The organism is Chloroflexota bacterium (assembly GCA_020850535.1).
In the GTDB taxonomy this organism is placed as follows: Bacteria; Chloroflexota; UBA6077; order UBA6077; family JACCZL01; genus JADZEM01.
Map to the genome: position 1 here is coordinate 1 of JADZEM010000217.1, position 57,671 is coordinate 57,671.

Sequence of the window (57,671 nt, forward strand, 5' to 3'; positions counted from 1 at the left end):
CGCCTACACGCATGCCGTCGCTGCGCGACGGACACCGGGCACGGACAGGGACTGGTGAGACTACAGCGTCGCGCAGCGACTGCAGGATCGTAGGCGGGGCTTTCAAGCCCCGACGCGGCGGCACGACAACATCAACATGCAATCGCCCTGGGGCATCGACGCCCGAGCTGTACCGTGAGAAGTCCGCAACTTCGCTCTCGCATGTGTATATACATACGCGATCAAAAGTTAAGGGTAGCGAGCAGGATGGACGAACTGGTGATACGTTCGCCCTGGACTGGCATCCTGCATCGACTGGCCCGAATCACCAGAGGAGGCGCCACCATGAGTTCACGAGCAGCAGGACTCGCCGACGCGTTCGAGCGGGCGAACGCCGCCGTCATCGCCGCTGTCGAGGCCTGTTCAGACGCGCAGGTCCGGGCCATCTGCGAGGCCGAAGGCTGGTCGGTGGCCGTGGCGGCGCACCACGTGGCGCAGACCCACGTGGCGCTGGCCGGCCTGATCCAGTTGATGGCGAGCGGTCAGCCGCTCCCGCCGATCACGATGGAGATGATCGACGCCGGCAACGCCCAGCACGCCGAGGAGTTCAAGAACGTCTCGAAGGCTGACACGCTGGCGGCGCTCCGGACCAACGGAGCTGCTGCCGCGAGTGTCGTGCGCGGCCTGAGCGACGAGCAGCTCGACCGACGCTCGCCGATGTCATTCGTCGGCGGCGCCGAGTGGAGCACGGCGGACATCATCGAGCGCATCCTGATCGGCCACCCGACGGAGCACGTCCAGAGCATCACGGCGGCCGTCAGCTAGCACTCCACCACGCAGAAGGCGGCGTCGTACCCGTCATCCCGAGCCGAGCGAGCGTGCGAACGCAGTCGAGGGATCTTGCTCACGCTACAGAATGGCAACGTGGTAGCAACAGGCGCCGTTGGGTCGGGGGGTGAGAGCCTTCTTTCCGACGATCAGTGGCCGCCGATGGCCGGCGAGGTCGCCGTTGGCGGCCACTTGCTCATGTTGACGCTCGGCTGGGCAGCCAGCAGATCGTGCATGACCTTGTAGATCTGGTCCAGCTTCTCGGGGCTGCGCGCCTCGCAGCGGACCGTCAGCGCCGGCGACGTATTCGAGTTCCGCACCAGCGCCCAGCCATCTCCAAAATCGGCCCGTGCGCCGTCGATGTCGATGACCGGGTACTTCGCCGCGAGCTGATCCCGCAGGGCCGCCACCACCCCAAACTTCTTGTCGTCTGGGCAGTGCAGCTGAATCAGGTGCGTGGCGTAGAGCGGCGGCAGCTGGGAGAACTGCGCCGAGAGCGGCTTGTCCGAACGGGACAGGATGCTCAACACGCGACCGGCCGCGATCAACGCATCGTCCACGGGGTAGTAGTTCTCGCCCAGGAAGATGTGGCCGGAGAGTTCGCCACCCAGCAGGATGCCCTCGGCCTTCATCCGCCGCTTCATGAATGAGTGGCCGGTCTTCCCAAGCTGCGGGTTGCCACCGTGCGCCTTCACGTCGGCCAGGGTGTTGAGCGACGACTTCACGTCCAGCAAGACCGTCGAGCCAGGGTGACGCGTCAGCAGGTCACGCGCCAGCAGGATGTTGATGAAGTCGGCCTCCCAGCGAAAGCCCTTCTCGTCGCAGACGCCGAGGCGGTCGCCGTCGCCGTCCCAGGCCAGCCCGACCTCGGCCCCCACCTCGGGCACCAGCTTCATCAGGTCAGCCATATTGGCAGGATCCTCCGGATCCGGCAGGTGGTTGGGGAAGGTCGAGTCCGGCTCGGTGTACAGCTCGACCACCTCGCAGCCGAGCTTCCGCAGCATCTCGGGCACGAACAAGCCCGCCACGCCGTTGCCGGTGTCCACCACGACCTTCATCGGCCGCGCGAGGTTCACCAGCGAGGCGATCTTGGCGTAGTAGTCGGGGCGAGGATCCCACCGGCTGAGCGCGCCGCTGCCGGTCTCGAAGTCGCCGGCCAGGGCCAGGTCGCGGACCTCGCGGATCTCCTCCTCGGCAATCGGGAGGGCGTCGGCCTCGACCATCTTGATGCCGTTGTACTCGACGGGGTTGTGACTGGCCGTGATGTTGACGCCGCCGGAGGTCTTCCGGTGGATCGTGGCGAAGTACATCAGGGGCGACGTGGCATCGCCGATGTCCGTCACGTCGCAGCCGGAGGCCAGCGCGCCCTCGATGAACGCGCCCTTCAGACCGGGGGTGTGTGGTCGCAGGTCGCCGCCCACCACCATGCTCGAACCGCCACGCCGTCGGAGCCACGTGCCCCAGGCCTGACCGATCAGGCGGGTCACGTCGGGTGTCAGGTCGGTGCCCGCGAGTCCGCGAATGTCGTACGCCCGAAACATGTGCGGATTGATGGTCGGCGTGCCGTCAGCCACGTCCGGTCTCCCTTCGGGTCGCGGGCCTGCAACCGATGGTGGCCGAGCGCCCGCTGCCCTGCTGATATCTGCTGCAAAACTGGTGCTTCGACACTGTACCACGGCCCCAGGCGTCCATTCGCACGGACATTCTGGCGTGGTACAACGCTCGGGTGACCAGCCCAGCCGCCCATGATTGTTACGTCGATCTCCACCTGCACACCACGTGGTCGGACGGCCGCTGGACGCCGCGCCGGGTCGTCGAAGAGGCTGTGACGGCCAACCTTGCGGCTATCGCCATCACCGACCATGACGTGCTCGGCGGCCTTGCCGAAGCGCAGACGGCGGCGGCAGAGCACGGCGTTGCGCTCCTGCCCGGCATCGAACTGACGGCTGACTGGCACGGGCGGACCGTCCACATGCTCGGCTACGGCATCGATCCGGCCAACGAACGGCTCGTCGCCGCGCTCGATCGGGGCCGCGAGATCATGGCCACCCACGTGGACGCGGTGCTGGCTGCCCTGGAGGCGGCCGGCACGCCGCTGACGCTCGACCATCTGAAGGGGATCAGGACGCGCTACGCCAGCGGCGCGGCGCTGGTGCTGGCGATGGTGCAGCAAGGCGTCCTCCGCAAGGCGAAGAACGGCGCAAGCCTGCTCAAACTGGCGAGCCAGGAGCCGCGCGCCTACACGGCCGCAGAGGCCATCGACCTGATCCACGCGGCGGGAGGGCTGGCCGTCCTGGCCCATCCCGCTCGAACGATCAAGAACCGCCCGCACCTGCCAGCCGACGAGCTGCGCCCGCTGGCGGATGCCGGCCTGGACGGCATCGAGGTCTGGCAGATCATCCACCGGCCGCGGGAGCGCGAGCACTACGCCGCCGTGGCCGATGAGCTTGGCCTGCTGGTGACGGGCGGCTCGGACTGCCACGGCCCGCGCAGCAAGGACGGCGCCCGGATCGGCAGCCAGCAGGTACCATACGCCGTCTACGAGCTACTTCTGGAACGGCTCACCGCCCACCCCTAGCGTCGGCTGTGTTCCTTGATCGCCAATGCCGCACATGAACGGGATTTCGTCACGTACCGAGTTCAGTCCGGGCTTACCAGGCGCTGGAACGCCTCGCGGTAGCGGTTCGAGGTCTCCAGCACCACAGCGTCTGACAATGGCGGCGGGGGCGGCTGCTTGTTCCAGCCCATCGCTTCGAGGGCGTCGCGGATCGGCTGCTTGTCGAGCGAGGGCGGCGTCCGGCCCGGCTCGTACCCCTCCAGCGGCCAGAACCGCGACGAGTCAGGCGTCAGCACCTCGTCGATCAGGATCACTTCGCCGTCCAGCAACCCGAACTCGAACTTCGTGTCGGCGACGATGATGCCGCGCGCCAGGGCGTACTCGTGGGCGGCCGTGTACAGCGCGATGCTCTTCGCTTCAAGGATGCCGGCCAGTTCATGTCCGATGCGGTCAGCCAGCTCGGTGCGCGTCAGCGGGAGATCGTGGCCCTCAGCCTCCTTGGTGCTCGGCGTGAAGCGGACCTCGGGCAGCTTGCCGGCCTCAAGGATGCCGGCCGGCAGCGGCTCGCCGGCCAGCGTCCCGTGCTGTCGGTATTCGGCCCAGCCCGAACCGGCCAGGTAGCCGCGCACCACGCACTCGACATCCAGCCGCTGGCACTTCTTGACCAGCATGGCCCGACCCACCAGTTGCTCCCGTCGATGCGCGATCTCGGGCACAACCCCGGCAGGATCGTCGGTCAGGAAGTGGTTCGGCACGAGATCCTTGAACTGCTCGAACCAGAACGCCGACATCGACGACAGCACGATCCCCTTGCCAGGGATCGGCTCGCCCATCACCACGTCGAACGCCGACAGCCGGTCGGTGGCCACGAACAGGAGCTGGTCGCCCAGATCGTAGATCTCGCGGACCTTGCCCCGGCCGATCAGCGGCAGCTCGGTGAGGCCGATCTCGGAGAGTGCCCTCGGGGCCGGCCCGCCATCGAGAAACGGGTGTCGATACATCGTCTCCGTCTCAGGCCGGGATCAGGCCGAGCCGCTTGAACGGCACGTCGATCCCCTGCATGTGGTGATCCAGCTCGAAGCACTCGTCAAGCTGCGCGGCCGTGAGCCGCTCGGTGACGCGCGGATCGCTCAGCAGCACCGTCTTGAGGTCGCTCTCGCCAGCCCAGACCCGCTTTGCCCCGGCCTGCACGATCAGGTAGGCGTCGTTGCGGATCATGCCGCTCTGGACCAGCTTGAGCAGCACCCGCTCCGAGAAGATCAGGCCGCGCGTCGAGCGCAGATTCTGGAACATCCGCTCCGGGAAGACGTCGAGCCGCTCCATGATGTCGGAGAAGATCCGCAGCATGTAGTCCAGCGCGACGGTCGCATCTGGCAGGATGATGCGCTCCGCCGACGAGTGGCTGATGTCGCGCTCGTGCCAGAGCGCCACGTTCTCCAGGGCCGGCAGCGCCGCCGCGCGGACGACCCGCGCCAGCCCGCAGATCCGCTCGGTCAGCTCAGGATTGCGCTTGTGCGGCATCGAGGAGCTGCCCTGCTGGCCGGCCGAGAACGGCTCGGCCACCTCCATGACCTCGGTCCGCTGAAGCGAGCGGATCTCCGTCGCCATCATCTCCAGCGTCGCCGCGACCACCGCCAGCGCCGAGACGTAGGCGGCGTGTCGGTCCCGCTGGAGGATCTGGGTCGAGGCCTCAGCCGGGGCGATCCCCAGCCGTTCGCAGACCACGTCCTCGACGCGGGCTGGCACGTTGGCGTGCGTCCCGACCGCCCCCGAGATCTGCCCGACGGCGATCTCCTTGCGGGCCGCCTGGAGCCGCTCTCGATTGCGCCGGATCATCGCCACCCAGACCGCCAGCTTGTGCCCGAAGGTGGTCGGCTCAGCGTGGATGCCGTGCGAGCGCCCGATGCAGACGGTGTCTTTGTGCTCGACGGCCTTCGCGCTGACGGCCCGCTCCAGCCGGTCGACATCGGCCAGCAAGATGTCGGTGGCCTCGACCAGTTGCAGCGATGTCGCGGTGTCCCAGACGTCGGACGAGGTCAGCCCGAAGTGGATGTACCGCCCGGCCGGCCCGGCCGACTCGGCCATGCTCCGCACGAACGCGATCACGTCGTGCCGCGTCTCCTGGAAGACCTCGCCGATCCGCTTCAGGTCGAACGTCGCGGCGCGGATGGCCGGCAGCGCGTCCGTCGGCACCACCCCGATCTCGGCCCAGGCCTCGCAGACGGCGACCTCGACCCGCCGCCAGTACTCGTACTTCTGCTCATCCGCCCAGATGCGGGCCATGTCGGGGAACGAATAGCGAGGAATCACCGAGCATCAACTCCTGGGGCGGGTCCGCGCACGAGCGAGCGCATCGGGTGACGCCGCATGCGCTGGCAGTGGCGACGAGAACTTCGGCAAGATGTGACGGGAGGCCCACACAGGACGGGCGAGCATCTGCTCGCCCGTCTCTCTGATGTCGCTACGAGTTTACTCCCATTCGATGGTGCCCGGCGGCTTGGACGTGATGTCCAGAGTGACACGGTTGACCCCGGGCACCTCGTTGACGATCCGATTGGAGATCCGCGCCAGCACCTCGTAGGGAACGCGCGCCCAGTCGGCTGTCATGCCGTCATCCGAGGTGACCATCCGCAGGGCCACCATGTGGCCGTAGGTGCGGAAGTCGCCCATCACGCCGACGGTCCGCAGCGGCGTCAGGACGGCGAAGCTCTGCCACATCTCGCGGTAGAGTCCGGCCGCCTTGATCTCGCTCATGACGACCCAGTCCGCGCCGCGCACCATCTCCAGCCGCTCCTCGGTCACCTCGCCGAGGATGCGGATCGAGAGGCCAGGGCCGGGGAACGGCTGCCGCCAGACCATGTCTTCCGGCAGCCCGAGCGCCATCCCGACCTCGCGGACCTCGTCCTTGAAGAGGTAGCGCAACGGCTCGACCAGCCGGAACGGCAGATCCTTGGGCAGCCCGCCGACGTTGTGGTGGGTCTTGATCTTCGACGCCGCCTTCGTCTCCGGAGCGGTGCTCTCGATCACGTCGGGGTAGAGCGTGCCCTGCGCCAGGTAGTCGATCTTCCCGAGCTTGCGGGCCTCCTCCGCGAAGACCTTGATGAACTCGCCGCCGACGATCTTGCGCTTCTGCTCGGGGTCGGTGATGCCGTTCAGCTCGCCCAGGAAGCGGTCGGCGGCGTCCACGGCGATCAGGTTGAACTTGAGGTGCTTCCCGAACGTCGCGACGGTCCGCTCCGGCTCCTCGCGCCGCATCAGGCCGTTGTTGACGAACACGCAGGTCAGTTGATCCCCGATCGCCTCGTGGATCAGCGACGCCGCCACGGCCGAGTCGACGCCGCCCGAGAGCGCGCAGATCACCCGGCCGTTGCCGACCTGGGTGCGGATGTCGCTGACGGCCCGCTCGATGTAGTTCCCCGAGGTCCAGGTCGGTTCGCAGCCGCAGACCTTGTAGAGGAAGTTCTTGATGATGTCCTTCCCGAGCGGCGTGTGCACCACTTCGGGATGGAACTGGATGCCGATATGCCCCCGACTGTCGGCCATCGCCGCGAAGTCGGAGTTGTCGCTGCGAGCGATGATCTCAAAGCCAGGCGGCAGCTCGGTGACCTTGTCGCCGTGGCTCATCCAGACGCCGAAGCTGTCCGGCAGCCCGTAGAAGATCGCGCCGTCGCCGGCCGCGCGGTGCAGGTTGGCCGGGCCGTACTCGCGCTTGTTGCTCGGCGCGACCTTTCCGCCAAGCTGATGCGCCAGCAGCTGCATCCCGTAGCAGATACCGAGGATCGGCAGGCCGCTCTCCAGCACAAACCGCGGGATCAGCGGCGCGCCGTCGGCGTAGACGCTGGCCGGGCCGCCGCTCAGAATCACGCCGCGCGGGTTCAGCGACGCGAACCGCTCGGGCGTGATGTCGTGCGGCAGCAGCTCGCAGTAGACGTTGGCCTCGCGGACGCGCCGCGCGATCAACTGGCTGTACTGCGAGCCGTAGTCGAGGATCGCGACGGCGTCACGGGCGGTCGGGTGAACCAGCTCGGGCGCGCCCTCGGACACGCCCGGCTGCTTCGCCATCGCCTCGGCCTCGGCGATCTCCAGATACGTGCCAACCTCGACGTCTCCCGAGACGGAGACGCGGGATGAGGTCCCGTCGCTCACTTGGCCCCCGCCAGCTGCCAGAGCTTGCCCTCGGTCTTGATCGAAGGAGCGATCACCATTTCGACGTCGTGCATCTCCGAGATGGTTGTCGCCCCGCAGACGCCCATGCAGGTGCGGATCGCCCCGACGAGGTTCTGCGTCCCGTCCGTCCGCGAGGTCGGGCCAAAGAGTACCTGTTCCAGCGTCCCGCTGACCCCGACGCGGATGCGGGTGCCGCGCGGCAGCGCGCCATGCGGCGTCGCCATGCCCCAGTGGTGGCCCCGCCCGGGGGCCTCGGCGGTCTGCGCGAACGGCGAGCCGAGCATGACGGCGTCCGCGCCGCTGGCCAGCGCCTTGTTGATGTCGCCGCCGGTCCGCATGCCGCCGTCCGTGATGATCGGGACGTACCGGCCCGTCTCGCGGTAGTAGACGTCGCGCGCCTCGCTGCAGTCGATGGTCGCCGTCACCTGCGGCACGCCCACGCCGAGCACCTCGCGGCTGGTGCAGGCCGCCCCCGGCCCGACGCCGACCAGCAGCCCGCTGACGCCCGTCCGGAGCAGCTCCAGCGCCGCCGCGAACGAGACGCAGTTGCCGACGACGACGGGGATCGGCATGGCAGCGCAGAGCTTCGCAAGGTCGAGCGCCTCGCCGCGCGTGCGGTAGCGGACCGTGCTCACCGTGGACTGCACGACGAAGATATCTGCGCCGGCAGCGGCGGCCACCTGTCCGAGATGGGCGGCGTTCGCCGGGGTGGACGAGACGGCGGCCAGCACGCCAGCGGCCTTGATCTCCTGGATCCGAGCAGCGACGAGGTCGTCGCGCATGGGGGCGCGGTACAGCTGCTGGAGCAGCGACGTGACCTCGCTGGCCGGGGCCTCCGCGATCTGGGCAAGCTGTTCCTCGGGGCGCTCGTAGCGGGTCTGCAAGCCTTCCAGGTTGAGCACAGCCAGACCGCCGGCCTTCCCGAGCGTGACGGCGAACGCCGGATCAACCACGCCATCCATGGCCGAGGCGAGGATCGGGAGGCCCAGCTTGTGCGGCCCGAGCCTCCAGGAGAGATCGATCTCCTCCGGATCGACGGTCAGCGTACCGGGCACCAGGGCGACGTCGTCAAAGCCATAGGCATGGCGCAGGCGGCTTGCGCCTCGTGGCCTGTCGAGGTTTGCGCCGAGGTTTGCAGAGAGATCGGGAGTCGGGCCGCTAGTCAAACTGGTTGCCATCTGCGCCTCCGTATCGAGCTTGCAGAACGAACGACCGAACGCGAAAGCTGGGGGATAGCCAACGACCGCCCCCAGACAGGGGCGGCCGTTCTGTCGATCGTGCGGGAGGTGAGCGCGGTCCCACCTAAACAGAAACCCCGGGGGCGAAGGCCCACGGGGCGGCAGTCAGGGCGCACCGAGGCCGCACTGCGGCTACGGCACCTCCTCGGATGGTGGTAGTGCTCGGGCACGAGCCTCCCCGTAAGACCTACCTGGGTCGTCGTACAAGCGGTTTGTTGCCTACTACTGTACGGATACGCTAGCAGGGCGTCAAGCGGCCCGGGCACGAATTCGATGTCACAATTTCGGCGTGGACGCGCAGTCGAACGTTATGACGAGGCTGCCGTCCGCGCACAGAACGACCCCGGCAACGAGCTGTCGCCGGGGTCGTCCGCCGTATCGAGCGCGTCCCCCGACGCGCTCACGGGTGGAAGGGGTTCCGCGTTAGAACGGCACCTGCTGGAGCGCCTCATCGGCGCGCCGCTTCGCCTGGTTGGCCTCGCGGTAGTGCATCATGCAGAGCACCCGGCTGTGCTTGCGCCGCCCGAACACGGCAAGCTGACTCGGAGGCCAGTTCGTGCCGTCCTTGAAGCGGGTCTCGGTCAGCGGCTCGCCGCACTCCTCGCAGGCGTAGACCTCCGAGTCGGACGGGGCCGCCGCGCCGCCCCCCACGATCTGCACGCCGTTCTGGCCGCTGCCGTTCGGGCCGTAGCCGCCCTGGCCGCTCCCGTTGGAGCCGCCGCCATTTCCGTACGAGCCGTTCCCATTGCCCGAGTAGCCCGCCCCCGGCTGCCCGCCGTTCCCCAGCCCGGCCGGCGGCTCCTTCTTCCAGAGGTACAGCCCGACGCCCACCAGCGAGGCGCACTTCTTGAGCGCGTCCGTCGCCGCGCCCTTCAGATCAAACCCGATGTCCATCGGCGTGCCGCTCGAACGCGAGCGCTTGACCTTCTGGCTGCCGAACTGCTGCCGCACGACGCTCCGGCCGGCCACGTCCACCGTCAACTCGCCTAGCACCCAGCACTCATCGGCCTCGGCGTGGATGCCGTGCTCCAGCACCCGGAAGCTCCAGGCCAGAAAGCCCAGCTCCTCGTTGAGGCGCGTCGCCACCTGTTCGCCGGTCACGTACTCCAGCTCGACGCCGCCCCGCAGATCGCGGAACGTCACATCGAACGGCGTGGCAAGGCGGGCGTACAGCTCAGACTCGGGCGGGCTGCTCTCGGGGCGACCGGACAGCGCGGCCACCATCGGCTCGTCCTCCTCGGGCGTGAACGGCGTCAGACCGTCGATCTCCGCCGCCTGCTCCGCCGCCTGCTCGGCCGCTGTCGGCGCATCCTGGCGCTCGACAGTCTCGGCGCTCTTCCCGCGTGCTCGCTTCTCCATCACCATGCTCCCGATTCCCCCGCCGCACAGGTCGGCAGGTTCCCACAACACACCGCCACCAGGAGTGGCGTCGAACGTCTGTTCTATATCGAAGTATACTCCTCCTGCCCATACGGTGCAACAAGCATCGGGCCATCTGCAGGCCGATTGCATGTTGATGTCGTCGTGCCGCCGCGTCGGGGCTTGAAAGCCCCGCCTACCATCCTGCTGTCGCTGCGCGACGCTGTAGTCGCACCAGTGCCGGCCGTTCCCGACGGCGTGACTGTAGGCGGGGACTTCAACCCCCGACCGCCCGTTCCATGATCCTTCGGGGACACCAATGCACATGCAATCGCCCTGCTGCTGCTACCAGTGCAATCGTATGTTGATGTCGTCGTGCCGCTGCGTCGGGGCTTGAAAGCCCCGCCTACGATCCTGCTGTCGCTGCGCGACGCTCCAGTCGCACCAGTGCCGGCCGTTCCCCACCGCCGTCGCGCAGCGACGGCGTGACTGTAGGCGGGGACTTCAGTCCCCGACCTCGCGTGTGACGGTGCCTCGGGAGCACCAACAGACATGCAGCAATCGCCCTGATGCTGCTACCAGTGCAATCGTATGTTGAGCGCGTCGTGCCGCTGCGTCGGGGCTTGAAAGCCCCGCCTACCATCCTGCTGTCGCTGCGCGACGCTCCAGTCGCACCAGTGCCTGCCGTTCCCGACGGCCGTCGCGCAGCGACGGTGTGACTGTAGGCGGGGACTTCAGTCCCCGACCTCGCGTGTGACGGTGTCTCGGGAGCACCAACAGACATGCAATCGCCCTGGGGCCATCTGGCTTCCGATTTTGGCGACTGCGTCAGCCGCGTTCGGCTCACGAAGGCTTGCCCGGTTGGGGCCAGCGGCCTAGAATTGACCGTCGCATCAGCGGGATTGGTGTAATGGCAGCACAGTAGCCTTCCAAGCTATTAGCAGGGGTTCGAGTCCCCTATCCCGCTCCCACCGCCCGCCGCTCCCGAAGGACCGGCGGGCGTTCTGCTGCACGGGTGCAGGCCGTGCCCTGCACGGTCGCACCCGCCAGTGTGCGTCGGGCTACGCCGCCTGCGAGCCGTGGGCCGGACGCGCCGACCACGTCGGCTGGCGGACCGCCAGCGGCGGCGTATGGGCCAGCCGGAACGCCGCCAGCAGGGCCAGCACCAGCAGGCCGCCGATCAGCGCCCGGCTGGAGTGCGATCTCGGCGCGCAGCTCGTGCTGGATACCCTGACCGGCTTCCGCCTGGAACGTCCGAACGTCCGCTTCCAGCTCTTTCAGAGTGCCGGCGCGAGGTGGCCGACGACCACGCCAACTGACGCATTGCTCCCACTTCTGGGACGGCTGCACAATCCTGGGGCCCCGTGTATCGAGCGGCAAGCGGAGCGGGGCGGAGGTTCGACGTGCGAGAGCCGTCAGCGCTGATCAAGAAGCTCCTGTCCAGCGAACGGGCCGGCGCATCGAAGCCGCCCGGCCCCGGTGTCATCCAGATGCACACCGGCGACCCCGACTTCCCGACGCCTCGCTACATCGCCGAGGCGATCCTGGACGCCTGCGAGCAGGGCCACACTCACTACGGCACGCTCCAGGGCGACCCTGAGCTGCGGGCAGTCATCGCGGATCAGCTCTCGAAGCGGAGCGGCAGCACCTGGACGGCCGCCGACGTGCTGATCACGACGGGCGGCAGCGGCGCGATCTTCGCCGCCATGTACGCCTACCTGGACCCCGGCGACCAGATCCTGATCCCCGATCCAAACTTCTCCCTGTACGCCGACGTCGCCACGATGATCGGCGCGGAGGCGACCTACGTCCCGCAGGCCGCTGACCTGCACCTGGATCTCGACCGGCTGCGGGCCGCTGCCGGCCCCCACGCGAAGATGGTCGTCCTCTGCAACCCGAACAATCCGACCGGGGTCGTGCTGAGCCGCCGCGAGGTCGAAGAGCTCGCGGCCTGGTGCGTCGAGCGCGACCTCTGGATCCTGGCCGACGAAGCGTACGACTATCTGATCTACGACGGCCGCGAGCACGTGTCGGTGCTCGACCTGCCGGGCATCGAGGACCGGATCCTCTTCTGCCAGACATTCTCGAAAACGTTCGCGATGACGGGTCTGCGGCTGGGGTATCTGGCCGCCAAGAACGGCGCAGCGGCCACCGCGTTCGCGGCCCACCGCGCAGCCACGACGGTCGCCAACACGGCCGTGCAGCGGGCCGGCCTGGTCGCGCTGACCACGCCGTCCGACGAGCCGGCCCGGATGCTCGAAGAGTACGCCTACCGTCGCGAGATGCTGGACGAGATCCTGAAGTCGGCTGACGGGTTGTCATGGCGCAAGCCAGAGGGCACGTTCTACGCCTTCATCAAGTACGAGTCGGCCCTCTCCTCGAAGGAGATGACGGCGTTTCTGCGCGAGCGTGGCGTGGCGCTGCGGAGCGGCACCGAGTTCGGCCCGGGCGGCGAGGGATATGTCCGCCTGAGCTTCGCCACCAGCCGCGAGGACATCCGCGAGGGCGCGCGCCGCCTCGCGGCAGCCGCCGCCGAGGCCGGCCGCCTCTACCCGAAGCCCTGAGGCAACCGCCGCCGTGAGGGCAGCGGCTCAGCCCGTCTCGCGCGTCGAGGCGGGCTGAGGCACGACGACCGGTGCCGCTTCGCCGACCGTCACGGCGTCTTCAGCCGTCACCGGCTTCTTCGGCGCTCGGTTGCGGCCGGGGCGATAGGCGTTCATCAGCCACAGCCCGAAGACGATGAAAGCGCCGCAGATGACGGTCGCCATCGTCAACTTCTCGTCCAGCAGCAGCGCGGCAAAGCCGGCCGTGAAGACGGGCATCAGGTAGGTGAACGCCATCGCCTGGGACGCCGTCACGTCGCGCAGGCCGTAGGCGTAGAGCACCTGGCTGCAGAAGCCGGCGATGAAGATCAGGTAGGCCACGCCCAGCCACGCACCAGGCGACCAGTTCACCATCTGTGGCACGTCGCCGAACGCGCCCATCGCCCCGGCGATCGGCCACATCGCCGGCGTCGCGATCATACTGGCGCTGGTGACGATCATCAGCGGCGGCCTGCGCGCCAGGAGCGGCTTGGTCAGGATGGTGTAGCCGCCCCAGGAGGTCTGGCAGCCCATCAGCAGCAGCCCGCCGATCAGCAGCGAGGCATCTGGGGCGTCCAGGTTGCCGCCGGTCGCCAGGAACGCCGCGCTCGTGAACGAGATCGCCATGCCCAGGCCCTGCAGCCGCCCGATCCGCGTCCCGACGAACGCCCGCTCCAGGACGGCGGTCCACAACGGCCCGGTCATCATCATCAGCGAGCCGAACGTGGCCGAGACCATCGAGATCCCGATCATGAACATCAGCGCGCTCAGGGCGTAGCCGGTCAGCGAGGCGAAGGCCAGCACCGTCCAATCGCGCCGGCTCATCGGCTGCCCGATCTTCCGGATCAGCAAGAAGGCCGGCACGTAGCAGACCAGGGTGGTCACGGTGAAACGCACCAGCATCAGCAAGCCGGGCGAGGTCTCACGCAACACCAGTTTGGTAGCGATGTTGTTGCTCGACCAGATGAGCACGACGAGCGTCAGCATCACCAGGGGGATGGCCGCTCGAACCTGCGCCGGCATCACTGCTTGACCGGGCGAACCGAGACGGCCGGCCGCGGCTCGCGGGCCGGGCGGGCCGCGCGTGACGGCTGCGGCCGGTTCACCAGCCAGAGACCGATCAGGATGATCGCGCCGCAGACGAACGTCATCACGGTCGGCTGCTCGTCCAGCGCGAACATCGCCATGACGGCGGTCAGCGGCGGCTGGAGGTAGGTGTACGAGACCGCTTGCGCCGCCGAAACGTCGCGGAGGGCCAGCAGGAACAGCAGCTGGCTCAGGGCGGTGTTCGCGAACGCCAGGTAGCAAATACCGAGCCAGACGCCCGGCGACCACTGCTGCGCGTCCCAGAGGAAGTTCCAGCCGCCGGTGAACAGGGAGATCGGCCACATCGAGCAGAGCGCGAACAGGTGGGACGCCCCCATGATCAGCGCCGGCTGGCGATAGGCCAGGATCGGCTTGCCGAACAGGATGTAGATAGCCCAGGTGCCCTGCGAGAGCACCAGGAAGACGGCGCCCGTCAGCAGCTCTGGCGGCGGCGCGGCCAGCGATCCGCCGCTGACCAGGAGCGCCGCTCCAAAGAACGCGATGCCCGTCCCGATGGCCCGGATCGTGGTCAGCTTCTCGCGCAGCAGCACCCAGGCCATCAACGCCGTGAGCGGCGGCCCGATCATCGAGATGAGCGACGTGTACGTGGCCGGCGCGTAGCTCAGCCCGATGGTGAAGCACAGCACGCTGGTACCAGCGCCGCCGGCCCCGATGCCAGCCAGCCGGACCCACTCATCGCGGCGAAAGCGCGGCGCTCGGCGGTACAGCACCAGGAAGAACGGGACGTGAAACGCCAGGACGCCCAGGCTGAAGCGCACCAGTGCAAGCTGGGCAGGCGGCACCTCGGCGACGACCATCTTCGAGATGACGGTGTTGCCCGACCAGATCAACACCACCACGAAGAGAAGCAGGTGCGGCACCCATCGACGCCGAGATTCTTCGGCCTGGGGGAACATGGCGACATTCTACGCCGGGACTGCCGGCCCCGGCGTGACGCGAACCGTGGCGGTGCGGGCCCTAGATCAGCGAGCGCGACTGTCCGCCGTCGACGTTGAGGCAGGCGCCCACCACAAGGCTGGCGGCGTCCGACACCAGAAACGTGACGGCGTTGGCAACCTCCTCCGGCCGCCCGAACCGCCCGAGCGGCAGCTCGTTCTTGACGAACTCGGCCATCCTCTCGGGCGTCTCGTCCACCCGCCGCTGCCAGGAGCCGCCCGGGAAGATGATCGAGCCGGGTGCGATGGCGTTGACGCGGATGCCGCGCGGCGCAAGCTGACGGGCCATCGACTTCGAGAGGGCGTTCTCGGCGGCCTTGACCACGTTGTAGGCCGGCCGGCCGCCCCACTCGCGCCCGAAGATCGACGAGATCATCACGATGGACCCGCTGCCCTGCCGCTCCATCCAAGGCACCACCAGCCGGCTGGCGCGCACGGCCGGCCAGAGCGTCAGGTCGAACGCGGCCGACCAGTCCTCGTCCGTGGTCTCGACGAAGCCATCCTTGCCGCCGCCGCCGACGTTGTTCACCAGGATATCGATCCGGCCGTACCGCTGGCCGACCTGCTCCACAAACGCCTCGACCTCGCCGTCAGCCGTGACGTCGACTGGCACGGCCAGCACCTCGCAGCCGAGCGCTCTGGCCTCGTCGGCCGTCTGGTTCAGGCGGTCCGCGCCGCGCGCGCAGAGCGCCAGCCGGCACCCCTCGGCGGCCAGCCCCAGCGCGATACTGCGACCGATTCCCCGACTCGCCCCGGTGACAGTCGCCACCTTACCTCGTAGTCCAAGCTCCACCGTCGTGCTCCTTGTTACGAGCGCCTGGTCGCGGGCGGCAGCGTGCGCTCAGGGCTTTCGCCAGGACACCCGTACCGACTGCGCCGGCGGCGTCTCATCGCGCTCGCCCGCCGCGTCATACTCCCAGAACTCTGGCCACATCCTCGGGTTACGGAGGAAGCGAATAATGGCGGGCGGCTCCTCGGCCGTCAGCGTGACCGTCAGGTCATCACCCGTCTGCGCCAGCGAGTAGGCCGACAGGAGGAACTTGGCGTACTGCACCTGTGCCTGGTCCGTGGCGAGCCAGCGGACGAAGGCCTCGTGGTCGTCGCGGCGGCCCTCCGCGACATGTCCGTGCCAGACACGCGTGCGCGCCATACGTCCTCCGAACGGTATCGTCCCGCGCTGCTTCCGACGATGCACACGGTAGCCAGTCAGCGGAAACGCTGCAACCGCGCGCCGGCTTCCCGGCCCGTCCGCACGACATGGCGATGCCGGCCGCCCCCAAATGGTCGTTCGACGCCGAGCGACGCCGATCCGGTACCGTTGCCCGCGGAGGGCACGGTCTGATGGTGGCGTTTCGGATCGGCGACGTACAGGTCGCCTCGCTGGACGACAGTGCGTACGCAGCAGTGCTCGAAGCGGCTGCCCAGGATGGCGGCGGGGCGCGCTACCCGATACTGTTCTCACTGCCGGGCGCCGCTGACGAGGTCGAGCCGCTGGCGGTGGTCGAGGAGCTGGCGCGGCTTGCGGGCACGCCGGCAGGGCAGCCAGTAGGCCTGCTGATCGCCACGCTCCGCGACGACCTGATGGAGGCCGTGACGGCTGCCGACGAGGGGTAACGTGACACTCGACACCGCACGCTTCATGCTGGACCCCTCGCGCGCCCAGCGGCGCGGCGATACTGGCGAGCGCGACCTCCTGGTCAACTTCCTCGAGTTTCAGCGGGACACCCTGCTCTGGAAGCTGAACAGCCTGACCCGCGAGCAACTGACGGCCACCCACACGCCCAGCGGGATGAGCCTGCTTGGCCTGCTCAAGCACCTGGCCTACGTCGAGCGGAGCTGGTTCCAGATCCGGTTGCTGGGTCGGCCACTGACAGTCCCCTGGCGCGCCGGCGACCCTGGCGGCGACTTCCGCATCGAGCCGAACGAGACGCCTGACGCGGTTCTCGCGTTCTACGTCCGCGAGGTCGAGGAGTCGCGGCGCATCCTGGCCGACGCGCCATCGCTCGACGCTCGTGCTGCGAAAGGGGGAGCCGCGGCACACGCTCCGCTGGATTCTCGTCCACATGATCGAGGAGACGGCCCGCCACTGCGGCCACGCCGACTTCATGCGCGAGTATACGGACGGTCAGACCGGCGAGTAGCCGCTACCCAGGCAGACGCGCCGGGCGGCCCCTGCGTGAGGGCGGATACGCCGCCAGCACCTCTGCTTCGAGCCGGTCCAGTACGCCGTCGATGATAGCCGCGCGGACGCGCGCGGTCAGGCCCAGGAAGAACGCAAGGTTGTGGGTCGCCGCCAGCGTGTAGGCCAGGAGTTCCTCGGCAGCGAACAGGTGCCGCAGGTACGCGCGCGTGAAGGTCGTGCAGGTCGGACAGACACAGGTCGGGTCGGGCGGGCCGTCGTCCTCGCGGTAGACGACGCGCTTGATGTCGAGTGGACCAGCCGCCGTCAGCAGTAAGCCATGCGCGGCGTAGCGCGTCGGCGCGGCTGACTCGAACGTGTCGATGCCGGCCCGCGCCGCCGCAAACAGGTCTGACGGATCGCCCAGGGCCGTCAGGTGGCGCGGCCGGTCTGAGGGCAGCGCGGCGATGGTGTCTCGAAGAGCTGTCTCCGTCGCCGCCAGTATGTCGGCTCCCGGCCCGCTCAGCGCGAAGCCGTCGAAGGGCAGCTCGGCCAGCTCCACGACAGCCTCGCAGTGCGCCTCGCCCCTGGCTCTTCCCGACACCGCCACGCTGGCGTAGAGGCCCTGGCCGGTTCGCTGGCGCGCCGCCAGGGTCCGCTCGGCCCAGCGGACGGCCCGCGCCGGCGAGACTGCCCGACGCCCCGAGCCAGCCGCCGCGAACTCGTCCGACAGCGCCACGAAGAGGTCGGCCCCACACTGCTCCTGGAGCTGCACAAACGTCTCGGGCGTCCAGCGGTGGGTCGAGCCGTCGAGGTGCGAGCGGAAGGTCACGCCGTCGTCGTCCACCTTGACGATCCGCCCCTGCGCTGCCGCCCGCTCCTGCGCCCGCCGCTGGGCGTACTGGTCTGGCGCTGGCCGGGGCCTGACCAGCAGGCCATCGTACCGTTCAAGGTCGCCGCCCAGACGCGCAAGCTGATAGCCGCCGTTATCGACGAAGATCGGCCCGGACCAGCCCGAGAAGGTGTGCAGGCCGCCGAGCGCCGACAGCTGATCCGCACCGGGCCGCATCACGAACTGGTACAGACTTACGGCTGTCGCCTGCGCGCCGAGACCGGCCACTTCGTCTGGCTGCAAACTTGCGACGACGCCCTGCCCGGCCGGAACGACGAACGCCGGCGTCTCCATCGCGCCGTGGGGCGTCTCCAGGCGACCGGCCCGTGCGCCCGAAGCCGGGTCCGTCGCCAGCACCGTGAACGAGATTGCGCTACGACTCTCGGCCATCGTCTCCCCGAATCCTCGGGCAGCACCGGCCGCGCCTCGGATCTCGCGAATGATACGGCCCGCCGAGGCCGCCCACGCGCCAGAACCGGCCGCCGGCTGCGATGCGCTATACTCGGAATCCGTCCGCGCGGGCACGAGCAGGTGCGCCCCGTTTCTGCTGGGCCACCCTCGCAGCCCCAGGGATCGCTGACCGGCCCTGGCCTTCGGGCCGATGGTGACGCCAGCGCCCCGGGCACATCTGATCCGCGAGCGGGCCTGGTGACCGATCCGCTGCTGTCTCTCATCATCCCGGCCTACAACGAGGAGTCTCGTCTGCCCGCCACCCTGGCGCGCATCAGCGACGCCCTCGAAGTCCGTGGCGAGCCGTACGAAGTGCTGGTCGTCGTCAACGGCAGTACGGACCGCACCGAGGACGTCGTCAAGGCCGCCGCCCAGCGCGACAGCAACATCAAGCTGATCGTGACGCCGCTGGCGGGCAAGGGCCGCGCCGTGCGAATCGGCGTGTCCGAGGCGCGCGGCGACCGGATCGTCTTCGCTGACGCCGACCTGAGTACTCCTATCGAAGAGGTGATCGGCCTGACCGATCGGCTCTCAGCACGGCACCAGGTCGTGATCGCCAGCCGCGAGGGGGCCGGCGCGCGCCGGGTGGGCGAGCCGTACACCCGCCACCTGATGGGCCGGGTCTTCAACCTGCTGGTGCAGGCGTTGGCCGTCCCCGGCATTCAGGACACCCAGTGCGGTTTCAAGGCGTTCACCCGCGCCTGCGCTCACGACGTGTTCAGCCGGCAGCGCGTCGTCGGCTTCGGATTCGACGTCGAGGTGCTGTATGTGGCCCGAATGCTCGGCTACGGCATCAAAGAGGTGCCGGTCACGTGGGAGTACGCCGCCAGCAGTCGGGTCGATCCGCTGCGCGACACGATTCGGATGTTCCGCGACGTGCTGCGGGTCCGCCTGAACGCGCTGCGCGGCGAGTACGCCTGACCGGCCTGTTCCCGGGTCCGCGCGAGCGATTCGGCCTCCCGGATCGTCTGAGCAGACCCTGCGCCTCAGCCGCCTCCCGTTTTCGAGTCAGCCTGCGTCAGACGATATACTCTCCAGCATGCCGGACACGATTCTCGTCTGCACTGCCTGGCCCTACGTCAACGGGTCGCTGCACGTCGGCCACCTGGCCGGCGTCTACGTGCCTGCCGATACCTTTGCTCGCTTCCAGCGCCTGCGCGGCAACCGGGTGCTGATGGTGTCCGGCAGCGACGAGCACGGCACGCCGATCACCGTGCGCGCCGAGCAGGACGGCGTGACGCCGAAGGAGATCGCCGACCGCTTCCACGAGGAGTTCCTCGGGTACTGGCGCGACCTCGGCATCAGCTACGACCTGTACACGCGGACCGGCACCGACACGCATCGCGAGGTCTCGCAGGACGAGCTGCTGCTGCTCGACGAGCGGGGCTACCTGTTCCAGGAGACCACCGAGGCGTTCTACGACGAGAAGGCCGCCCGCTTCCTGCCCGACCGCTACGTTGAGGGCACCTGCCCGAACTGCGGCTACGAGAAGGCGCGCGGCGACCAGTGCGACAACTGCGGCAAGCTGCTCGACCCGACGGACCTGATCGATCCGCGCAGCCGCTTCAGCGGGACGGCCCCGATTCGCCGCTCGACCACCCACTACTACATCGACCTGCCGAAGGTGAACGAGCCGCTGCTGGCCTGGGCCTCGAAGATGACCCACTGGCGGCCGAACGTCTACCGCTTCACCCGCAACTTCCTCGAAGGCGGCCTCCAGGCCCGCGCTATCACCCGCGATATGTCCTGGGGCGTGCCGGTGCCGTTCCCGGGCTACGAGGAGAAGCGCATCTACGTCTGGATCGAGGCCGTCACGGGCTACCTCTCGGCCAGCGTCGAGTGGGCACGCCTGAAGGGCGACGTGGACGCCTGGAAGCCGTGGTGGAAGGACGAGTCCACCCGCCAGTACTACTTCATCGGCAAGGACAACATCCCGTTCCACACGGTGATCTGGCCGGCCATCCTGATCGCTCGCGGCGACACGATCCTGCCCTACGACGTGCCCGCCAACGAGTACATGAACTTCGGCGGGCAGAAGGCGTCCAAGAGCGCCGGCATCGGCACGACCGTTCCGGCATTGCTGCAGGCGTTCGATCCGGACCCGATCCGCTACTACCTGACGGCGAACGCTCCGGAGAACAGCGACACGGACTTCTCTTCGGACGAGCTGATCCGGCGCAACAACGACGAGCTGGTGGCGACCTGGGGCAACCTCGTCCATCGGACGCTGACCTTCACGCAGCGGTACTTCGAGGGCAAGGTGCCCGGCGATGGCACGATTGACCCCGGCCTCAAGGCCGAGATCGAGGCGACCTTTGAGGCGGTCACAGCGAAGCTTGAGAGTGCTCGCTTCAAGGAGACCATCGGCGACGTGATGGCGCTGGCCCGCGTCGGGAACCGCTACTTCGACGAGCAGGCGCCCTGGAAGGTCGTCAAGGTGGACAAGGACGCGGCGGGGCAGACGGTCGGGTCGCTGCTGCACCTGATCAACGCCCTCAAAGTGTTGTTCGCGCCGTTCCTGCCGTTCACCTCGGCGAAGCTTCACGGGCTGCTCGGGCACGAGGACACGCTGGAGGCGCACGGCTGGCAGTGGGAGCTGTTACCGGTCGGTCAGGCGCTGCCCGCGCCGAGTCCCTTGTTCGTCAAGATCGACACGAGCAAGCTCGCCGAGGCGTGACCCGGAGCGCCCGCCTCGGCGCACGGGCGGCGTGGCTGCTGCTCGTCCCGATCTTGCTTGCGTACGGATATATCGCGGTCGGGTATGCGCGCGGCACGCCACGCTGGAACAACCCGGACGAGCCGGCCCACGTCAACGTCGTGCGGCAGATCGCCCGGACCGGGCAACTGCCCGTCCTCCAGCAGGGCGACTGGGACAGCGAGCTGCTGTCACGCCTGACGACGCACTGGTTCCCGAACGACTACGATGTCGACGGGATTCGCTACGAGGGACACCAGCCGCCGCTCTACTACCTGCTGGCCGCACCCGTGCACTGGTTGACGGCCGGCCAGCCGATCAACCGCCAGATCCTGGCACTCAGGCTCTTTTCGATCCTGATCGCGGCGGTGACGGTCGTGGCGGCGTTCGTCGTGGCGCGCGAGGCTGCCCCAACACGGCCGGCGCTCGCCGTCCTGACGGCCGCCACCGTCGCCTTCATCCCGATGAACACCGCGATCTCGGCGGCCGTCAACAACGATGCCCTGGCGAGCGCCCTGGCAGCCGTGGCGCTGGCCGCGCTGATGATCGGCCGGCGGCGGGGCTTCTCAGACCGGTGGGCCGTGGGGATTGGCGTCCTGATCGGGGCGCTGGTGCTGACCAAGCTGACCGTCTACGTGTACGTGCCGCTGATCCTGGGAACGCTGCTCCTGGCCGGGCGCACATCGTCCCCCGGCGATGCTGCAGGCACGGCTCGGCCTGCCGCCATCTCGTGGCTGCGGACGCTGCGCTGGCCGGCCATCGCCGTGGCTGTCTCCCTGCTGGTGGCCGGCTGGTGGGTCGTGCGGAACATGCTGGTCTACGGTCCGCTCGACCCGCTCGCCATGGCCCGCCACGACCAGATCGTCGTCGGGCAGCCACGCTGGACGAGCTACGACCTGGAGTCCCTTGACTTCTTCTTCCGGATCCTCTTCCGCAGCTTCTGGGGCATGTTCGGCTGGATGGGCGTCGTGCTGGACGACGGCTTCTACATCCTCTATCTCGTGCTGACGGTGCTCGGCATCGCGGGGGTAGAGATCGGCTGGCTGGCCCGAACGGCGCTCGGCGTCCGCCACAAGGGGCTGCTGATCGGGGCGGCGCTGCTGGTCTTCGGCGAGGTCGCCTATTACAACCTGACGTTCATCCAGCCGCAGGGCCGCTACCTGTTTCCGGCGCTGGTTCCGCTGGCGCTCTTTCTGTCGAGCGGCTGGACCGCGCTGGCCGACCGCGCCGTCAGTCCGCTCCCGGTGCGACTGCTCACGACGGCCGTCCTGGCCGGAGCCATCGCCTGGGCGCTGGGCGAGGCTCATGGCGCGCTGCGAGCCAGCGAGCTGTGGAGCGACAACGCCCTGATCGCGGCGGCATCGGTGGGCGCGCTGGCAGTCCTGCTGTTGCCTGAGCGCGCTCGACGCTGGCTGCCGGACGGCCTGCCGCTGATGCTGGCCCTGACGCTCGGCCTGCTGGACTACGCCGCCCTGGTCAAGTTCGTGGCGCCGGCGTTCCCGGTCCGGTAGCGCGGTCTGGAGGAAGTCGGTCGGGGCGTGAGCTTGTCCCCGGAGGCGACGGATCGCGGCGCATCCCGCGTACCAGGATGCCGCTAGCAGGGTCGACCGCCGCGCCCGTCAGCACGAAGCCGCGCCGCCCGTAGAATGCCACGTTCTCCGAGACGTTCGTGTCCAGGTAGGCCGGCAGCCCTTCTCGGTCGAGCCGCTCGTACATCGACGCGAGCAGCGCGCTGCCGACGCCCTGCCCCTGGGCCTCGGGCGCGGTCCCGACCGCGCACAGGTACCAGTGCGGCCCGGAGACGGCCGCACGGTGGAGCTGCGATGCGACGGCGTCGTAGGCGTCGATGCGCGCCCAGGCGACTGGCCCAACCACGGCCTGCGCCTCAGCGAGACCGCACTCAGCAAGCTGCTCGGCGGTTGGCTCGACGTGCTCCGGCGCCCACCAGATCGCCGCGCCCAGGAGCGTGGCCCGAGCGTTCTCGGCCACCAGACACTCGCCGTAGCGGAGTCCGTAGCGCAGCATCCCGCTGAACGTGCACCTCGACGCTGCGAGGCGGCTCGGCTCGTCGTCGCCCAGGAGCCGGGTGAACGGCCGGCCGACGAACGCACGCGCCAGCATCGCGGCGGCCGCCGCGATCTCGTCTGGTCGCAGCGACCGCACCTGCACGTGCGCTTCCTCCGTCGGGGTTGTCAAGAAGGCCGGTTCGTCGCCGGCACGTCGATGGCGTCAGGTAGTGTGCCGGGCACGAACAATCATGTCAGCCTGAACGCACCGAGCTTGCGAGGGAAGTGAAGGATCTCACACACCGGTGCGACGCACTGCACGGTGAGATCCTTCGGCTGCGCTCGCAGGCTCGCTTCGCTCAGGATGACATTGAATCTTGCACGCTTCGCACAAGACGTCCGCCCTGCTCGAGGCTTCCGCTCTACTCGAGACATGCTCCCTGCTCGAGGCTTCCGCTCTACTCGAGACTTGCTCCCTGCTCGAGACTTGCTCCCTGCTCGAGGCTTCTTCCCTGCTCGAGGCTTCTTCCCTGCTCGAGACATGCTCCCTGCTCGAGGCTTCCGCCCTGCTCGCGACGACTCTGCTGCTTCGGAGCCGTCCGCCGGCAGGCTGCGCGGGGACAGCCAAACGAACCCGCTCGCGCCGCAAAGGGGCGCGAGCGGCACAGCCACCGTCGAGGCACAGCCGACCAACGGAGCGGCTAGCGGACGGCTCGCTGCTCCTTCGGTAGCCAGGCGTCGAGGCCGGCCTGTGTGTCGCCAGATGGCGCGTACTCCAGCGCGACGTAGCCCTGGTAGCCGCTCTCGTCGATGGCCTTCAGGACGTTCGGGTAGTTGATCTCGCCGGTGCCCGGCTCGTGCCGGCCCGGGACGTCCGCGATCTGGATGTGTGCGATCTTCGAGAGGTTGCTCTTGATCGTATCGATCAGGTTCCCCTCCATGATCTGCATGTGATAGATGTCGTACTGGAACTTGACGGCCGGACTGTCGACCTCGTCCACGATGCCGAACCCGAGCATCGAGTTGTCCAGGAAGTAGCCCGGCGTCTGGACCGAGTTCAGCCCTTCCGACATCAGCACCACGCCGGCCGCCTCGCAGAGCGGCGCGGCCCGCTTCAGGTTCTCGACGCAGGTGGCGCGCGCCTCCTCGAGGCTCACGCCGGCCGGCACCTTACCGGCGAGGGCGTTGAGGAGGGTCGTGCCCAGGCGCGGCGCGATGGCCAGCGCCTCCTTGACGCTCTCGTGGAACCGCTCCTTCATCGACGGATCGCACAGGTAGCCGCGATCTCCGCCGGCAAAGTTCCCGGCATCGGTGTCGAAAAGGATCATCGTCAGGTTGTGCTTCTTCAGCTCTCGCTCGATGGCGTCGAGATCGTAGTGGAAGGGGAAGAGCATCTCGACGTGGGTGAAGCCGGCCTCCGCTGCCTTGGCGAAGCGGTCCAGCACATCGACCTCGGTGTAGAGCATGGAGAGGTTTGCTGCGAACTTCATCATCGTCCTCCGCGATGGTGATGCTTGCGCGCTCGGCCCCTCGGCGTCAAGGGAAGGAAGCCGTGAGCCATCAGCGATCAGCGATCAGACGCATGGCGGCACAGGCCACCTTGCTATGCTGACGGCTGACCACTGATGGCTGACAGCTCGCTTACGCCATCCGAGGCCGCGATGCCTCCCGACCGCCGCGCAGCAGCTCGACGAGGATGCGACCGGACGCCGTGTGGAAACCGCCCACGAAGAACGCGATGACCACCGGCACGTAGAGCGCCGTGTTGTAGCCCAGGTGCAGGAACACCACCGGGATCCAGTAGCCGAAGATCCCGGGCGTCCCGTTCATCCCGGTCTGGATGAACTGCACCATCTTCACGACGTGCTCGACGGTGTGGAAGCCCTGGAAGAAGAACGACACCGTCAGCAGCGACATCACCGTGGCGGCATTGCGCGGGATCGCCGCCCGATTCTGACGGCAGCCCTGATAGACGGCGCCCAGCAGCGCCAGGAACCCGAGGTTGTAGATCAGGTGGACAGGCTCCACGTCGAAGACGGAGCCAAGCACGCCGGCCCCACTCCCGATCCCCAGCACAGTCCGCTGGAATACCTGCACGATGTGCTCGATCTCGTGGAAGCCCTGGAGCAGCAGCATCTCCAGGAAAAGCAGGGCCACCGTGTCGGGCCGCAGGCGCAGGGCGGCGGGCGACCACCACGCGCGCCGCCAACCGGCCGGCCGGCTGGGCCGTGCTGCGCCAGCAGCCACGACACCCTTTCGGGCCGCGCCCCTGCCGCGCTCGATCAGCACGCCGAACGCCCGCGCCGGCCGCGCCAGGGCGCTCGGCCGCCAGACGGCGAGCACCGTCAGCGCCAGGATGGTGAACATCGCCCAGCCCTTCGGCGCGCCGCCCTGGTTGAAGCGCTGGAGGTAGCGGCCACCGGCCATCATCCACGGCGGCGGCCCGGCGTCGGCCACCGGCTTGAACGTGAACGGATCGTCCGAACAGCTCCAGGGGGCCGGCTTGCCAGACAGATCGTGGACGTTGGAGACGGTCGGCTGGCCCGGCGCAAGGTCAAAGACCGGGTCGATGGTCATCTCGTCGGGCGAGATGCGGGTGTACAGCCGCGTCAGATACGGGTGCTGTTGGAACAGTAGCTGCACGGCCGGATCGCTGGGCGGACGCACCTGGCCTGTCGGCTGGGCCAGCTCGGTGACGAACGCGCGCCCGCCGGCCTGATCGACGGCCCGTACGACGGTCTGTCGGTAGTCGTTGCCGCCGAACGGGCTGAACTTGACTTCCGAATCGGCGATGGTGATCGGCGTGTAGTTGATCGACTGCACCTGATCCTTCGCGAACACCCAGACGATCACCGGCATGTCGGGTGTCGCGGCGACGGCGGTCAGGCGCAGCGGGATCATCGGCAGTGACGATTCATAGGTCAGCTTGACGGGGACGATGTCCGTCGCGTTCTGGCCCTGCTTCAGCTTCATGGCCAGGAACACCAGCCCCTCGTCGGTGTACGCCTTGACCAGCGGGACCATCTCGTCGGTGATGCGGTAGCCGTTCTCGCGCAGCCACTTGACAAGGTCGTCCGGGTCCGGCGAGGTGACGACGTGGTAGCCGAACGGTCCGACCTCACCACTCGCCAGCACCGTCGTGCCACCCTCGGCTGCGCGGCCGGCCGGCGCAGCCATCGACGGCATCGGGCGCTGGAGGCAGGCTGGCGGCCGTGGCCCGATGTAGACCGGTTGGGTCAGGCGGTCCAGATCGCGGAACATCGCCATCTCCGCCGTGTCCACCTTCGGCACGGCTGGCACCGGCAGCACCCAGGCGAAATCCTCAGCCGCGCCGACGTAGTTGATCTGGACATAGGTCGAGATCGACCCTTCGTCCATCGTGAAGATGATGCGCTCGGCTGCCTGATCGACGGGAACGGTGGTGCAGAAGAAGCCGCCGCACGCGGCTGTCGGTCCCGGGCTGACGGCGAACAGGACGATGAGGGCGGCGAGCGACGCGACAAACCATCGGACGTTCACATCGGACCTCCACGCGGGTGCTCGCGAACGAGCGGCCGTTCGAGATGCAGAGGGTGACGCCGGGAACGGCAACTCGGTTCCAGGGGTCAGCCCGCATGGTACTCGGCGGCGGGCAGGGAGGCAGTGGGTCCGATGTAGGATCGACGAGGGCAGCGGAGATCGCTGAGGGCTAGCTGGCCCGCTGGCGCAGAAGCCACGTCGTCGCGCGCGCCCGCAGTTGCGAGATACTGAACGGCTTGGGCAGGTAGTCAGTCACGCCCGCCGCGAACGCCTCGCGTACGAACTCGGGGCCGGTGCAGCCCGTCACCATGATGATCGGCAGGTCGGCGGTGCGCGGATCGCGGCGCAGGGCGCGGCAGGCGCGCAGTCCGTCCATCCGAGGCATCTGGGCATCGATGACCAGGACGTCAGGACGGTCCTGCTGAGCGCGCGCCAGCGCCTCGGAGCCATCCGACGTCACCTCGACGGCAAAATCCTCTTCCAGCACCTCGCGCATCGTCTCGGCAAGGGTGGGGTCGTCGTCAGCGATCAGTAGACGGGGCCGATGCTCGGTCTCGGGAAGCATAGTCGCGGAGCCTCCTCATAGGGCGGGGCGCGGTGCACCCCCAACGCGCACCTGCCAGTTGGCTCACCTAACGCACGGGCCGTGCCAGGAGCCAGCGGCCGCAGGCCGCCGGCACGACTACAGGTGCAGCTCCTGGCCCTCGGCGGCCGCGAAGACTTCGAGTGCAGCCCCGGCCTCGGCCACTCGCGCACGACAGTAGTCCACGATGCGGTCTACCGTGTCGTCGTCGTGCAGCGGGTCGTGGTGATAGAGCGCGAGCCGCTTCGCTCCCGCCATGATCGCCACGTCGGTGACGTAGTCAGCGCTGCCGTGCCCCCACCCGATCTTCCTCGGGTACTCGTCAGGCGTGTACTGGGTATCCTGAATGATGAGGTCCGCACCCTTGACCCACTCGATCAACCGGCGGTCTCCGACGTGCACGACGCCATCCCGCAGCCCGCGCCCGATCCTGTCGGCGGGCGGATCGGCCCCGAAGAGAGCCAGCCCGTACGGCTCGTGGTCGCTGACGTAGGCTACGCTCTTGCCGCCCTCCTCGATCCGGTAGCCCATGCAGATCGAGGTGTGATTCAGGTAGTGCGTGGCGATCGTCGCCGAGCCGACGGTGAACGTCTCTTCCAACAGCTCTCGATAGCTGATGACCGATGGCAGATCCGACAGCGTGACGGGGAAGTAGGTGTACTCCATCTGTCCGGCCATCACGTCTTCGAGCCGCTTATCGATGTTGCGGGCCGCGTAGATCGTCAGGGTATTGCCAGGGGCGAAGGCGGGCGGAAAGAACGGGAAGCCCGAGATGTGGTCCCAGTGGGTGTGGCTGAGCAAGATGTGGGCAGTGACCGGCTGCTCGGACATGAGCGCCAGCCCGAGCTCGCGGATACCGGTGCCTGCGTCCACGATGAACAGCTCGCCAGACGGCGTCCGAACCTCGACACAGGAGCAGTTCCCACCATACCGAATCGTGCGGGGACCGGGCGACGGAATGGACCCGCGCGTCCCCCAGAACCGGACCTTCATCAGCCCCTCCACAGGCACGCCCCCGGGCAGCCCGCGCATGATCCTGTATACGGCTTTAGGGCGGCGCTGTCAAAACCCAGGGCCGGCCCTGCAAGCCCGTCTCAGGTTCTCGGGTCTGGAGCGTGAGGGCCTGTCCCCGCCCGGGGCAATGGGGACCAGGCGGGCACAGGCCCTCGCGCTCCAATGCTGCGCTTGTTGGGATAGCCCCCAACCCGTCTGCATGCCCCGCCGGTGCGTTGCCTCAGACGAATGGCCGAGGGCTTTCGAGGTCCGCCAGCACGGCCGGCAGCGCGGCTGGCAGGTCCGACGCCAGCAGGGTGCGCGTGCCCAGGCGGTCGGCGGCGCGGCGAGCGGCGAGCGCATGCACCACCACGCCCAGCCGCGCCGCCGCTGACGGCGTCAACCCCTGTGCGAGCAGACTCGCGGTGAGGCCGGCCAGCACATCGCCGGTGCCGGCCGTCGCCAGGGCAGCATTGGCGTGCGGCCAGACCCAGGCCGAGCCGTCTGGCAGGGCGACCGTCGTGAACGGCCCCTTGAGCACCACGATCTGGCCCCAATGCTGCGCCGCCCGACGAGCCGTCTCCCAGGTAGCCTCGCCATCCACCCGGTCGAGCTGCGGCGTGCCGTCGAGCAGCCGTGCCATCTCGCCGGCGTGCGGTGTCAGGACATGCTCGCGGCCGATCTGCTGCCACCAGTCCGGCCACTGGGCCAGCAGCGAGAGCGCGTCCGCATCGATGACACAGGGCGTCGGCGCTGGCTGGGCCGCGTTCCCGGTCAACACGGCTCGGAGAAACGCTGCCGTGGCCGGCGCCCGCCCGATGCCTGGCCCGATCGCCAGCGCCTCCTGGTCCGCCAGCACCTCGACGACGGCCGCTGCCTCGGCATCCGTGCGGTGGGCAAGGTCCGCGAGCGTCAGCGGGTACGTCGCCTCGGGGAGCCGCGTGGCGAGCACCCGCTTGACGGCCTCGGTCGATGCCAGCCCGACGAGGCCCGCCCCGGCCCGCGCCGCCGCCTCCGACGCCAGACAGGCCGCCCCAACATACTGATCGGACCCCGCGATGACCAGGACGCGCCCCACCCGGTACTTGTGGGCGTCGGCCGCTCGGGCGGGCGCAAGGCCACGCACGCTCGGTACGTCGAGCGCCCGCAGGCTGTGGGCGCTCACGACCGTGGATGGCAGGCCGATTCGAGCAGGAATGATCCGTCCAGCGTGCCCGGCCGCCGGGAATCGCAGCAACCCCGTCTTGACGGCCCCGAACGTCACCGTGAGGTCGGCCCGGACCACGGTCCCGGGCGTCGAGCCGTCGTCGGCGTCGATGCCGCTCGGCACGTCGACGGCCACGGCCCGCCGCCCTTCGGTCCGACCGCGCGCCGCGTTGGCGACGCCAGCGACCCGCGCCAGCTCCGGACGCATCGGGCCGCGACTGCCCACGCCGAGCAGACCGTCGATGACGACATCGCTCGCCTCGACCTCCGTCGCGAGGTGCGGTGCAAACCCCTCCTCGTCGAAGCGGGCGAAACGCAGCCCCTCAGCAGCGAGATCGATCCGCTCGGCCTGCGAGAGTGGGCAGCGCGAGCCCCACCAGAGCGACACCCGGCCGCCGCGTGCTGCCAGCCGCCGGCCAGCCACGACGGCGTCGCGACCGTTGTTGCCGGCCCCGACCAGCACGACGATCCGTGGCCGGCGCGCGGCGTCTCGGCCTGCTGCCACAAGCTCGGCCTCGACGGCGTCGGCTACGGCGAGGCCCGCCCGCTCCTGGAGCACCCGCTCCGGCGTGCCGGCCTCGACAGCCGCCGCCTCGAGGGCGCGCATCTCAGCTACCGAGACGATCGGGAACGGCTCGGGCACGGAATCCTCCTCGAACAGCACGCCGCGAGGGCAGGGCGCTCTGGCATCTGCCAGAACGCCCGTCCGCTACGGTCGGCTGATCACCACGTCGTAGCTGCCAAGCTCCGACTTGACCGGACTGTTGGGGTTGACGTTGCTGTGCGCCTTGCTGAACGCGTCGCCATCGCGCCACGCCTCGAACGACGCCTTGTCCTGCCACTTGGTGACGACGAGGTACTCGCCACCACCCTCCACGCGCAGCAGGTCGAACGACACGAAGCCGGCCACGCCCGCCATGCCGCTGGCGTTGTGGGTGAACCCTTGCTCCAGCCGGCCGCCGTACTCGGCCGGCACGGTCAGCTTGTTGATCGCCACAAACATCGCTGTCCTCCATCTTGACGGTCCGTCACCAGACACGACCGCCGCTCACGTCTGTCAGGTTGTTTCGACCCCAGGGTCCATGCTTCGGGCCGCCGATCAACGACCGTCCACCATCGGCAGCGGCACGGAGGCGTGTCCCCTACGCGCGTCTCCAGCCTTTTTCGCCGCCTGCGCGGCCTTCTTCAGCACACGCAGCCGTCCCTGCAAGCCTTCGACCACCGAGCGTCGGTCGGCCGCAGGACGGCGGCGGTCAGCCTTCGTCACGTCGATGGCTCGGCGTAGTACCCGCTCGGCCTCGGCGTAGTCGCCCTGGCGCTCGTAGACGGTCACCAGCCGGCTGTACGGCCAGTCGCCCGCGAAACCCTCCTCGACGTTCTGCTCGTACAGCTCGATGGCCAGATCCATCCGCCCGGCCGCCTCCAGCTCCATGCCGTCGAGGTTGCGCTGGGTCTGCTCTTCGAGGATCGCGCGCTCGTCGTCGGTGAGCGGCTCGGGCTGGGAACGTCGGGACGCCATGCTGCTCTCTCGCGGCCGGACAGGCGCCCGGCCGACCTCAATCGAAGATGACGGATCCGAACGTGACGGAGCCAGCCCCGCCCTCGTCGATCCACTGGTCATAGTGCAGGATCTGGCCGTTGTCGCGCTCGACAAGCCGCAGCATGGCGTAGGTTGGCGCGAGGCCGCAGATGCGGCGCGGCCCGCCCACGGCGGCGCTCTCGTTCGCCATGCCGGGGCCGGCCGGCTCCTGGACCACCTGGCGGTAGAAGCCGTCCGCGTCGCCGGCCGCGATCAGGTCGAGCATCGCCAGGTCGCCGGCGCGGACATGGTCGGCGAAGCGCGCGTCCACGGGCGACGGATCGCCGAACTGCGGCCCAACATGCGCGAAGTCGGCTCCGGCCACGAAGCAGACGCGCCGACCATCAACCTGCAACACGCCCTGGAGCGCCTGCAGGAACTCATCGGTAGCCGGGTCGTCACCTGGAACGCCGCCATCTGGCAGCTTGCTCGGCGGCACGCAGAGGATCGACACGACCTCGGCCGGCGCGCCCGCGCCGGTGTGCTCCAGGTACTTGAGGTAGACGGCCTGAAACTCCAGCGCGTGCTCGCGGCGGTGGGACAGCTCGTCCTCGTAGATGTCGAACGGCGCGATGGCCGCCAGCCGATCCAACGCGGCGCGGTCGGCCGTGACCGGCCCGAACGGCGTGTCGTAGGGCAGGCGTGTCGCCGCGAAGGGCCGCCGCATCGGCATGTGGCAGGTGCCCAGCAAGACGTACAAGTCGGCTGGCACGGACTCGGCAAGCTCGCGGTAGGCCCAGGCGTACGAGTGCCCCCCGCGATGCAGATCGATGTGCGGGACCAACAGTCCGCGTCTTGGCCCTTTCGTGACCGGGCCAGGATGGCCGCCCGGCCCGCCTTCCCGGACGTACTGTCGCCCGAGAAAGTCGCGGAGATCGTCGGGATGCCCGGGGTACGCGCCGCCAGCATGCACGGCCGGCCGGGTGGGGCCTCTTCGGAACGCTTCGGCGATGCGACGGTGGTGTAGCTGATAGCGGGTGCTTTCCAGCAAGAGGGCCTGATCCAATCGGTCGACGAACGCGGTCAGATCCTCGGACGGGAGCGTCTGGCCGGTCCGCAACGCGAACACGGCCTGCACCGCCGACGCCGAGCGCCGTCCGTCCAGCAGGCTCGCCAGCAGCAGGCCGCCCTGCGACATGACCACCTGCGCGCCGGCCGGATCGTCGCGGTCGTAGAGGCAGACGAGGTCGTCGCCGTGCTGGGGCGGGACGCGCGCGGCGTCAACGGCCGCGCGCAGCCGTGGGAGCGGCGTGGTGTCGTCCGAGCCGCCGCTCCCCGACGTCATGCCCTGGCTCAGGCCCAGCGATCCACGACCGCGTTCTTGAGGACGCCGACGCCCTCAACCTCGATCTCGACGACATCGCCAGGGGCCAGCCACTCGGGTGGCGTGCGGGCCATGCCGACGCCGTCCGGCGTGCCCGTGGCCACGATGTCGCCGGCTTCGAGCGTCAGCCCCGCCGACAGCGACTCGATGGTGGTCGGCACGTCGAAGATCATGTGCTTCGTGTTCGAGTCCTGCTTGACGACGCCGTTGACCCGCGACTGAATCTTCAGCACGCCGGGATTCGGGATCTCGTCGGCCGTCACGATCCACGGCCCGATGGGGCAGGTGCCGTCGGTGCTCTTGCCCTTGAAGAACTGGCCGCCGTGCCGCCGCTGAACGTCCCGCACGGACACGTCGTTCAGGCAGGTGTACCCGAAGACGTGGCTCAGCGCGTCGGCCTTGCTGATGTCGCGGCCGGTCTTGCCGATCACCAGGGCAAGCTCGGCCTCCCAGTCCCACTGCGGCGACAGCCGGCCGTCGAACGGGATCGGGTCGGACGGCCCGATGACCGCCGTGACCGCCTTGGTGAAGTAGACGGGGAACTCCGGCAACTTGACGGCCTCGCCCCGTGTGCGAGCGCCCTCGGCCACGTGGTCGGCGTAGTTGAGGCCCAGCGCGAAGACGTTCTTTCGCGGGCGCGGGATCGGCGCGAGCAGCTTGACGCTGGAGAGCGCCAGCAGCTTGCCCTTGTCGGCCGCCGACACGGCCTTCTGGGCACGCTCCAGCGCGCTCGCGCCGGCGTCGATGAACGCGAGCATGTCGGACGGCACATCGGCGGCTGCCGCCAGATCGAGAACCTGATCGTCGCCGATGACCGCGCCAATGCGGACGCCGGCGGCATCCTGGAAGGTGACGAGTCGCATCGTTGAGGCTCCAGCCAGTTGGGAGCTGGCGCCCGCCCGGGAGCGAGCGCTCGTCTGATGGTGACCCCCGGCAGGCTCGCCTGTCAAACGGTGGCGCTGGGGGTCGGGGGGTGAGGTTACTCTGGCGCCGGCCCCGACGACTCGCGCTGCATCAGCCGCGTGTGGAGCACCGTCTTCTGGGGCGTCGGGGCCGTTCCCCGCAGCAGCTCGACCAGCCGGCGCACGCCCAGCACGCCCATCTCGCGGCGCGGGATGCTGACCGTCGTCAGCGGCGGGATCGTCGAGGTCGCCTCGTCCACGTCGCCGATGCCGACCACGGACAGCTCGGACGGCACGCGAACTCCTGCCCGGTGCGCCACCAGCAGGGCGCGAGCGGCCAGCCGGTCGTTGGCCGCCACCAGCGCCGTCGGGCGACGGTCCGGCGGCAGGGCCAGGAACCCGGCCATCTCGATCTCGCCAGCCCGTGGCTCGCCGGCCCGCCCTTCGGAGAGATGCGCTGGCGGCATCAGGCTCAGGTCCGGCCCGATGCCGGCCTCGGCCAGCGCGTCGGCATAGCCGCTCTGCCGGTGGACGAACTTTCGATAGGCCCGCGAGCCGGCGATCATCCCGATGCGCCGATGCCCCAGGTCGAGCAGATGCCGGGTGGCGACGTACCCGGCCCCGTAGTTGTCCGCGACAACGGCGTGGACGTCGTGCCCGATGATGTAGTTGTCCACCAGCACAGTCGGCAGGCCGGTCCGCTCCAGGAGGGAGATCCGCTCGTCGGTCATGTCGCCGCCGCTCACCACGACGAAGCCGTCCACCTCGTCACGGGCGGCCCGCGCCACGTCGTCGATGGTCTCGGTCTCCGGCTCGAAGGCGTGCAGCCAGACCGCCAGCCTGAGCGCCTTGGCCTCGGCCTGGATGCCGGCCAGAATCTCGCCGTAGTAGTAGTCGGTGAAGATCGGGATGCCGCGTCCCTCGATCACCAGCCCGAGCCGATGCCGCCGGGTCTGTCGGCCCGGCCCGAGCGGCCGGGCGTACCCGAGATCCTCAATCGCCTGCCGCACGCGTGCTCGACGGTCGGCCGAGACGCCGGGCTTGTCGGCCAGCACCAGCGGCACTGCCGAGACAGGCACGCCAGCCGCCTTCGCAATGTCGCGCATGGTTGGACGCGCCCGCACGCTCCGCCTCGCCCCCGAACCCGCGCCTCCACAGGCGGCAGGATCAAACGTTTCGCCTTGACACTGTCACAGACTACAGGTATCGTAAGGCAAGAACAGAACAAGAACAAGAACAAGAACAAAACACACAGGGGAGAGGGTGTCGTTGAGTTCTGTGGGTGTTGACGCGCAACATCGCGTGATGATTCCGGGCGCGGCTGGCCTGCCCATCATCGATTGTGACCTCCACAATCAGGCGCCGAGCACGCAGGCGCTCATGCCGTACCTCCCCGAGTTCTGGCGCGACGCCGTCGAGCAGACCGGCTTCAAAGGTCCGACCGACGATGCGTATCCGCCGGGCCTGCCGACCTCGATCCGCCCGGGCAGCCGGCCGAAAGGCGGCGGACGGCCCGGCACGACGGTCGAGCAGGTCCGCGAGCAGGTGCTCGATCCGTGGAACGTCGAGATCGGCATTTTGAGCTGCTCCTACGGGGTGGACGGCATCCACAATCCGTTTGGCGCGGAGGCGTTCTCGCGCGCCGCCAACGATTGGCAGATCGAGCACTGGCTGGAGCGGGACTCACGCCTGCGCGGCTCGATCGTCGTGCCGATCCAGCACCCTGACATGGCCGCTGCCGAGATCCGCCGCGTGGGCGGCCACCCGGGCTTCGTCCAGGTGGCGCTGCCGGCCCGCGCCGAGCGCCCGTACGGCAACCGCCGCTACCTGCCCGTCTTCGAGGCAGCGCTGGAGCACGATCTCGTCGTCAGCATCCAGTTCGGCGGCTCGCCGGGCGTGCCGCCGACCTCCGCTGGCTGGCCGACCCACTACGTCGAAGAGTGGGTGGGGATGGCGAGCGTCTTTCAGTCCCACCTGATGAGCCTCGTCTCCGAGGGCATCTTCGACCGCTTCCCCACGCTGCGGGTGGTCTGCGTCGAGAGCGGCTGGACCTGGCTGCCGGCCATGCTCTGGCGGCTCGACAAGGAGTGGAAGGGCCTGCGCCGCGAGGTGCCGTGGGTCAGGCGCGCCCCCTCCGAGTACATCCTCGAACACGTCCGATTCACGCTCCAACCCGTCGATGCGCCGCCCGAGTCCGAGTTCCTGCTGGAGACGCTCGATCAGCTTGGCTCAGATGATCTGCTGCTCTTCTCCACGGACTGGCCGCACTGGCAGTACGACTCGCCAGCCGAGGCGTTCCCGCTCGACCTCCCGCCGGCCCTGACCGACAAGATCCTGCGCGGCAACGCCCGCTCCTTCTACAAATTCGCCTGAGACCCCCGGAGGACCGTGTGACCGCGACGCTGCGACGCCCTCAGTCCGAGCAGCCCGTCAGGCCGACTCTGGTCGACGGCGACATCCACACCACCTTCGCCTCGGAGAAGGAGCTGCTGAAGTACCTGCCAAAGCGGTGGCACCGTCACCATGAGATGCTCGGACGGTGGTCGTACAGCGGCACCAACTACCCGAAGGAAAGCCCGAACGCGGCCCGGGTGGACTCGTGGCCGCCAGCGGGCGGGCCGCCAGGGTCGAATCTGCCCTTCCTGCGCGAGCAGTTGCTGGACGAGTGGGGCATCGACATCGCCATCAACAACCCGCTCTTTCACAGCGCCGTGCAGCGGCATCCGCACTACACCGCCGCCCTGGCGCGCGCCATCAACGAGTGGCAGATCGGCGAGTGGACCGATCCCGAGCCGCGTATCAAGGCCTCGATCTGCGTGCCGCAGGAGGAGGGCGACCTCGCGGCGGCCGAGATCGACCGGCTGGGCGACGATCCGAACTTCGTCCAGATCCTGCTGGTGATCCGTGGGGCGGAGCCGCTGGGCCGCCGCCGCTACTGGCCGATCTACGAGGCTGCTGTCCGGCACAACCTGCCCATCGGCATCCATTTTGGCGGCCAGGGCGGCAACCCGCTGACCGGCACCGGCTGGCCTTCGTACTACATCGAGGATCACACGGGGATGGCTCAGAGCTTCCAGGGGCAGCTCACCAGCCTGATCTTCGAGGGCGTGTTCGAGCAGTTCCCCACCCTCCGCGTCTGCCTGATCGAGGGCGGGTTCGCGTGGCTGCCGACGCTGATGTGGCGCATGGACGCCGCCTACAAGCGGCTCCACGAAGAGGTGCCGCACCTGAAGAAGCTGCCCTCGGAGTACATCCGAGACCACATCTGGCTTTCGACCCAGCCGATGGAGGAGCCGTTCAAGCCGCACCAGTTTACGCAGCTGCTGCGGCACGGCACGCTCGCAGACCGGCTGATCTTCGCGACGGACTACCCCCACTGGGACTTCGACGCGCCGGACCAGGCGCTGCCGAAGACGAAGCTGCCCGAGGAGTTCGAGCAGAAGCTGTTCTTCCAGAACGCGCTCGATTTCTACGGCGAGCGGCTCCTGCCGCGCGTGAGGGGCTGAGCGTGGCCGACACGACCGAGCAGCCCGTGCAGGAGTCCATCGCGGATCCGGCCGGCTACGGCGATCCGTCCGTTGGCGCGTCTCTGGCCAGGAAGCTGGCGGCATCCCAGGTCAGCAACGTCGCGCTCGGCGTCGATGACGGCACGCGCTTCGTGGTCGGCACGGTGGACGACATTCCGCCAGGGAGCCGCAAGGTCATCCTGGTCAACGGCCGAGAGATCGGCGTCTTCAACGTCAACGGCGAGTACTTCGCCGTGCTCAATCGCTGCCCGCACCAGGGCGGACCGTTGTGCAGCGGCAGGCAGACCGGGTTCCTCGTCGCGCCGCTGCCCGGCGAGTACCAATTGTCGCGGCCCGGCGAGGTCATTCGCTGCCCGTGGCACGGCTGGGAGTTCGACCTGCGGACCGGGCAGTCCTGGTGCGAGCCGTCAAAGGTGCGCGTCCGGCGCTACGATGTGTCCGTCGAGTCCGGCGAGACGCTGGTGGCGGCGGTTCCTGGCGAGGACGGGCCGACCGAAGCAGAAACCGATCCGCTTGCGCCGCCCGGATTGGTGAAGGGGCCGTACAAGGCCGAGACGTTCCCGGTGTCCATCGAGCAGCAGTACATCGTGGTCGACGTGGGCGGTCGGCGTCCATCGTAGGCCACCGTACACCCGGCGGGGAGATCGTCGGGCAGAGGCGGCGCCGCCGGCGGGCGGCACGGCGCTGACGAGGAGGAGACGGCGCAGACTGGCGTCGAGATCGCGGCCGGGGGTACCCTCCGCCGGCCATCGAAGAAGAACGGAAGCGAATCAGCGCGCCACCTCAGTGGAGTCGGGGCGGCGCGCCAGCAGCCAGGTGTGGCTGACAGCGGCACGGAGCGGTGCTCTCACGGCGGCCAGTGACGGCCGTTGATGCTCGGCGCGAATCTGCCTGTGCGCTGCCACCCCCTGACGCTCCAGACGTCACACGTGGGGAGGTGCAGGATGGATCGACGACAGCTCCTGAAGGCACTCGGTGTTGGGTTCGTAACGACGGCGAGTCTGCCGCTCTTGCAGGCGTGCGCGCCGAGTGCGCCTGCCCAGAAGCCAGCGGAGAGCAAGCCGGCCGAGGCCGCGAAGCCAGCGGAGGCGGCCAAGCCCGCCGCCACGACGGCAGCAGCGGCGCCCGCCAAACCAGCCGAGGCCGCGAAGCCGGCCGAGGCAGCCAAGCCGGCCGCCCAGGCGCCGGCGGCCGCCGCCGGCGCGCCGAAGCGGGGAGGCACCCTGGAGGTCGTGGTTCAGAACGACTGGACCACCATGGACGCTATTTACTCGACCTCTGGCTCGGGTGTGGCCGGCATGATCTGCGGCAACTGGATCCTCTGGGACAAGAACGACAAGGGCCAGTGGGGGCCGGTCCCGGAGATGGTGGCTGAGTGGGATCTGAAGCCCGATGCCGTCACGCTGAAGCTCCAGAAGGGCATCACATTCCACGACGGCACGCCCTGGGATGCCAAGGCCGCCAAGTGGAACCTCGACCGCGCCGCGTTTGACCCGGCCTCCGGGCTGCGCCCGTTCATGGGCAGCATCGACCGCTCGAAGGAGGACGCTGCCGAGCTTGAGAAGCTGAAGGCCGATCCGGAGCACTTCACCTTCTCGTCCAAGGCGATCCAGATCGTGGACGACTCGACGATCAAGGTCGCGCTCAGCTCGCCGTCGCCGGCCTTCATCACCAACATCAGCTCGGCCAACGAGTGGACGAACCCCGTCAGTCCCGACAGCTACAACAAGCAGGGCAAGGCGGCGTTCGCGCGGAATCCCGTGGGAGCCGGCCCCTTCAAGTTCGTGGAGTGGAAGTCCGGCAGCCACATCATCCTGCAGAAGAATCCGCAGTACTGGAAGAAGGGCGCGGACGGTCAGCCGCTGCCGTACCTGGACGGCGTCCGCTACCGGCTCGTGATCGACGACTCGGCCCGCCTGCTGGAGCTCAAGAGCGGCTCGGCGAACTTCACCGAGCTGATCCAGGGGAAGGACATCAGCGGGGTCAAGTCGGACCCGCAGTTGGCGATCCTCGAATCGCAGGCGTCGGGCAACTTCTACCGCCTGATCTTCGACTCGACCAACCCCGAAAGCCCGTTCGTCAAGCACAAGGAGCTGCGGCAGGCGATGCTGTACGCCCTCGACCGCGAGGCGATGGCGAAGACGCTCGGCTTCGGGTCGGGCTCTGGCGTGAAGTACCTCCTGCCCAAGAGCTCGTTCGCCTACGACCAGGACGAGAAGACGCCGCACTACTGGTTCGACAGGGCCAAGGCGCAGCAGCTCGTCAAGGACGTGATGACGAAGGATCCGGCCATCGCCAGCGGCGGCAAGATCAACATCACCTTCACCGTCATCGAGCGAGCCGTGGACAAGGCCCAGTCCGAGATGATCAAGCAGATGGCGGATGCCGTCGGCTTCAACATCACCCTCGAGGTGCTGGAGCGCGCCGCCTGGACCGCCAAGCTCGTGAAGCGGCCGGGCCAGCCCGGCGGCAAGTTCGAGATGGGGTCGATGCGGAACCCGGTCAAGGGCGACGATCCTGACAACCAGTGGCGGACCTTCTACCATTCGTCCGGCAGCTTCAACGTGTCCCACCTCGAAGACAAGGAGTGGGACAAGATGATTGACACGGCGGCTACCACGATGGACCAGGCCGAGCGGATCAAGCTCTACCGGGCCATCGATCAGAAGGCGTTCGACGACGCCTGGTACGGCTGGACCTGGGCGCAGGACTGGAACTTCGTCTACAGCAAGAAGCTGCAAGGCGTCCAGGACACCGTGGCCGGCCGTCACGAATACGCTGCCTACTGGTTCGCCTGACCCGAGGCTACACTGCAAGCTACGGTGCCGGCAGCCTGAGATTCTCAGGGCAGACTCGGTCTCGTTCACGCAAGATACACCCACACAATCCAGATCAGCGGCCGACGCCGGCCGCCGGTCGCGCCCCCCGGGCGCACCGTGCGACATCCAGGCTCAGGACACCGACGTCCACGTTGGGAGGAGACTGATGGATCGACGCCAACTGCTGAAGATGCTCGGCCTCGGGGCCGCGACGGTGGCGACCGTGCCGCTGCTCCAGGCCTGCGGCCAGAGCGCCGCGCCAGCCCCGGCCAAGCCAGCCGAGAGCAAGCCGGCTGAGGCCGCCAAGCCCGCCGCCACCACGGCCGCGGCAGCCCCGGCGAAGCCGGCCGAAGCCGCCAAGCCCGCTGAAGCCGCCAAGCCGGCCGAGGCCGCGAAGCCAGCGGCCCAGGCTGCGCCAGCCGGGCCGGCCAAGCGTGGCGGGACCGCCACCGTCGTGGTGCAGAACGACTGGGTCTCGTTCGACCCGCCGTTCAACACCGCCGAGCCGGGCGGCAGCAACATGATCTACGGCGGCTGGCTGAACTGGGCGCCCAATGCTCAGGGCGTCTGGGGCGCAGTGCCCGACCTCATCGCCGAATGGGATGCCAAGCCGGACGTGCTGACGCTCAAGCTCCAGTCTGGCGCGAAGTTCCACGACGGCACGCCGTGGGACGCCAAGGCCGCCAAGTGGAACCTCGACCGGCTGATCTTCCATCCAGCGTCGGGCGTGCGCTCGAACCTGCGCGGCATCGACCTGTCGAAGGAGGACAACGCCGAGATCGAGAAGATCAAGGCGAACCCGAACGGGCCGTTCACCTTCGAGTCAAAGGCCGTCGAGGCCGTGGACGCCTCGACGGTCCGCATCCGCTTCACTGGCCCGAACCCGTCGATTCCCAGCATCCTGAGCGGCCCGGGCGCGGCCCCGATCAGCCCGGCCGCCTACAACGCGGCCGGCAAGGACGCCTACGGCCGCAAGCCGGTCGGCGCGGGTCCGTACCGCTTCGTCGAGTGGCAGTCTGGCAGCCACGTCACCCTGGAGAAGAACCCCGACTACTGGCGGAAGGGGTCCGACGGCCAGCCGCTGCCGTACATCGACAAGCTGACCTACCGCCTGATCATCGACGACTCGGTGCGGCTGCTGGAGCTGAAGAGCGGCAACGCGCACTTCACCGAGCTGATCCAGGGCAAGGACATCGGCGGCCTCAAGGGCGAGCCGAGCCTGACCGTGGTCGAGTCGCAGGTCTCGGGCAACAACTACCGGGTCATCTTCGACGCCACCAACCCCGAAAGCCCGTTCCGCAACGTCAAGCTGCGGCAGGCGATGCTGTACGCCCTCGACCGCGAGGCGATGGCGAAGACGCTCGGCTTCGCCTCGGGGATCTCGCGCAAGTACCTGCTGCCGAAGGGCTCGCTCGGCTACGACGAGACCGAGAAGGTGCCGTTCTACACCTTCGACAAGGCCAAGGCCGAGGCGCTGGTCAAGGAAGCCGTCGCTGCCGACACGTCGCTGGCCGGCGCAGACGGCAAGGTCGCGTTCACGTTCACCGTCATCGACCGCGCGGTGGACAAGGCCCAGTCCGAGATGATCAAGCAGATGGGCGAGGCGGTCGGCTTCAAGATCACCCTGGAGACGCTCGAGCGCGCCGCCTGGACCGCCAAGCTGGTGAAGCGGCCCGGCCAGCCGGGCGGCAAGTTCGACATGGCCTCGATGCGGAACCCCGTCACCGCCGACGATCCAGACGGCCAGTGGCGCTCCTACTTCCACTCGGCCGGCAGCTTCAACGTGGCCCACGTCGAGGACAAGGAGTGGGACAAGCTCATCGACGACGCCGGCGCGAGCTTTGACAACGCCAAGCGCAAGCAGATGTACCTGGACCTGGAGAAGAAGGCGTTCGACACGGCCTGGTACGGCTGGCTCTGGCAGCAGAACTGGAACTGGGTCTTCAACAAGAAGCTGACGGGCTTCGCGGAGCCGGTCACCAACCGCTGGGACTTCACCCAGATGTCGATGTCCTGAGGCGCCCATGGCAAGCTACATTCTTCAGCGCGTGCTGCAGATGATCCCGGTGATGGTCCTCGCGACGATCATCTCCTTCTCGATCATCTTCCTGCTGCCGGGCGATCCGGCCCTGCTGATCCTCGGCGATCAGCTGGCGAGCGACCGCACGGTCTACGAGGCGAAGCGCGCCGAGCTCGGTCTCGACCGCCCCTTGCCGATCCAGTACCTCGACTGGCTCGGCAAGACGGCGCGCGGCGACCTTGGCACCTCGACACGAGATCGGCAGCCGGTCGTGCAGGGTCTGCGCGAGCGACTGCCGGTGACCCTCCAACTGGCCGGGCTGTCGCTGCTGCTGGCGATCGTCATCGCGATCCCGGCCGGCGTGATCTCGGCCCTCAAGCCGAACTCCGGCTGGGACATCGCGTCGAGCCTGATCGCGTTCGGCGGGATCGCCATCCCGAACTTCTGGTTCGGCATCCTGCTGATCTACTTCTTCGCCGTCTACCTGAAATGGCTGCCGCCTTCGGGCTTCGTGCCGTTCTCAGAAGACCCGGTCCAGAACCTCACCCGTCTCCTGATGCCGGCATTCACGCTGGGCCTGGGCCTCTCGGCGGTGCTGATGCGGCAGACACGCTCGTCGCTGATCGAGGTGCTGCACCAGGACTACATGACGACGGCGCGTGCGAAGGGCCTGGGGCAGAAGGCTGTCGTGCTGGGGCACGCGCTGAAGAACGGGCTGATTCCGGTGGTCACCGTGCTTGGCCTGCAGCTCGGGCTGGTGTTCGGCGGCTCGGTCATCACCGAGAGCATCTTCTCGATTCCCGGCATCGGGCGCTGGGCCGTGGACTCGATCACCACCCGCGACTTTCCGGTGGTGCAGGCGGTCAGCCTCGTGATGGCGGTCGGGGTGCTGCTCGCCAACCTGCTGGCCGACATCGCCTACGCCTACATCGACCCACGCATCCACTATCGCTAGGCTGAAGGAGAACGATTGTGACAACAACGACCCTCCAACAGCCGGTCCCCGTGGCGGAGCGGGCCGCGCGCAACACGTCGCTCCAACTGGTGCGGCGGATCCTGCGGGTGCGCCTCGCGCCGCTGGCGGTGGGCATCCTCGGCGCATTCCTGCTCGTCGCGATCTTCGCCAACGTCATCCAGCGGTACGACCCGATCACCGATCAGTCGTACTCGGAGGCCAACGAGGGGCCGTCGATGGCCCACTGGCTCGGGACGGACTACCTGGGCCGCGACATGTGGAGCCGACTGGTGCACGGCTCCCGCATCTCGCTGTTCGTCGGCCTGATCTCGGTGGGCGTGGGGCTGACGTTCGGCGTCAGCATCGGCGTGGCGGCCGGGTTCGTCGGGGGCAAGCTCGACGCCTTCCTGATGCGGATCACCGAATCGATCTGGACGTTCCCGGCCCTGATGCTGGCCCTGGCGATCACGTCGGTGCTGGGGCGCGGGCTGGTGCCGTCGATGATCGCCATCGGCATCGTCGGCATCCCGTACTTCGCACGGCTGGCGCGGGCCTCGACGCTCACGGCCAGAGAGCTGGACTACGTCCTGGCCGCGCGGGCGCTCGGCGCACCGACGGTCCGCATCCTGACGAATCACATCCTGCCGAACATCGCGGCGCCGCTGATCGTGCAGGCGAGCCTGGGCCTCGGCACGGCGATCATCACCGAGGCGTCGCTGTCGTTCCTGGGCGTCGGCGTGCAGGCGCCGACGCCGTCCTGGGGGCTTGAGCTGCGGACGGGCTACCAGTACCTGGAGATCAATCCTGCCGTGGCGATCTTCCCCGGCGTGGCGATCTTCCTGACGGTGCTGGCATTCAACTTCCTGGGGGATGCGCTCCGCACGGCGCTCGACCCGAGGCTGGCCCGGCGCGGCGGCGACTGAGCGCGATGGCCCGTCACCCCCGTGTGCTCTCTCGCATGCGGGAGAGGGGACGTCCAGTCTCAGCAAGCTGGCTGACGGCTGATGTCGAGCGCACGCACCCCACTGTCATCCTGAGCGCAGCGAAGGACCTCACCCGCTGACCGTCACGTGGCGCGTCAGCGGGTGACGCCCTTCACTGTCCTGAACGCGCGGCCACGGCAACAGTAGCCGCTGACCGTCAACGCTCGCGTCAGCGGGTGAGGTCCTTCGCTGCGCTCAGGATGACAAGGCGGAGTCGCACGCTTTGCACGCGAGGACGTCTCGTCGGCGACCGAAACCACCCCGCCCAAACGCGCACACGGAGTGGAGGTCAATCCTGCAGGCGCGGGTCCAGCACGTCGCGCAGCCAGTCGCCGACCAGGTTGATCGCCAGCACCGTCAGCATGATCCCCAGGCCTGGGAACGTGGCGATCCACCAGCCTGTGGCGAGGTACTGCCGGCCGTCCGCCAGCATCGAGCCCCAACTGGGGATGCGCGGCTCCACACCCAGCCCCAGGAACGACAACGACGCCTCCGAGATGATCATGCGGGCTACCTCGAAGGTGGCGATCACGATCACTGGCGTCATGACGTTCGGCAGGATGTGGCGAAACAGGATGCGGAGGTCGCCCACGCCGAGCGTGCGCGCGGCCAGGACGAATTCCTGCTCGCGGACGACCAGCGTCTCGGCACGCACGATGCGGGCGTAGGTCACCCAGGCCACGATACTGAGCACCACGATGAGATTGACGAGGTTCGCGCCGATCACCGCGACCACGGCGATAGCCAGCAGGACGAACGGGAACGCCAGCTCGACGTTCGAGACCCAGCCGATCACGTCGTCCACGAGACCGCCGTAGAAGCCCGAGAGCAGTCCGAGCGAGATGCCGATGGCCCCCGAGAGGGCCACCGCCGACAGGCCCACCAGCAGGGCGACGCGCGTCCCGTAGATGATCCGACTGAGCACGTCGCGCCCGACCTGGTCGGTGCCGAGGACGTAGGCGCTGCCGGCCTGGAACGGCGGACGCAGCCGCCGGGCGACGTCCTGATCGTTCGGGTCGTGCGGCGCGATGAACGGCGCAAAGATCGCGGAGAGCACGACCAGCGCGAGGATCGCCAGGCCGATCAGCGCCGATGGTCTGCGCGGCAGTGTCAGCCGGCGACGCCGCGCCGCGGCCGGGAGGGCCGGGGCAGTCGTGCCGGCCGAGGTGACGATTCCAGACATCAGCTGAAGCGCACCCGTGGATTGAGATAGGCGTAGAGCACGTCGACCAGGAAGTTGACGACAGTGTAGGCGACAGCTACCAGGAAGACCGCGGCCTGAACGACCGGGTAGTCGCGCCCGCCGATGCTGCTGACGGCCAGCCGGCCTATGCCCGGCCACGCAAAGATCGTCTCGACGATGATCGCGCCGCCGATCAAGTGCGCGAGATCCAACCCGAGCACCGTCACGACCGGCAGCAGCGCGTTGCGGAGGGCATGGCGGCGCAACACCAGCGCTTCCGACAGGCCCTTGGCGCGCGCCGTGCGGATGTAGTCCTGCCCGAGCACGTCGATCAGCCCGGAGCGGACCAGCCGCGCCGTCCGCGCCATGCTGTACATCGCCAGCGTGACGGCGGGCAGGATCAGGTTCTGCCAGCCGCCCCGCCCGAACGGCGGCAGCAGCTCGAGCTGGACCGAGAAGAACAGCAGCAGCATGATCCCGAGCCAGAAGCTGGGGATACTCTGCCCGAGCAGCGCCACGAACATCGCGGCCTGATCGACGATGGTGCCGCGCCACGCCGCCGCGATCAGCCCGGCCGGGACGGCCACCAGCACGGCAATTGCCATCGCCGCGAGGGTCAGCTCCAGCGTGGCCGGCAGCCGCTCGATGACCAGGGAGAGGGCCGGCTCGGACTGGCGAATCGAGCGGCCGAAGTCGCCGCGCACCGCCCCCGAGAGGAACCGTCCGTACTGCACGAGGATCGGATCGTTGAGGCCGAGCCGCTCGCGGACCTGATCGCGCTCCTGCTGGGTCGCGTCGAGCGGCAGCAGCAGCGCGGCCGGGTCACCGGTCGCGAAGAGCAGGCCGAACGTGACCAGGGAGACGCCGAAGACGACGGCGACTCCCTGGATCAGACGACGAAGGATGTACCGCTGCACGATGGCGGCTGACTAGCTGACCGACGCCGACCAGATGATGATCGGCTCCAGGTTGGTCGGCTCGAAGCCCTTGACGCGCTTGTTGACGCCGTAGAGGTAGGTGATCTGTTGCAGGAAGATCATCGGGGCCTCGTCGTGCTGGATCAGCTGGGCCTTCATCAGCGCCTCGCGCCGCTTGGCCTCGTCCAGGGTGGTCCGCCCGATGTCGGCCAACTGGTTGAACTCGTCGTTCTTCCAGCGCGCCCAGATCGTCCCACGCCCGGAGTGGAAGTGCGTCGAGAACGTGTTGTCCGGGTCGAACAGCTCGGTCGACATGCCGATGTCATGGATCGGCGCGCGCTTCTTGGCCTGGACGCCGTCGTAGAAGCTGCCCCACTCAAACGTCTGCACCTTGACGTTGACGCCGACCTTCGCCAGTTGCCCGGCGACGACCGTGGCGATCTCCTTGTCCTGCGGATAGCGCCCATCGGTGCTGTCAAGCTGCACGTCGAAGCCGTTCGGGAAGCCGGCCTCGGCCAGCAGCGCCTTGGCCTTGTCGATGTTGTGCTCGTACGGCTTGATCGAGGCGTTGTAGGCGAAACATTCGGGGATCACCGAGCTCGCCAGCCGCTTGCCGTAGCCGTTGAGCGTGTTCTTGATGATCGCGTCCACGTCGACGGCGTGATTCAGCGCCTGCCGAACCCGCTTGTCTTTGAACGGCTCGAAATTGATCGTATCGAGGTTCATCAGGAAGGCGCGGTTGCTGGTGACCTCGATGCCGGTGGTCTTGTCGCCGTTCTTGATCGACTCGAAGTCGATGGGCGGGATCGCAGCGGCGATGTCGACGGCCCCGGTCTTGACGGCAGCGACGCGCGCCGCGCCCTCCGGAATCGGCTTGAAGACGACCGTCTTGACCTTTGGCTCGCGCCAGTGGCCCGGCACGGCTTCGAGGGTGACGGCCTCGTCCTTCTGCCAGGACACGAACTTGTACGGGCCGGCCCCAACCGGCTTCTTGGCGACGCCCTCCGGCCCGACCTCCTTCGCGTACTTCGGCGGCAGCATGTGGCCATAGTTCATCGAGAGGCGGCTCGGCAGCGAGGGATCCGGCGCCTTGGTGACCAGCCGCACCGTCAGCGGATCGACGATCTGAACCTCGCCGATGGTGTTCAGCGTCGAGGCCATGACCGCCTTGGTGGCCGGGTCCAGCACCCGCTCGATGGAGTACTTCACCGAGTCGGCGTTGAACGGCTCGCCGTTGTGGAAGGTGACACCGTCGCGGAGCTTGATCTCCCAGGTCTTGTCGTCGATGCTCTTGTACGACGTTGCTAGCCCCGGCTGGAGCTTTCCTTCCTTGTCGCGCGTGAGCAGCGTGTCGTAGATGTTGAGCGTGATGCTCCACACAGCAGCCGAGGCGGTGGCCTGCGGATCGAGCGTATCGGGATCGATGCCCTGGGCGATGGTGAGCGTGCCGGCCGGCGCAGCGCCGGCGGCCGGCTTGGCATCGGCGGCCGGCTTGGCGGCCTCAGCCGGCTTCGCCTCCGTCTTGGCGGCCGGCGCATTGGTCGCGGCCGGTGCGGCCGCGGCGGGCTTGCTCTCGGCCGGCTTGCTCTCGGCCGGCTTCGACTCCGCTGGCTTGGCGGGCGCGGCGGGCTGTTGCTGGCAGGCGGCCAGCAGTCCGCCGCTCACCACGGCCAGCAGCCCGACGAAACGGCGACGCGTCAGCACGGTGCTACGTCGCATCTGATCTCCCATCTGATCGCTCCCCTACTCACCGACGCCGCCACGCACAACACGCTTTCCGAGACGTCGAGGTGCCTTCAGAAACGTCACAATGTCGAGCGGGCTACTCAAGTACATGCCACAAAGTGTAGCAGGCATCCAGAGGCGTCGGGGACGGGCATAGGGCGATTGCATGATGGCCTCGTCGTGCGGCCCCGTCGGGGCTTTCAAACCCCGACCGCTCATTGACGGCGTTTCGGGAACACAGACGAACACGCAATCGCCCTGGGAACCGACGTCCCCGACCTCCGGATCGGACGCTCCTTGTGGACCTCGGCGCTCAGGCCCTTGCGCGCAGGGCGTCACGTGCCGCCGACGCCACGCTGTCGGCAACAGACGGCGTGTTGGAGCATCCCGGTGCGACCAGCAGGCCCCGACCGCCGGTGTTGTCGATGGCGGCCTGGACCTCGCGGGCCACGTCCCCGGGCTTGAGGTTGAGGTCGGCCGGCTTGGTGGTCACGCCGCCGGCCACCGCCTTGCCGGTCCGGTCGGCCAGGGCGCGCAGGCTCGGGTTGCGGCCGCCCAGCGAGTAGTTGAAGGCGTGGGCGGGATACTCGGCGAAGATGTCGAAGAAGACGGCCTCACCGCAGGTGTGCAGCAGGTTGAACGCGCCGTCCGACACCGCGTCGAGGATCTTCAGGTCGTCGGCGACGGCCCACTCACGGTACTCATCCTGCGTAACCAGCCCGTCGGTCCCGATGTTGGTGGCGTAGAACAGACCGTCTGCGCCCGCCGCCAGCGCCGCGCGAGCGTAGCCGGCCATCGTCTCGGTCACGGCATCGAGCGCGGTCCGCAGCGCGGCCGGGTGCTCCTGCATGGCCGACCGCAGCGCAACAACGTCGCCCGGCTGCAGACGCCGCACGATCATCAACGGGTTGAAGATCGTCCAGATGATCGGGATGTCGCCAACGGCCGCCCGGATCAGCTTCAAGGCTTCGAGCTGCTCCCCGAGCGGGCCGGACGTCCAGTCGACCGGGCGGAGCGAGTCCAGCTCCCGCGGCGTTGACACGGCGGTCTTGACCAGCGTCGGGTTGACGGTCCGCTCGCCTGACGCCTGCCAGACGGATCCGAACGCCTCTTCGAACGCCTGCGCCCGGGTCTGCGGCTTCAGAAAGTCGAAGTCGAAATCGGCCAGGACGCGCAGCGTCTCGGCAGCCAGATCCTCAGCGCTGTTCTCCCGCGCAAAGTTGTGCGCCCAGAAGGCGTAAGGCGGACGGTCAACTTCCTGGCCGGCCAGTGCCGCCAGTACGCGCTCGCGCTTGGTCATGTTGGACACGAGAACCCTCCCGAGTTCTCCACCCTCTCTCCAGGGCAGGCGTCCCGCGTCGTCGTCAGCCGAGCAGCCGCTCCAGCAACGCGAGGTAGCCACGAACACCCCGCACGAGCTGCTCTGCCGCCACGCGCTCGTTCGGTTGGTGCGCCAGCTTGTCATCGCCCGGCCCGAAGATGACCATCGGGATCCCGGCGCCGACCCACATGCCGCCATCAGTGTAGTACGTCGCGCCGCGTACCTTCGCCTCGGCGCCCGAGATTTCGGTGACCGCGGCGGCGGTTGCGCGGATCAGCGGGTGCCCGGTGGGCGTCTCCACGGGCGGCATGTCGTTCCCGACGTTGATCTGGAGCCGCAGGCCCGGCGTCGTCGACTCCAGCTCGGCGGCCATGTCGCGGATCTCCTGCACGATCTGGTCGTGATCCTGCCCGGGCAGCGTCCGCAGATCGACGGTCGCCTCGGCGCGGTCCGGCACGACGTTCGTCTTGATGCCCCCGCTGATCGTCCCGAGGTTCATGGTGGGCGGGGCCAGCAGCTCGTGCGGGGTGTACGGGACCTTCGGCCAGCGGTCGCCGAGCCAGCGCAGCAACGTGATGACGTGCTCGATGGCGTTGATGCCGAGATGCGGCATCGAGCCGTGCGCCGTCTTCCCCTGCCCGATGATCTGGAGCCAGATCGCGCCCCGATGCGCCGCGACCACGTCCAGGTTGGTCGGCTCGCCGATGACGATCCAGCCGACGCCGTCCAGACCGCCGGTGTCGCGCAGGTGCTGCGCGCCGGCGCAGTCCACCTCCTCGCCGATGGTCACGGCGAACCGCACGTCGCCTTTCGGCCGCCAGCCCTGTCGGCGCGCGGAGGCCATCGCCACCAGCATCGCGGCCAACCCGGCCTTCATGTCAGTCGCGCCGCGCCCCCACAGCTCGCCATCCACCAGATCGCCCGAAAACGGCCCATGGTCCCAGGCGACATCGCCGGGCGGGACCGTGTCAGCATGGCCGGACAGCATGACGGCCGGGCGCTCGCCGGTCCCTGTGAGGGTCACCAGCAGGTTTGGTCGACGGGGCAGGACGTCGACGATCTGAGGCGCAAAGCCCCAGGCGGCGGCTCGCTCGGCCAGCACCCGAACGACACCCTCCTCGTCGCCGGGCGGGTTCACGCTGGACGTGCGGAGCAGGTCGCGGAGCAGCTCGACGACGGCATCGGACTCGGCGGCGGACAGGTTCTCGTGCAGCATGCTTCAGGATAGCCCGTCTTTCCAGCCGACGAGTAGGCAGGGGGTGAGCGCGCGTGCTACCGTCCCTGGCCAGAAGGGGTCTACCGATGCCAACCGTGTTCATCGCTATTCCGTTCTTTGTGACCCGAGATCCATCGCCGCTGGACAAGCTTGAAGCCGCCGGGTGGACCGTCAAGCAGGTTCCCGAAGGTGTCCGACCGAACGAGGATCAGCTGATCGAGCTGCTCGAAGGCGTCGACGCGACGGTGGCCGGCGGCGAGCCGTACACCCGCAAGGTGCTGTCCCAGGCCCGGAGCCTGAAGCACGTCGCCCGCTGGGGCGTCGGCTTCGACCGGGTGGATCTGGACGCGGCCACCGACGAAGGCGTCCTGGTCACGACGACGCAGGGCGCGAACGACTGGGGCGTTGCCGATCACGCCGTGGCACTGATGCTGGCCTGCGGGCACCTGGTGGTGTCGGCGCACCTGGAGATGATGGAGAAGGGCTGGACGCGTGCCATCGGCGACGACCTCTGGCGGCAGAAGGTCGGCATCTTCGGGCTGGGGCGGATCGGGCGCGGCGTGGCGCAGCGGGTGCACGGCTTCGAGGCCGAGATCCTGGGCCACGACCCCTGGGCCGACCCGAAAGCGTGCGCCGAGCTGGGCATCAAGCTCGTCTCGCCCGAGGAGCTGCTCCGCGAGGCTGACTACGTCACGCTGCACCTGCCGCTCAACGCGGACACGCACCATTTCGTGAACCGCGAGCGGCTGGCGCTGATGAAGAAGACGGCCTACCTTGTGAACACGGCACGCGGCGGCCTGGTGAACGAGGACGCGCTGTACGACGCGCTCACCTCGGGGCAGATCGCCGGGGCCGGGTTGGACGTGCGGGAGCAGGAGCCACCCACGGACACGCGGTTCAACACGCTGCCCAACGTCATCCTGAGCCCGCACAACGCCGGTATCACCCATCAGACAGTGTCCGCCATGAGTCACATGGCGGTGGACAGCATCCTGAGCGGCTGGCGCGGCGAGAAGCCGCACGGGCTGCTGACGCCCGGAGCCTGGGAGAAGCGCCGGACGTTTTCGGGGTCGTAGGCCGTGGATCGTGGATCGTGGATCGTGGATCGTGGAAGCAAACGGGTTCACGTGTACGGCGGTTTCAGTGCATCCTTGCAAGTTCCCATGTCATCCTGAGCGCAGCGAAGGATCTCACCCGCTGACCGTCAACGCTCGCGCCACCCGCCGAGCGTCACGTTGCACCCCACCCGCTGACGGTCAACGTTCGTGTCACCCGCTTGACCGTCAGCGTTCGCGTCAGCGGGTGAGGTCCTTCGCTGCGCTCAGGATGACAATTGGAGCTTGCATGCTTTCACCAACATCTACGACCCACGACCCACGACCCACGACCCACGACCCACGACCCACGACCCACGACCCACGACCCACGACCCACGACCCACGACCCACGACCCAACACCCTGGAGTTGCCATGCCAAAGGTGCTGATTACCCAGCCCTCCGTGACCGGGCTGGACGATCCCTATCTGGAGAGCCTCCGCGCGGCCGGCTGGGAGATCCGCTACGAGCCGACCGGCGCGCGCGCAAAGCCCGAGGAGTTGCTGGAGCTGGTGCAGGGCCATGACGCCGTCCTGGCCTCGTCGGAGACGTACAACCGCCACGTGCTGGAGCGGGCCGACACGCTGAAGCACATCGCGCGGTGGGGCGTCGGGTTCGATCAGGTGGACGTGCCGGCCGCCACTGAGCTGGGCATCATGGTCACGACCACGCAGGGCGCGAACGACTGGGGCGTGGCGGACCACGCCTTCGCGTTGATGTTCGCGCTCGGGCGGCGGGTGGTCGAGAACGACGCCATCGTGCGGAAGGGCGGCTGGTCGCGCCCGCCCGGCCGCGACATCTGGCGGAAGACGCTGGGGGTCGTCGGGCTTGGGCGCATCGGGCGCGGCGTCGCGCAGCGCGCCTCCGGGTTCGAGATGAAGGTGCTGGCCTACGAGCCGTACCCTGACAAGGCGTTCTGCGAGAAGTGGGGCGTCGAGCTGGTCTCGCTCGACGAGCTGTTGGAGCGGGCCGACTACGTCACGCTGCACGCGCCCGGCGGCTCGGACAACAAGCACCTGATCGGCGCCGAGCAGCTCGGGCGGATGAAGACGACGGCCTTCCTGGTCAACACGGCGCGCGGCGCGCTGATCGACGAGGACGCGCTGTACGCGGCGCTCGCGGGTGGTCGGTTGGCGGGTGCGGGCCTCGACGTGCGCGAGCAGGAGCCGCCGACAGACATGCGCTTCAACGAGCTGCCCAACGTGATCCTGACGGCCCACGTGGCCGGCGTCACAGTGGAGACCTGCGCCGCGATGACGGCGATGGCGTCCGAGAGTATCGTGCAGGGCTGGAAGGGTGAGAAGCCAGACGGCCTGCTCAACCCGCAGGTGTGGGACCACCGCCGAACGTAGGCTGGCGGGGAGACCTCCCCCCTGACCCGTTCGGAAGAGCGCTTCACCCCCGGACCACCTGGCGGCTCATGTGGCGTCAATCAGAGAGTTGCTCAGTGTCAGTCGTGATCCCGACTGAAGCGAGGTACGAGCGGAATGGAGGGATCTTCCCCACATCTGTACTCGGTTCGCCCAAGAAGATCCCTCGATTTCGCTCCGGATGCTTGCCCTTGGCCTGCCGAATGGGCCGCTTCGCTCGGGATGACGGGAGAAGCGTCGGCGGGGCCTCTCTGCTTCGCGGGATCTCCATGGCCTGATGTGCGTGAGCGGGCAGCGCAATACCCCGCGCACGCTCCACCTCCGAAACCCGAAACCCGAAACCCGAAACCCGAAACCCGAAACCCGAAACCACGGAGTGTGAGGCAACGATGCCAAAGGTACTCGTGACCGCGCCAGGCTCGCGCGGTGCTGACGATCCGCGTTTTCAGCCGCTCCGCGATGCGGGCTGGCAGATCACCGCTCACCGCTGGCCGGGCGGCCGGCCCAATGAGGAAGAGGTTGTCGAGCTTGTCCAGGGGTTCGACGCCGTCATCGCCTCGTCCAATGAGCTGTACACCCGGAGCGTCTTCGAGCGCGCCGACACACTCAAGCACGTGGCGCGCTGGGGCGTCGGCTACGAGACGGTGGACGTGGACGCCGCCTCGGACAACGGCGTCATCGTCACGACGACGCAGGGCTCGAATCACTGGGCCGTGGCGGATCACGCCTGGGCATTGATGCTGGCCGTCTCGCGGCGCATCGTGGAGCTGGACCGGATCGGCAGGACGCCGACATGGTCGCGCCCACTGGCCCGCGATGTCTGGCAGAAGACGCTCGGCGTCGTGGGGCTGGGGCGGATCGGCAAAGGCGTCGCTCAGCGGGCGTTCGGCTTCGAGATGAAGGTGGTCGCCTACGAGCCGTACCCCGACCGCGAGTTCTGCGAGAAGTGGAACATCGAGCTGGTGGACAGCATCGACGAGGTGTTCCGTCGAGCCGACTTCGTCACGCTGCACGCGCCGGGCGACAATCGGTCGCTGGTGAACACCGAGCGGCTGGCGCTGATGAAGCCCTCGGCGGTCCTGATCAACACGGCGCGCGGTGCGCTGGTAGACGAGGACGCCCTGTATGCGGCGCTGACCGGTGGCAAGCTGCGCGGCGCCGGCCTCGACGTGCGCTTGCAGGAGCCGCCGGAGAACGACCGCTTCGCCGCGCTGCCCAACGTCGTGCTGACGCCGCACGTGGCCGGCTCGACCGAGGAAGCCTCCGTGGTCGGCGCGGCGATGGCCGTCGAGCAGATCGCCGCCGCGGGGCGTGGCGAGGTGCCGCACGGCATCCACAACCCGGAAATCTGGGACAGACGCCGCCGCTGACAGAAGAATCCTTGCCCCGGGGCCGCGGCTCGCTCGACCATTGGCCCGAGCCGCGGCCCACTCAGCGCGGATGGGGGCAATGGATGATCGACCGGATGACTGATGCCGCGAATCTTCAGTACCAGTATGGCGACTCGGAAAAGCTGAAGATCCGGTACGAAGCCCACACGCTGTACAGCGAACGGACCTCCCACTGGCACGCGCTCTTCACCGAGGTGCTGGACATCGTGCCGGGTGAACAGGTCGTGGACGTTGGATGCGGGCCGGGCGGCATCCATGTCCAATTGTCACGCGCAGGCGCGCAGGTGACCGGCATCGACGCGTCGCCGGGTATGGTGGCCGAAGCGCGAGCGCAGGCAGAGCAGGAAGGGTTGAACGTCCAGGTACGGGTGGGTGACGCCGAGCGCCTCCCGTTCGCTGACGGCCAGTTTGATGCGGCGCTGTGCTGCCACATGCTCTACCACGTTCCTGACATCCGCGCGGCGCTCACCGAGCTGCGTCGCGTGCTGCGGAGGGGCGGGCGCGTCCTGATCTCGACGAATGCCGCCGACCATTGCGCTCGTCTGAACGATCTGCACGCCCAGGCCGCGCGCGAACTCGGATTTGTCCCGGTGGTCGGCGACCTTGCAGGCGGAGGGCGCTTCTCGCTCAGCAACCTTCCGCTGGTGCAAAGCGTCTTCCCAAACGTCCAGCTACACGAACTGCCGAACGCGTTCATCTGGCCAACGGTGGAATCAGCCCTCCGCTACTACGCCAGTGGCCGCATCGACGCCATCCAGCGAGTGGCCGACGAAACCGGACACCGCGAGTTGCTCTTGGAGCGCATGCGTGAGCTGATCGGAGAGATCGTCGCTCGCGAGGGCGTGTTCCGGGTGCCAAAGGACGCCGGCTACTTCCTGGCGACCGTCCCCTGAACGAGCGCCAGGGCCGCTTACCGCAGCAGGATCTCGGCGTCGCGGGTCAGATCGCGGGTGATGTTCTTCTGGTGGGCCTCGTTGGTGCCGCCGCCGATCTCCAGCAGTTTGGAGTCCCGCCAGAGCCGCTCGACCACGCCATCTGCGACGTAGCCGTACCCTCCGAGCACCTGGATGGCGCGATCGGCCACGTCCTTGGCCATGGTGGCCGCCACCAGCTTGACGCCGTCCGAATCGACCCGGTTGCCGGCCCGGTCCAGGCGCATACGGCGCGCCACGTCGTAGACGTAGGTGCGGGCCGCCCGCCACTGGGCGTACGACTCGCCGATGTGCCGCTGAATCTGGCCGAAGTCGCGGATCGGCCGGCCGAAGGCGATGCGCTGGTCGGCCCAGCGGACCATCTCGCGCAGGCAGCGCATCCCGATACCCAGCGACATGGCCGCCAGGGTCACGCGCTCCAGTTCGAGATTCCGCATCATGTGACGGATGCTGCCGCCCTCGTCGCCCACGAGGTTGGCGGCCGGCACCGGGCAGTCGTCAAACACCAGCTCAGCGGTCGGGGAGGCCCGGCAGCCGAGCTTGCCCACGATCTTCTGCCCGAGGCTGAAGCCGGCGAAGCCGCGCTCCACGATGAAGGTCGAGATCGCGCCCTCGCCGGTCCGGGCGTAGATCAGAAACCGATCTCCCAGCGTGCGGTCGTCGGTGGCCCCGTTGGTGATCCACATCTTGCGGCCATTCAGGATATAGCGGTCGCCCTCGCGGCGCGCGGACGTACGCATCGCCAGCACGTCAGTGCCGCCCTCTGGCTCGGACATGCCCATACCGCAGACGGCCTCGCCCGAGATGGCCGACGGCAAGAGGCGTTGGCGCTGCTCGGCGCTGGCGTTGCGGGTCAGGTTGTTGACAAAGAGGATGGTGTGGGCAAGGTACGAGAGGCAGAAGCCCGGATCCGAGGTTGAAAGCTCCTCGTGCACGATGGCCGCTGCCACGGCGTCCATGCCAGCCCCGCCATCCTCGACCGGGACGGTGAGGCCCAGCAGGTCGAGGTCGGCGCAGCGCCGGAAGAGGGGCAGATTGAGCCGCTCGTTGCGATCGTGCTCGGCGGCCTGCGGCTCCACCTCCGCCTGCACGAACTCGCGCATCGTCTCCCGCAGCAGCCGATGCTCATGGGTCGGGTTGAACGTGTCGAGCGTCGTCCACGCGGCGGCGTCGCCAGCGTCGTTCCGATCGGTTCGCATCTCAGCCACCTCCCGAGTGCGCGCACGTCCGGACAGGTCCGGCGCCAGTCCCAGCGCCCAATTCAGTCCCAGGATTCGATCATAGGCAGCGCGTCACGGAGAGGCAACTCTGCGCGCGGTGGCGCTTGACGACTGGGGTATCATGAACGTAGCCGCGGAGGAGAGGGTACGGGCATGCTACGAGCAGGCGCTGGCCTGTGGATGGCGGTCATGTGCGTCGGAATCCTGGTGACGTCGCTTGCGGCGACCGTCTGCCTCAGCATGATCGCCTACTACTCAGCCGTGCCCGGCAAGGTCTACCCTGCGCTGGCAGCGTTCGGGGGCGGGGCCGTACTGATGCTGATGGCCGGCGCGCAGCTTGACCGGCTGGCCGCCGCGCGCCGCCGGAACGGCGAGTGACGCGCGCGCCGACCTCGGCCCGGGTTATGTCGGTCCAGCCCAAGTCAGCCCAGGCTATGTCGGCTCGATGGTCGCCGTCAGGCTGAAGCTCTCCAGCCGCTCTCGGTACAGCTCAGCCGGCTCCAGCGGACAGACGATCACCACGGCCCGCCCCTGGTTGTGGGCTTCGAGCATGATCTTGATCGCCTTCGTCATGCCGACGCCTGGCACGGACTTCATCAGCGACCGCACGACGTGATCCATCGAGTTGACGTCGTCGTTGTGCAAGATGACGGCGTACGGATCGAGCGCCCGCGAGCGCGTGCGCTGCTCCTGTTCTTCACGTGGGATCGTGGCCGGGCCGGGTGAGGTCGCCATGCTGCCCTCATTGTACCCATCGCTGCCCCGCCACTACGACGCATGCGTCCGTTCGCTCCGCGACTCCAGCCACGCCTGCGCCTCGCGGTACAGTGCGATGCTCAGGGCCAGCCAGACGCCGCCGATGAGATACCCGCCCAGGACGTCTGTCGGCCAGTGCGCGCCGTCGTAGACTCGCGAGACGCCGATAGTCAGGACCGGCGCCGAGAGCAGTACGACCAGCAGGCGTCGCCAGAGGGCATTGCCGATGGTGACGATAGACAGGAAGATCAGGAACCCGAAGATCGCCGTCAGGTTCAGGACATGGCCGCTCGGAAAGCTGCCCGTGGGCAACTGCGTAGCGACGTGCACGAGGTCGGGCGACGGACGCGGGCGGTCAACCAGCGGCACGATCAGGAACCACAGGCCGGCGCTCCCCACCGCCGAGAAGGCCAGCATCGCCGATTCCAGCCGCAGCCCCAGCAAGAACAGCCCCAGGATCACCACACCCCAGACGATGTTGCTCTGTGGCGGGAATCCGACCCAGGCGATGGCCTGCAGAAGCGCGCCAAGGCCGGGGATGCTGAGCGCCTGAATCCAGCGCGTCAGTTCGAGATCCATCGGCAGTTGTCCGACGGTCCGGCCGAGATAGGCCAACAGCGCGGCGGTAGCCGTCGCGACCATGACAAAGATCAGAAACCGTGACGAGCGAAGGTGGCTGCTGTGTCGTCGTACTTCGCGATACGCGCTGGCCGACAGCGCCCCGGTTGCCATGGCTCCACCCCTCCAGCGCCTCACGGTGAGCGTGAGGCGCGGCGCCTCGCGGAAAAGCAGAAGCCGTGCCAGGACCCAGGCTGCTTCAGGTCAGGATGACGTCGGCGACCGCGGTGGCGCAGGCGGCGACGGCCGCATCAGGCCGGTCAGCCAGCGGTAGAACTCCAGAAGGACCAGGAGATACGCTGCGCCGAAGGCGTACCCGCCGGCCACGTCGCTGACCCAGTGGTGCCCCAGGTAGATGCGCGAGACGCCAACCAGCGCGATCATCGCCGCGCAGAGCGTGAGAACGGCGAGCCGGCGCCAGCCGGGCCGTGCGCGGATGTAGACCAGCGCGAAGACCAGCCCGTAGAACGCCACGTAGCCGGTGACATGGCCGCTCGGAAAGCTCGACTCGCCCACGCGGCTGAACACCTGGACCAGATCCGAGGGCGGGCGCGGCCGGTCGATCGCGAGTTTGACCAGCGACGCGAGCCAGAATGCCCCCG

General features: G+C 68.4%; 50 protein-coding genes, 1 tRNA gene and 1 pseudogene (1 of these 52 running past the window's edge). 21 read left to right on the forward strand and 31 right to left on the reverse strand.

What is annotated here, in order from left to right:
• The first annotated feature begins 324 nt into the window (after positions 1 to 324).
• A complete protein-coding gene (locus IT306_29660; GenBank protein MCC7372618.1) occupies positions 325 to 804 on the forward strand; it encodes a DinB family protein in 480 nt (159 codons plus the stop codon).
• Positions 805 to 956: 152 nt separating this feature from the next.
• Here the strand turns inward: IT306_29660 and IT306_29665 are convergent, their stop codons facing one another.
• Positions 957 to 2,381, reverse strand: coding sequence for a phosphomannomutase/phosphoglucomutase (locus IT306_29665; GenBank protein ID MCC7372619.1), 1,425 nt, complete (start codon positions 2,379 to 2,381; stop codon positions 957 to 959).
• Positions 2,382 to 2,533: 152 nt separating this feature from the next.
• Here IT306_29665 and IT306_29670 point away from each other — a divergent pair, with 152 nt between their 5' ends.
• Entirely contained in the window at positions 2,534 to 3,385 is an 852-nt protein-coding gene (locus IT306_29670) for a PHP domain-containing protein (GenBank protein MCC7372620.1), read from the forward strand.
• 62 nt (positions 3,386 to 3,447) lie between these two features.
• Here IT306_29670 and IT306_29675 read toward each other — a convergent pair whose 3' ends face one another.
• The 5 genes from IT306_29675 to IT306_29695 all read right to left on the reverse strand — a co-directional run bounded on the left by IT306_29675 (position 3,448) and on the right by IT306_29695 (position 10,128).
• Positions 3,448 to 4,365 carry a phosphoribosylaminoimidazolesuccinocarboxamide synthase gene (locus IT306_29675; protein ID MCC7372621.1) on the reverse strand — a complete coding sequence of 306 codons (918 nt, stop codon included), beginning with the start codon at positions 4,363 to 4,365 and terminating at the stop codon, positions 3,448 to 3,450.
• Positions 4,366 to 4,375: 10 nt separating this feature from the next.
• Positions 4,376 to 5,674, reverse strand: a complete 1,299-nt coding sequence (locus IT306_29680; GenBank protein MCC7372622.1) for an adenylosuccinate lyase — start codon at positions 5,672 to 5,674, stop codon at positions 4,376 to 4,378.
• A gap of 159 nt (positions 5,675 to 5,833) precedes the next feature.
• Positions 5,834 to 7,426, reverse strand: coding sequence for a glutamine-hydrolyzing GMP synthase (gene guaA, locus IT306_29685; protein MCC7372623.1), 1,593 nt, complete (start codon positions 7,424 to 7,426; stop codon positions 5,834 to 5,836).
• An 80-nt stretch (positions 7,427 to 7,506) separates the two neighbouring features.
• Positions 7,507 to 8,709, reverse strand: coding sequence for a GuaB3 family IMP dehydrogenase-related protein (locus IT306_29690; protein ID MCC7372624.1), 1,203 nt, complete (start codon positions 8,707 to 8,709; stop codon positions 7,507 to 7,509).
• Between the two features lie 483 nt (positions 8,710 to 9,192).
• Entirely contained in the window at positions 9,193 to 10,128 is a 936-nt protein-coding gene (locus tag IT306_29695) for a hypothetical protein (protein ID MCC7372625.1), read from the reverse strand.
• An 896-nt stretch (positions 10,129 to 11,024) separates the two neighbouring features.
• Between IT306_29695 and IT306_29700 the strand changes: the two genes are divergently transcribed.
• Both IT306_29700 and IT306_29705 read left to right on the forward strand, forming a co-directional pair.
• Positions 11,025 to 11,095, forward strand: a tRNA-Gly gene (locus IT306_29700).
• A gap of 436 nt (positions 11,096 to 11,531) precedes the next feature.
• Positions 11,532 to 12,692, forward strand: a complete 1,161-nt coding sequence (locus tag IT306_29705) for a pyridoxal phosphate-dependent aminotransferase (protein MCC7372626.1) — start codon at positions 11,532 to 11,534, stop codon at positions 12,690 to 12,692.
• 27 nt (positions 12,693 to 12,719) lie between these two features.
• Here the strand turns inward: IT306_29705 and IT306_29710 are convergent, their stop codons facing one another.
• From IT306_29710 to IT306_29725, 4 genes are all read right to left on the reverse strand, one after another.
• Positions 12,720 to 13,733 (reverse strand): DMT family transporter, encoded by a 1,014-nt coding sequence (locus IT306_29710; protein ID MCC7372627.1) that lies wholly within the window; start codon positions 13,731 to 13,733, stop codon positions 12,720 to 12,722.
• Entirely contained in the window at positions 13,733 to 14,677 is a 945-nt protein-coding gene (locus IT306_29715) for a DMT family transporter (GenBank protein ID MCC7372628.1), read from the reverse strand. Before IT306_29715 ends, IT306_29710 begins: the two co-directional genes overlap by 1 nt.
• 97 nt (positions 14,678 to 14,774) lie before the next feature.
• A complete protein-coding gene (locus IT306_29720) occupies positions 14,775 to 15,545 on the reverse strand; it encodes an SDR family oxidoreductase (protein ID MCC7372629.1) in 771 nt (256 codons plus the stop codon).
• 48 nt (positions 15,546 to 15,593) lie between these two features.
• Positions 15,594 to 15,902 carry a hypothetical protein gene (locus tag IT306_29725; protein MCC7372630.1) on the reverse strand — a complete coding sequence of 103 codons (309 nt, stop codon included), beginning with the start codon at positions 15,900 to 15,902 and terminating at the stop codon, positions 15,594 to 15,596.
• Between the two features lie 191 nt (positions 15,903 to 16,093).
• Here IT306_29725 and IT306_29730 point away from each other — a divergent pair, with 191 nt between their 5' ends.
• Both IT306_29730 and IT306_29735 read left to right on the forward strand, forming a co-directional pair.
• Positions 16,094 to 16,366, forward strand: coding sequence for a hypothetical protein (locus tag IT306_29730; protein MCC7372631.1), 273 nt, complete (start codon positions 16,094 to 16,096; stop codon positions 16,364 to 16,366).
• A gap of 25 nt (positions 16,367 to 16,391) precedes the next feature.
• Positions 16,392 to 16,893: pseudogene (locus tag IT306_29735) on the forward strand (DinB family protein).
• Between the two features lie 3 nt (positions 16,894 to 16,896).
• On the opposite strand, the gene IT306_29740 reads toward IT306_29735, so the two are convergent.
• On the reverse strand, positions 16,897 to 18,153 hold the full coding sequence (locus IT306_29740; GenBank protein MCC7372632.1) for a queuine tRNA-ribosyltransferase family protein: 1,257 nt from the start codon (positions 18,151 to 18,153) through the stop codon (positions 16,897 to 16,899).
• Positions 18,154 to 18,408: 255 nt separating this feature from the next.
• Between IT306_29740 and IT306_29745 the strand changes: the two genes are divergently transcribed.
• From IT306_29745 to IT306_29755, 3 genes are all read left to right on the forward strand, one after another.
• Positions 18,409 to 19,134: a glycosyltransferase family 2 protein gene (locus IT306_29745; GenBank protein MCC7372633.1), complete on the forward strand. Its 726-nt coding sequence runs from the start codon at positions 18,409 to 18,411 to the stop codon at positions 19,132 to 19,134.
• 118 nt (positions 19,135 to 19,252) lie between these two features.
• Positions 19,253 to 20,890, forward strand: a complete 1,638-nt coding sequence (gene metG, locus IT306_29750; GenBank protein ID MCC7372634.1) for a methionine--tRNA ligase — start codon at positions 19,253 to 19,255, stop codon at positions 20,888 to 20,890.
• Positions 20,887 to 22,419, forward strand: coding sequence for a glycosyltransferase family 39 protein (locus tag IT306_29755; GenBank protein MCC7372635.1), 1,533 nt, complete (start codon positions 20,887 to 20,889; stop codon positions 22,417 to 22,419). The genes metG and IT306_29755 overlap by 4 nt, the downstream gene beginning before the upstream one ends.
• Here IT306_29755 and IT306_29760 read toward each other — a convergent pair.
• From IT306_29760 to IT306_29810, 11 genes are all read right to left on the reverse strand, one after another.
• Complete coding sequence (locus tag IT306_29760) at positions 22,385 to 23,077, reverse strand: GNAT family N-acetyltransferase (GenBank protein ID MCC7372636.1); 693 nt, start codon at positions 23,075 to 23,077, stop codon at positions 22,385 to 22,387. The genes IT306_29755 and IT306_29760 overlap by 35 nt on opposite strands.
• A gap of 538 nt (positions 23,078 to 23,615) precedes the next feature.
• Positions 23,616 to 24,407: a TIM barrel protein gene (locus IT306_29765; protein ID MCC7372637.1), complete on the reverse strand. Its 792-nt coding sequence runs from the start codon at positions 24,405 to 24,407 to the stop codon at positions 23,616 to 23,618.
• 148 nt (positions 24,408 to 24,555) lie between these two features.
• Positions 24,556 to 26,433 carry a DUF2330 domain-containing protein gene (locus tag IT306_29770; protein MCC7372638.1) on the reverse strand — a complete coding sequence of 626 codons (1,878 nt, stop codon included), beginning with the start codon at positions 26,431 to 26,433 and terminating at the stop codon, positions 24,556 to 24,558.
• A gap of 169 nt (positions 26,434 to 26,602) precedes the next feature.
• The gene (locus IT306_29775; protein ID MCC7372639.1) at positions 26,603 to 26,998 is read right to left on the reverse strand and encodes a response regulator; all 396 of its coding nucleotides are present in this window, start codon (positions 26,996 to 26,998) and stop codon (positions 26,603 to 26,605) included.
• A 117-nt stretch (positions 26,999 to 27,115) separates the two neighbouring features.
• Positions 27,116 to 28,009, reverse strand: a complete 894-nt coding sequence (locus tag IT306_29780; protein ID MCC7372640.1) for an MBL fold metallo-hydrolase — start codon at positions 28,007 to 28,009, stop codon at positions 27,116 to 27,118.
• Between the two features lie 241 nt (positions 28,010 to 28,250).
• The gene (locus tag IT306_29785) at positions 28,251 to 29,858 is read right to left on the reverse strand and encodes an NAD(P)H-hydrate dehydratase (GenBank protein ID MCC7372641.1); all 1,608 of its coding nucleotides are present in this window, start codon (positions 29,856 to 29,858) and stop codon (positions 28,251 to 28,253) included.
• A gap of 66 nt (positions 29,859 to 29,924) precedes the next feature.
• Positions 29,925 to 30,218, reverse strand: a complete 294-nt coding sequence (locus IT306_29790; protein MCC7372642.1) for an antibiotic biosynthesis monooxygenase — start codon at positions 30,216 to 30,218, stop codon at positions 29,925 to 29,927.
• Between the two features lie 96 nt (positions 30,219 to 30,314).
• The gene (locus IT306_29795) at positions 30,315 to 30,734 is read right to left on the reverse strand and encodes a tetratricopeptide repeat protein (protein ID MCC7372643.1); all 420 of its coding nucleotides are present in this window, start codon (positions 30,732 to 30,734) and stop codon (positions 30,315 to 30,317) included.
• Between the two features lie 37 nt (positions 30,735 to 30,771).
• The gene (gene amrB, locus IT306_29800; protein ID MCC7372644.1) at positions 30,772 to 32,079 is read right to left on the reverse strand and encodes an AmmeMemoRadiSam system protein B; all 1,308 of its coding nucleotides are present in this window, start codon (positions 32,077 to 32,079) and stop codon (positions 30,772 to 30,774) included.
• Positions 32,080 to 32,087: 8 nt separating this feature from the next.
• The gene (locus IT306_29805) at positions 32,088 to 32,981 is read right to left on the reverse strand and encodes a fumarylacetoacetate hydrolase family protein (protein ID MCC7372645.1); all 894 of its coding nucleotides are present in this window, start codon (positions 32,979 to 32,981) and stop codon (positions 32,088 to 32,090) included.
• A 116-nt stretch (positions 32,982 to 33,097) separates the two neighbouring features.
• A complete protein-coding gene (locus IT306_29810) occupies positions 33,098 to 34,126 on the reverse strand; it encodes a LacI family DNA-binding transcriptional regulator (protein ID MCC7372646.1) in 1,029 nt (342 codons plus the stop codon).
• A 199-nt stretch (positions 34,127 to 34,325) separates the two neighbouring features.
• Here IT306_29810 and IT306_29815 point away from each other — a divergent pair, with 199 nt between their 5' ends.
• The 7 genes from IT306_29815 to IT306_29845 all read left to right on the forward strand — a co-directional run bounded on the left by IT306_29815 (position 34,326) and on the right by IT306_29845 (position 43,264).
• Entirely contained in the window at positions 34,326 to 35,393 is a 1,068-nt protein-coding gene (locus IT306_29815) for an amidohydrolase (protein ID MCC7372647.1), read from the forward strand.
• A gap of 155 nt (positions 35,394 to 35,548) precedes the next feature.
• Positions 35,549 to 36,526, forward strand: coding sequence for an amidohydrolase (locus IT306_29820; protein MCC7372648.1), 978 nt, complete (start codon positions 35,549 to 35,551; stop codon positions 36,524 to 36,526).
• Positions 36,527 to 36,621: 95 nt separating this feature from the next.
• On the forward strand, positions 36,622 to 37,167 hold the full coding sequence (locus tag IT306_29825; protein ID MCC7372649.1) for a Rieske (2Fe-2S) protein: 546 nt from the start codon (positions 36,622 to 36,624) through the stop codon (positions 37,165 to 37,167).
• Positions 37,168 to 37,491: 324 nt separating this feature from the next.
• A complete protein-coding gene (locus IT306_29830; protein MCC7372650.1) occupies positions 37,492 to 39,345 on the forward strand; it encodes an ABC transporter substrate-binding protein in 1,854 nt (617 codons plus the stop codon).
• Positions 39,346 to 39,532: 187 nt separating this feature from the next.
• Positions 39,533 to 41,383: an ABC transporter substrate-binding protein gene (locus IT306_29835; protein ID MCC7372651.1), complete on the forward strand. Its 1,851-nt coding sequence runs from the start codon at positions 39,533 to 39,535 to the stop codon at positions 41,381 to 41,383.
• Positions 41,384 to 41,390: 7 nt separating this feature from the next.
• Positions 41,391 to 42,341: an ABC transporter permease gene (locus tag IT306_29840; GenBank protein ID MCC7372652.1), complete on the forward strand. Its 951-nt coding sequence runs from the start codon at positions 41,391 to 41,393 to the stop codon at positions 42,339 to 42,341.
• Positions 42,342 to 42,358: 17 nt separating this feature from the next.
• Positions 42,359 to 43,264, forward strand: a complete 906-nt coding sequence (locus tag IT306_29845) for an ABC transporter permease (protein ID MCC7372653.1) — start codon at positions 42,359 to 42,361, stop codon at positions 43,262 to 43,264.
• Between the two features lie 349 nt (positions 43,265 to 43,613).
• On the opposite strand, the gene IT306_29850 is transcribed toward IT306_29845, so the two are convergent.
• The 5 genes from IT306_29850 to IT306_29870 all read right to left on the reverse strand — a co-directional run bounded on the left by IT306_29850 (position 43,614) and on the right by IT306_29870 (position 49,686).
• Positions 43,614 to 44,507 carry an ABC transporter permease gene (locus IT306_29850; protein ID MCC7372654.1) on the reverse strand — a complete coding sequence of 298 codons (894 nt, stop codon included), beginning with the start codon at positions 44,505 to 44,507 and terminating at the stop codon, positions 43,614 to 43,616.
• A complete protein-coding gene (locus tag IT306_29855; protein MCC7372655.1) occupies positions 44,507 to 45,424 on the reverse strand; it encodes an ABC transporter permease in 918 nt (305 codons plus the stop codon). The genes IT306_29850 and IT306_29855 overlap by 1 nt, the downstream gene beginning before the upstream one ends.
• Before the next feature lie 12 nt (positions 45,425 to 45,436).
• The gene (locus IT306_29860) at positions 45,437 to 47,143 is read right to left on the reverse strand and encodes an ABC transporter substrate-binding protein (protein MCC7372656.1); all 1,707 of its coding nucleotides are present in this window, start codon (positions 47,141 to 47,143) and stop codon (positions 45,437 to 45,439) included.
• A 319-nt stretch (positions 47,144 to 47,462) separates the two neighbouring features.
• On the reverse strand, positions 47,463 to 48,458 hold the full coding sequence (locus tag IT306_29865; GenBank protein MCC7372657.1) for a hypothetical protein: 996 nt from the start codon (positions 48,456 to 48,458) through the stop codon (positions 47,463 to 47,465).
• A gap of 55 nt (positions 48,459 to 48,513) precedes the next feature.
• The gene (locus tag IT306_29870; GenBank protein ID MCC7372658.1) at positions 48,514 to 49,686 is read right to left on the reverse strand and encodes a M20 family metallopeptidase; all 1,173 of its coding nucleotides are present in this window, start codon (positions 49,684 to 49,686) and stop codon (positions 48,514 to 48,516) included.
• An 86-nt stretch (positions 49,687 to 49,772) separates the two neighbouring features.
• On the opposite strand from IT306_29870, the gene IT306_29875 reads away from it, so the two are divergent.
• The 4 genes from IT306_29875 to IT306_29890 all read left to right on the forward strand — a co-directional run bounded on the left by IT306_29875 (position 49,773) and on the right by IT306_29890 (position 54,436).
• Positions 49,773 to 50,762, forward strand: coding sequence for a phosphoglycerate dehydrogenase (locus IT306_29875; GenBank protein ID MCC7372659.1), 990 nt, complete (start codon positions 49,773 to 49,775; stop codon positions 50,760 to 50,762).
• A 394-nt stretch (positions 50,763 to 51,156) separates the two neighbouring features.
• Complete coding sequence (locus IT306_29880) at positions 51,157 to 52,134, forward strand: phosphoglycerate dehydrogenase (GenBank protein MCC7372660.1); 978 nt, start codon at positions 51,157 to 51,159, stop codon at positions 52,132 to 52,134.
• A 407-nt stretch (positions 52,135 to 52,541) separates the two neighbouring features.
• Positions 52,542 to 53,522: a phosphoglycerate dehydrogenase gene (locus tag IT306_29885; protein MCC7372661.1), complete on the forward strand. Its 981-nt coding sequence runs from the start codon at positions 52,542 to 52,544 to the stop codon at positions 53,520 to 53,522.
• Positions 53,523 to 53,533: 11 nt separating this feature from the next.
• Positions 53,534 to 54,436 (forward strand): class I SAM-dependent methyltransferase, encoded by a 903-nt coding sequence (locus tag IT306_29890; protein MCC7372662.1) that lies wholly within the window; start codon positions 53,534 to 53,536, stop codon positions 54,434 to 54,436.
• A gap of 17 nt (positions 54,437 to 54,453) precedes the next feature.
• On the opposite strand, the gene IT306_29895 is transcribed toward IT306_29890, so the two are convergent.
• Positions 54,454 to 55,674 (reverse strand): acyl-CoA dehydrogenase family protein, encoded by a 1,221-nt coding sequence (locus tag IT306_29895; GenBank protein MCC7372663.1) that lies wholly within the window; start codon positions 55,672 to 55,674, stop codon positions 54,454 to 54,456.
• A 210-nt stretch (positions 55,675 to 55,884) separates the two neighbouring features.
• Between IT306_29895 and IT306_29900 the strand changes: the two genes are divergently transcribed.
• The gene (locus tag IT306_29900; GenBank protein MCC7372664.1) at positions 55,885 to 56,073 is read left to right on the forward strand and encodes a hypothetical protein; all 189 of its coding nucleotides are present in this window, start codon (positions 55,885 to 55,887) and stop codon (positions 56,071 to 56,073) included.
• Between the two features lie 54 nt (positions 56,074 to 56,127).
• On the opposite strand, the gene IT306_29905 is transcribed toward IT306_29900, so the two are convergent.
• The 3 genes from IT306_29905 to IT306_29915 form a co-directional block, all read right to left on the reverse strand.
• The gene (locus tag IT306_29905) at positions 56,128 to 56,430 is read right to left on the reverse strand and encodes an ATP-dependent Clp protease adaptor ClpS (GenBank protein ID MCC7372665.1); all 303 of its coding nucleotides are present in this window, start codon (positions 56,428 to 56,430) and stop codon (positions 56,128 to 56,130) included.
• Positions 56,431 to 56,463: 33 nt separating this feature from the next.
• Positions 56,464 to 57,183 carry a phosphatase PAP2 family protein gene (locus tag IT306_29910; protein MCC7372666.1) on the reverse strand — a complete coding sequence of 240 codons (720 nt, stop codon included), beginning with the start codon at positions 57,181 to 57,183 and terminating at the stop codon, positions 56,464 to 56,466.
• A gap of 90 nt (positions 57,184 to 57,273) precedes the next feature.
• Positions 57,274 to 57,671, reverse strand: the 3' portion of a protein-coding gene (locus IT306_29915; GenBank protein MCC7372667.1) for a phosphatase PAP2 family protein. The gene runs 355 nt beyond the window's last position; the window shows 398 of its 753 coding nt (coding positions 356-753); its start codon lies off the right edge, out of view — the gene reads right to left on this strand; it ends in the stop codon at positions 57,274 to 57,276.

Bases quoted from the DNA above. Each gene is read 5' to 3' on its own strand.
- IT306_29660 (MCC7372618.1), top strand. From the start codon at position 325: ATGAGTTCACGAGCAGCAGGACTCGCCGACGCGTTCGAGCGGGCGAAC.
- IT306_29675 (MCC7372621.1), bottom strand. From the start codon at position 4,365: ATGTATCGACACCCGTTTCTCGATGGCGGGCCGGCCCCGAGGGCACTC.
- guaA (MCC7372623.1), bottom strand. From the start codon at position 7,426: ATGGCGAAGCAGCCGGGCGTGTCCGAGGGCGCGCCCGAGCTGGTTCAC.
- IT306_29690 (MCC7372624.1), bottom strand. From the start codon at position 8,709: ATGGCAACCAGTTTGACTAGCGGCCCGACTCCCGATCTCTCTGCAAAC.
- IT306_29695 (MCC7372625.1), bottom strand. From the start codon at position 10,128: ATGGAGAAGCGAGCACGCGGGAAGAGCGCCGAGACTGTCGAGCGCCAG.
- IT306_29710 (MCC7372627.1), bottom strand. From the start codon at position 13,733: ATGCCGGCGCAGGTTCGAGCGGCCATCCCCCTGGTGATGCTGACGCTC.
- IT306_29725 (MCC7372630.1), bottom strand. From the start codon at position 15,902: ATGGCGCGCACGCGTGTCTGGCACGGACATGTCGCGGAGGGCCGCCGC.
- IT306_29730 (MCC7372631.1), top strand. From the start codon at position 16,094: ATGGTGGCGTTTCGGATCGGCGACGTACAGGTCGCCTCGCTGGACGAC.
- IT306_29740 (MCC7372632.1), bottom strand. From the start codon at position 18,153: ATGGCCGAGAGTCGTAGCGCAATCTCGTTCACGGTGCTGGCGACGGAC.
- metG (MCC7372634.1), top strand. From the start codon at position 19,253: ATGCCGGACACGATTCTCGTCTGCACTGCCTGGCCCTACGTCAACGGG.
- IT306_29765 (MCC7372637.1), bottom strand. From the start codon at position 24,407: ATGATGAAGTTCGCAGCAAACCTCTCCATGCTCTACACCGAGGTCGAT.
- IT306_29775 (MCC7372639.1), bottom strand. From the start codon at position 26,998: ATGCTTCCCGAGACCGAGCATCGGCCCCGTCTACTGATCGCTGACGAC.
- IT306_29780 (MCC7372640.1), bottom strand. From the start codon at position 28,009: ATGAAGGTCCGGTTCTGGGGGACGCGCGGGTCCATTCCGTCGCCCGGT.
- IT306_29790 (MCC7372642.1), bottom strand. From the start codon at position 30,218: ATGTTTGTGGCGATCAACAAGCTGACCGTGCCGGCCGAGTACGGCGGC.
- IT306_29795 (MCC7372643.1), bottom strand. From the start codon at position 30,734: ATGGCGTCCCGACGTTCCCAGCCCGAGCCGCTCACCGACGACGAGCGC.
- amrB (MCC7372644.1), bottom strand. From the start codon at position 32,079: ATGACGTCGGGGAGCGGCGGCTCGGACGACACCACGCCGCTCCCACGG.
- IT306_29805 (MCC7372645.1), bottom strand. From the start codon at position 32,981: ATGCGACTCGTCACCTTCCAGGATGCCGCCGGCGTCCGCATTGGCGCG.
- IT306_29810 (MCC7372646.1), bottom strand. From the start codon at position 34,126: ATGCGCGACATTGCGAAGGCGGCTGGCGTGCCTGTCTCGGCAGTGCCG.
- IT306_29815 (MCC7372647.1), top strand. From the start codon at position 34,326: ATGATTCCGGGCGCGGCTGGCCTGCCCATCATCGATTGTGACCTCCAC.
- IT306_29820 (MCC7372648.1), top strand. From the start codon at position 35,549: ATGCTCGGACGGTGGTCGTACAGCGGCACCAACTACCCGAAGGAAAGC.
- IT306_29830 (MCC7372650.1), top strand. From the start codon at position 37,492: ATGGATCGACGACAGCTCCTGAAGGCACTCGGTGTTGGGTTCGTAACG.
- IT306_29835 (MCC7372651.1), top strand. From the start codon at position 39,533: ATGGATCGACGCCAACTGCTGAAGATGCTCGGCCTCGGGGCCGCGACG.
- IT306_29840 (MCC7372652.1), top strand. From the start codon at position 41,391: ATGGCAAGCTACATTCTTCAGCGCGTGCTGCAGATGATCCCGGTGATG.
- IT306_29850 (MCC7372654.1), bottom strand. From the start codon at position 44,507: ATGTCTGGAATCGTCACCTCGGCCGGCACGACTGCCCCGGCCCTCCCG.
- IT306_29860 (MCC7372656.1), bottom strand. From the start codon at position 47,143: ATGCGACGTAGCACCGTGCTGACGCGTCGCCGTTTCGTCGGGCTGCTG.
- IT306_29870 (MCC7372658.1), bottom strand. From the start codon at position 49,686: ATGCTGCACGAGAACCTGTCCGCCGCCGAGTCCGATGCCGTCGTCGAG.
- IT306_29875 (MCC7372659.1), top strand. From the start codon at position 49,773: ATGCCAACCGTGTTCATCGCTATTCCGTTCTTTGTGACCCGAGATCCA.
- IT306_29880 (MCC7372660.1), top strand. From the start codon at position 51,157: ATGCCAAAGGTGCTGATTACCCAGCCCTCCGTGACCGGGCTGGACGAT.
- IT306_29885 (MCC7372661.1), top strand. From the start codon at position 52,542: ATGCCAAAGGTACTCGTGACCGCGCCAGGCTCGCGCGGTGCTGACGAT.
- IT306_29895 (MCC7372663.1), bottom strand. From the start codon at position 55,674: ATGCGAACCGATCGGAACGACGCTGGCGACGCCGCCGCGTGGACGACG.
- IT306_29900 (MCC7372664.1), top strand. From the start codon at position 55,885: ATGTGCGTCGGAATCCTGGTGACGTCGCTTGCGGCGACCGTCTGCCTC.
- IT306_29905 (MCC7372665.1), bottom strand. From the start codon at position 56,430: ATGGCGACCTCACCCGGCCCGGCCACGATCCCACGTGAAGAACAGGAG.
- IT306_29910 (MCC7372666.1), bottom strand. From the start codon at position 57,183: ATGGCAACCGGGGCGCTGTCGGCCAGCGCGTATCGCGAAGTACGACGA.